Raw genomic sequence first — 56673 nt, 5'->3', positions numbered from 1 at the left:
GGTACCGATCGCGGTCGGCGTCGCGCTCTTCACGACGTACTACGCGCCGAAGCGGCTGGCCGCGCCGGTCGCGCACGCGATCGACCTGCTCGCCGCGGTGCCGTCGATCATCTACGGCCTGTGGGGCATCCTGTTCTTCGCGCCGATCCTGCGCCCGGTGATCGACGGCCTGTCCGGCGCGCTGGGCTGGCTCCCGGTGTTCGAGAAGCCGCCGGGCGACAACGTGGGCGTGGTGTTCACCGCGTCGGTGGTACTGGCGATCATGATCCTGCCGGTGGTCACCGCGATCAGCCGCGAGATCTTCGCGCAGACCCCGATCGCCCACCGCGAGGGCGCGCTCGCGCTCGGCGCGACCAAGTGGGAGATGATCCGGATGTCCGTGCTGCCGTACGGGCGGTCCGGTGTGGTGAGTGCCTCGATGCTCGGCCTGGGCCGGGCGCTCGGTGAGACCGTCGCGGTGCTGATCATCCTGTCCGTGCCGAACGGCAACGACCCGTGGAACTCGTCGATCTTCGCCGGTGGCGAGACGTTCGCCTCGAAGATCGCCAACAACGCCGCCGAGTTCGACTCGCCGGAGAAGACCGGTGCCTACATCGCCGCCGGTCTGGTCCTGTTCGTGGTGACGTTCCTGGTCAACTCCGCGGCCCGGATCATCGTCGCCCGCAGCGGCCCGGGAGGTAGGCGCTCCCGCCGCAACCGCAGCGCCGGCGCAGCTGCCGCGAAAGAAGGAGCCGTGGCGTGAGCGAGCGTAGCGAGCGAACCAGAAAGCGCAGCCGACTTGGTGCCTCATCGGCGCCCGGAGCGAAGCGAGGACGTCGATGAGTGTGATTGCCGCGAACAAACCGGCGTACGACGGTCAGGCGCTGGACCTGACCGGGAAGTCGGGCGCCCGGGCCTTCCGGAACACCCTCGCCACGGTGCTGATCACGCTGGCCTTCGTCCTCGCCCTGATCCCGCTGCTGTGGATCCTCTGGACCGTGATCAGCAAGGGCTACAGCCTGCTGTTCGACGCCGGCTGGTGGGGCGAGTCGCAGCGCGGTGTCACCGTCCGGCGCGAGGGCGGCGGCGCCTACCACGCGATCATGGGCACCCTGATCATGGGCCTGATCACGGCCGTCATCGCGGTCCCGATCGCCATCCTCGGCGCGATCTACCTGGTCGAGTACGGCAAGGGCACCAAGATGGCCCGTGCCGTCAGCTTCATGATCGACATCCTCACCGGTGTGCCGTCGATCGTCGCCGCGCTGTTCATCTACGCGGTCTGGATCACGGTCTTCGGCTTCAACCGGGTCGGTTTCGCCGTATCCCTGTCGCTGGTGCTGCTGATGCTTCCCGTCGTACTGCGCTCCACCGAGGAGATGCTCAAGCTGGTACCGGACGAGTTGCGCGAAGCGTCGTACGCGCTCGGGGTGCCGAAGTGGAAGACGATCCTGAAGGTGGTCGTGCCGACCGCGTTCGGCGGCATCGTCACCGGCGTGATGCTCGGCCTCGCCCGCGTGATGGGCGAGACCGCACCGCTGCTGATCCTGGTCGGCTACTCCAAGAACATCAACCTGAACCCGTTCGACGGGTTCATGGGCGCGCTGCCGACGATGATCAACCAGGACCGGACCGAGCTGGCGCTGCAGCCGGCCGCGGACCGGGTCTGGGCGGCGGCGCTCACGCTGATCCTCCTGGTTCTGGCACTCAATCTGCTGGCCCGGCTCGTTGCCCGGTTCAGCACCATCAAGTCGAAATAGTCACGAGAGGTTCTGAGTCGATATGGCGAAGCGCATCGAGGTCAGCGGCCTCAACGTCTACTACGGCGATTTCAAGGCCGTCGAGGACGTGTCGATGACGATCGAGCCCCGCTCGGTCACAGCGTTCATCGGTCCGTCCGGCTGCGGCAAGTCCACCTACCTGCGCACCCTGAACCGGATGCACGAGGTGATCCCCGGCGCCCGGGTCGAGGGCAAGGTGATGCTGGACCAGCAAGACCTGTACGCGACCGGGGTCGACCCGGTGGCGGTCCGCCGGGTGGTCGGCATGGTGTTCCAGCGGCCGAACCCGTTCCCGACCATGTCGATCTTCGACAACGTCGCGTCCGGGCTGAAGCTGAACGGGGTCAAGGACCGCAAGAAGCTCACCGAGGTGGTCGAGCGGTCGCTCAAGGGCGCCAACCTCTGGACCGAGGTGAAGGACCGGCTGGACAAGCCCGGCGCGGGCCTGTCCGGTGGTCAGCAGCAGCGGCTGTGCATCGCCCGGGCGATCGCGGTCGAGCCCGAGGTGATCCTGATGGACGAGCCCTGTTCGGCTCTCGACCCGATCTCCACGCTGGCGATCGAGGACCTGATCGAGAAGCTGAAGGACAAGTTCACCGTGGTGATCGTCACGCACAACATGCAGCAGGCGGCCCGGGTGTCGGACCAGACCGCGTTCTTCAACCTGGCCGCGACCGGCAAGCCCGGCCGGCTGATCGAGATGGGCCCGACCAAGCAGATCTTCTCGAACCCGAACGAGAAGGCGACCGAGGACTACATCACCGGTCGCTTCGGCTGATCCGCGGACCGGACACGTCGGCCGCCGCGAGCTCAGGCTCGCGGCGGCCACTCTGCGTTGGGCCGGAGCCGCTCAGACACAGAGGGTGCGGGCAAAGTTGACCCGGGCAAGGGTGTCGGCCACCTCACGCGGTGAACTCACGCCGACGTGGGTGTTGTGGGTGCGGTTGCCGTTCTGCACCGTGACCTGGACGAAGCCGGTGGTCTTGCGCTCCTTGCAGAGCAGGAACAGCAGGCCGAGCAGACAGGCGAGCGCGAACACGATGGCCAGGATGATCGCCCAGGCGGGGATCTTCTCCTCGGTCCGGGACATGTCCATCGCCGACCAGTTCGTCCCCTGGGTCGGCAGCACACCGGCCGGGGTGACGATCCGGAACTGCTCGACCGAGATGTCGCCGACGGTGACCAGCACCGGCGAGGTCGGCAACGCCTGCATCGGCAGCGATTGCGCGGGCTGGTGCGGCCCGCCGACCGGCGGCTGGTACGGACCCGGGGGCTGCCCGTACGGGCCGGGCTGCGGGGCGGGCGCCGCCTCGAAGGTCGGCGTCGGCGGCTCGTACTGAGCCGGGAGGTGGCGCGTCTCCGGCGACGGATCGCCCGGCCGGCGATCGGACGGCGGGGGCTGAGGGGGTTGAGTCACCCGGCCAACTTTAAGTGTTGGAAGGATCCGGTGTGGGCACGTGACCGGCAAGCTGTGGAAAAGATAGCCTGCGAGGATTCCTCGACGTTCTCAGAAGGGACCGCGGTGAGCACTCCGACGCCTCCCGGCGACGACTCCAATGACCTGAACAGGCCGCAGGACACCCCTGGCGAGACCCCGGGAGAACAGCCAGGCGGGTACGGCGACCAGCCGAGCCAGTACGGTCAGCAGCAGCCTGGTCAGCCCAGCTACGGGCAGCATCCCGATCCGTACGGGCAGCCGGGCCAATACGGCCAGCAGCCTGGCTATGGGCAGCAGCAGCCGGGTTATGGCCAGCAGCCCGGGCAATACGGCCAGTCCCAGCCGGGCGCGTACCCAGGCCAGCCCGGTCAGTACGGGCAGCAGCAGCCGGGATACGGTCAGCAGCAGCCGGGCCAGTATCCGGGGTCATACGGCCAGCAGCCAGGTGCCTACGGCCAGCCCGGCTACGGCTACGGCGGCGGCGCCCCGCAGGACAACTCCGCACAGACGCTGGCCATCATCGGCATCGTCTGCCTGGTGATCTGCGTGCCGGCCTCGATCGTTCTGGGCTTGATTGCCCAGAGCAAGTTCCGTGCGCAGGGCCGGCCGGACACGCTGGCCAAGGTGGCCTGGATCGGTGGCGTGGTGCTGCTCGGCCTGGGACTCCTGATCTCGATCCTCAGCGCGGTCTCCAGCTGAACCGGCGACGACTCAGTTCAGGTTGCGGGCGACGCCGTACACCAGGAGCAGGGCGATCAGGCCTTTGACCGCCCAGTCGACCGTGCGCGGACTCATCGTCAGCCGGGGCAGCCGGATCAGCCGCAGAGATTCGAGCGTCCAGGCAAGCAACTGGTAGCCGACGGCAACACCGATGAGCGGGCCGAGCACGAACACGACCGAATTGAAGTGCCAGGCGGCGGTCAGATCTCCCCGGAGCATGGCCGCCGCCATCCTGGTCGAGCCGCACAGCGGGCAGTTCAGGCCGGTGGTTGCGTGCAGGAGGCAAGGAATTCCGATCCGCCCGCCGGACAACTGGTAGACGGCCGCGAGACCGAACCCGCCGACGCCCGCGGCGGCCAGCCCCAGGACCCGTCTGTCCACAGGCTGGACCGGACCGGTCGGCCGCAGTACGACGCTCAGCGAAAGGCTCACCGGACAACGGTAACTCTCATTTCGTGGGATCCGTAGCCGGAACTGAGCCGTCGGACCACTAGCCTGCTAGTCACTCCTCAACCAGCAACAGTAGAAGGGATCGTCGTGAGCTCTCCGACGCCACCGCCGGGTTACGGCCCGCAGGACCCGCAGCAGGGTCAGTACGGGCAGCAGCCTGGTCAGTACGGACAGCCCGGGCAGCAGCCGGACCAGTACGGGCAGCAGCCCGGCTACGGCGCTCCGCAGCAGCCGGGCTACGGGCAGCCGCAGCAGCCCGGTTATCCGCAGCAGCCCGGTCAGTATGGGCAGCAGCCTGGGTATGGGCAGCAGCCGGGCCAGTACGGCCAGCCGGGCTACCCGCAGCAGTACGGACAGCTCGCAGTCGGTGGCGAACTGGCAGCCTGGCCGAACCGGGTCGGCGGTGCGCTGATCGACGGTCTGATCGTCGGTGTGCCGTACGGCATCGGCGCCGCGTTCGCCCAGAGCAGCGACCTGGCCATCATCGGGATCATCTTCTACCTGATCGGCATCGGCCTGGGCATCTGGAACGTCGTGATCCGCCAGGGCAGCACCGGCCAGACCATCGGCAAGCAGGTCCTCGGCCTGAAGCTCGTGGGTGCGGACACCGGGCAGCCGGTCGGCGCCGGCAAGGCGTTCCTGCGCCAGCTGACCCACATCCTGGACAGCGCCGCCTGCTACATCGGCTACCTGTGGCCGCTGTGGGACGAGAAGAAGCAGACGTTCGCGGACAAGATCAACAACACCTACGTCATCAAGCTCTGACGTAGTACCGCACTGCACCGGACGCCGTGGCCTTTCGAGGCCGCGGCGTTCGGCGTTGCGTCCAGAAAGGACCCACAGGTGACCACCCCTCCGTACGGCGAGCCGCCTCAGTACCCACCGGGACAGCCGGGCGGTCAGTACCACCAGCAGGGCTACAACCCCTACGGACAAGGCGGTTACGGCCCGGGCTACGGCTACGGCTACGCACCGCCCGGGCAGCTGGCCGGCTGGCCGATCCGGGTGGGTGCCTCGTTGCTCGACGCCCTGATCGCGGCCATTCCGGCGATCATCGGCGGTGTCGCCGCCCTGGTGATCGACGGCGACCAGGAGCAGCTCGGTGCCGGCGGCGGGATCGCCTTCGCGCTCGGGTACCTCGCCAGCTTCGTCATCGCGTTCTGGAACCGGGTGATCCAGCAGGGCCGAACAGGTCAATCGTTCGGCAAGAAGGTGACCGGCCTGAAGGTCCTGCACGCGGAGACCGGGCAGCTGATCGGTATCGGCTCGACCTTCGGCCGCGAGTTCTGCGCTGTACTGTTCAACAACATCTGTACTCTCAACGTCCTCTGGCCCCTGTGGGACGAGAAGCAGCAGACCTGGCACGACAAGGTCGTCAACGACGTAGTCATCCGCCTCTGACGAAGCACCAATAGATGGAATCGAAGTGAGTACACCGAACCCGCCGTACGGACAGGAACCTCCCTACGGCCAGCAGCCCCAGTACGGCCAGGGACACCCGCAGCAGGGCTACGGCCAGCCGCAGTACGGGCAGCCCCAGTACGGTCAGCCGCAGTACGGCCAGCAGCCCTACGGCCAGGCGCCGTACGGCGGCCAAGGCTACGGCTACGGGACTCCTGCCCCTCCGCTCGCCGACTGGGCACCGCGCGCCGGCGCCTACCTCCTCGACGGCCTGATCAGTGGGGTGCCGATCATCATCGGGTACGGCGTCTTCCTCGCGGACATCGCCTCCCGCGCCGACGATCTGAGCTCCTCCAACGACGCACCGGGCGGCTTCGCGATCGTGATCTTCGTGCTCGGCCTCGTTGCCAGCATCGGCCTGGGCCTGTGGAACCGGGTCTTCCGGCAGGGCAAGACCGGCCAGAGCGTCGGCAAGAGCGCCCTGCACCTGAAGCTGGTCGACACCACCTACTTCCAGCCGGTCGGGGCGGGTAAGGCGTTCCTCCGCGAGTTCCTGAGCGGGCTGTTCAACAACGCCTGCTTCCTGAACCTGCTGTGGCCGCTGTGGGACGACCAGAAGCAGACCTGGCACGACAAGGTCATGTCGACGTACGTGATCAAGTCCGACTAGGACTAGCGCGACAGCAGGAAGCCTGCGCAGGTGACGGACCAGAGCACGCTGGTGAAGGTGCCGATGATGAAGCGTTCGGCGACTGCCTGCGGGGTGACGGAGGCCGGCTGATCGGGGCTGCGCAGCTCGGGATAGCGAGCCAGTCCCTTGATGGCCAGCACGATCGCCAGGCCCTCCGGCCAGCCCGCCACCAGGGCGGCGTAGATGGCGCCACGCTCGAGTGAACCGATCAGCGCGCCTCCACGCAGTACCTCACCGGCTTTCTGTGTCGACTGGGCTCTGGTGTTCCCCCGGTCGACCAAGGCCAGCACAGACGTCGTCAGCGGCCCGCCACCGGTGACAGCGAGACCTCCGGCCAGCAGGAGCAGCACGTTCCACCACCGCTCGAGCCAGCCATCCACACCGTCACCTGCCAGCAGCAGGAGGCCGACCGCCACCAGACAGGCGAGCATGACCCCGCTCACCACGATCTGCACGATGGAGCCGGCCTCCGGTATCCAGGCCAGTACGGCGAGGACCAGGGCGGCTGCGGTCAACGACAGGATGAGTGCCGTCACGCAGCGGCCCCAGCGGCCAGCAGCTCGGCTGCCAGCACTCGTCCACGTTGTTCCTCGGCGAAGCCGGCCGCCTGGGCCCGTTGCGTCACCGCAGATTGGCTGATCCCCAGCTTCACGCCGATCTCCCGCCTGGTGAGTCCTTCGGCCAACAGGTCGGCCACTGCCCAGCCACGCTCGCTCCGGCGCCGCAGTACCGACGCCATCAGCCAGAGCACCGTCTCCACCTGCTCGGCGACCCGGGTATCGGTGCCGACCACGTTAACGTGGTGCGGACTCGACTTGGCCCGGTTCACCGCCTCCCGCGCGTTCACGAACGCGTCGCCGCTGCCTGCCCTCGTACTGCGTGGCAAGGGCTGGGCGACGTCACCGATGCCGAGCCCGACGTACCACGTGTCCGAGCGCAGCAGCTCGACGATCACGTCGATGGTGGCGCGAGCCTCCGAGAGCACCCCCTGCACCTCGTCGCCGGCCGTCCGCTCGAACTTCCGGAGCAATCCGGTCCGCCGCGGACGTCGGTTCAGGGTGTTCAGCAGCTCGGGTACGAGATCGGTCATGCTTCGGCTGCCCCGCTGATCTACCGTGAGAACGAAGACCACCGCCCTGCACCTCCTTCCCAACGCATTAAGGCTACAGTCTTATTCACGTAGAGTGAAGGAAAAAACCTGAATCGGTTCACCCGATCACTCCCAGTGACCGCCCCGCAGGCCCGCCGATCTTCCAATTCTCCGCTGGATTCGGCCCCCTCGGCATCTCGACTCGCCCCACGACTTCACTCCGCGTCAACGCACAGCGGACCGCCAGGCCACCACAATCGCCCGCCCAGGGAGTGCCCAGGCGGACGTCGACCGGATTCCGTCGAATGTGATGGCCTGGCGGTCCGCGGCTCACTCGGCGAGCGGCAGGTACAGCTTCTTGTCGTGTGCCTTGAAGGTGTCGGACATCTCGGCGAAGCCGGCCTCGATCGCCCCGGTCGAGGTCAGGCCCTTCTCCTCGGCGTAGGCGCGGATGTCGGCGGTGATCCGCATCGAGCAGAACTTCGGACCGCACATCGAGCAGAAGTGGGCCGTCTTGGCCGGTTCGGCGGGCAGCGTCTGGTCATGGAACGACCGCGCGGTGTCGGGATCCAGCGACAGGTTGAACTGGTCCTCCCAGCGGAACTCGAACCTTGCCCTGGACAACGTGTCGTCCCAGTCCTGCGCACCCAGGTGCCCCTTGGCCAGATCGGCCGCGTGGGCAGCGATCTTGTATGTGATCACGCCGGTCTTCACATCGTCGCGGTCCGGCAGGCCGAGGTGTTCCTTCGGCGTGACGTAGCAGAGCATCGCCGTACCCAGCCAGCCGATCTGGGCCGCGCCGATCGCACTGGTGATGTGGTCGTAGGCCGGCGCCACATCAGTTGCCAACGGCCCCAATGTGTAGAACGGTGCCTCGCCGCACAGCTCCTCCTCGAGCCGCACGTTCTCGGCGATCTTGTGCATCGGAACGTGTCCCGGCCCCTCGATCATCACCTGGACATCGTGTTCCCAGGCCACGCGAGTCAGCTCACCAAGGGTCCGCAGTTCGGCGAACTGGGCCGCGTCGTTGGCATCCGCGATACACCCCGGCCGGAGCCCGTCGCCGAGCGAGAACGTCACGTCGTACTCGCGCAGGATCTCGCAGAGCTCGGCGAAATGCGTGTAGAGGAAGGACTCCTGGTGATGTGCCAGGCACCACGCGGCCATGATCGAGCCGCCGCGCGACACGATCCCGGTGATGCGCTGGGCGGTCAGCGGGACGTACCGCAGCAGGACGCCGGCGTGCACCGTCATGTAGTCCACGCCCTGCTCGCACTGCTCGATCACCGTGTCGCGGTACACCTCCCACGTCAGCGCGGCCGGATCGCCGTTCACCTTCTCCAGCGCCTGATACAGCGGGACCGTCCCGATCGGCACCGGCGAGTTCCGCAGGATCCACTCCCGCGTCTCGTGGATGTTCTTGCCGGTGGACAGGTCCATCACCGTGTCCGCGCCCCACCGGGTCGCCCAGACCAGCTTCTCGACCTCTTCCTCGATCGAGCTGGTGACGGCCGAGTTGCCGATGTTCGCGTTCACCTTCACCAGGAACTTCTTCCCGATGATCATCGGCTCGGACTCCGGATGCCGCCGGTTCGCCGGGATCACCGCCCGGCCGCGGGCCACCTCGGCCCGGACGAACTCCGGATCGACGCCCTCGCGGACGGCGACGTACCTCATCTCCTCGGTGATGGTCCCGGCCCGCGCGTGGGCGAGCTGGGTCAACGGCTCCCGGCCGGCGATCCAGTCCCGCCGCAGCGCCGGCAGACCGGCCTGTACGTCGATGGTCGCGGACGAGTCGGTGTACGGGCCGGAGGTGTCGTACAGGTCGAAGTGCTCGCCGTTGGTGAGGTGGACTCGGCGGGCCGGGACGCCCAGCTCGCTGCGGTAGATCTTCTCCGAGCCCGAGATCGGGCCGGTGGTGACAGTCGGTCGGACAGAGTTTCCGATGGTTGTCACGATGCTGCTCCCTACGCCGGAATTACCCGGACAGGTTCGGCGGTCGGCGGCGCCGGTTCGCCCAGCCTGGCCCGGTGGTCCGGTGGTCCGGTGCCAGGGGTGCGCAGTCCAGCCGCCCTCTCAGCCCGCTACGGTGCGAGCTCCCGCGATCTCCAGTTGTCCCGGCCACCCTAACGAAGATCTGCATACCGGATTCCGTGGGGCGCGTCACGTCCGCCGTTTGCCTGCAACCGGTAGCGTTCGGGAATGCGAGACCTCGTGTATCCGCCGGTTGTCGGCTTTGCCAGGACGGCGTTCAAGGTGCTGGACCTGAAGTTCCAGTTGACCGGCACGGAGAACGTGCCGCGGACCGGTGGCGCGGTGATCGCGATGAACCACATCTCCTACGTCGACTTCGTCCTCGGCGGGTTCGGCGCGCTGCCGAGCAAGCGGCTGGTCCGTTTCATGGCCAAGGAGGTGCTGTTCCGCAACCGGTACTCCGGCCCGCTGATGCGCGGGATGCACCACATCCCGGTGGATCGCGCGGCCGGTACGGCGTCGTACCGCCAGGCGCTGCAGTACCTGAACGCGGGCGAGGTCGTCGGCGTCTTCCCGGAGGCGACGATCAGCCGGTCGTTCGAGCTGAAGGACTTCAAGTCCGGCGCGGTCCGGATGGCCGCCGCGACCGGCGTACCGGTGATCCCGCTGATCCTGTGGGGGACGCAGCGGATGCTGACCAAGGACCACCCGCGCGACTTCTCCCGGCACCGCACGATCGCGATCACGGTCGGCGAGCCGATCACCGTCACCCGCGAGGACGATGCGGTCGAGGCGACCGCGCAGCTGCGCTCGACCATGGCCGGCATGCTCGACCGCACCATCCGCGCGTACCCCGAGCAGCCCGCCGGCGCCTGGTGGCTGCCTGCCTCGTACGGCGGCGGCGCGCCCACCCCCGAGGAGGCCGAACGCCTCGACCAGGAGGAGTTGGCCCGCCGGGCTCAGCGCAAGAAGTAGGTAGTCGCCTTTCGGACAACACCTTGACCCCGGATCGGAGCAAGGGTACGAAGAGCATCTGTTGACAAGCAGGAACCTGGGGGGTCCCTGTGGTGTCGGTCGCGCGGTGGCGTGCGCGGCCGTCGTACTCAGGTGGGCGGGGGAAGTTGTGTTGGATACACCCGAAGAGCTGCATCTCTTCGAGCCGGGGACGCTGACCGTGGCACCGCACGTCGCGGAGGAGATCCCCGACGTCGGCCTGTACTTCCTCGACTGGGCGGTCCGCGGGCTGAACGCGGCCCAGGCCCGTGAGGTCGAGTCGGCGATCAATGGCCGGCGCTGCCAGAACGGCTGGTTCCCGCTCGAGAGCCTGGACAACATCGGCAGCCGCGGATTCTGGCGCGGGCCGTTGACGTACCTGGCCCGCATGACCGCCGACGACGGCGCGATCATGCAGGACTGGGCGGCCAGCCGGCTGGAGGGCGAGAAGCGCCACCGGATCGAGGCCACCGCGAACCACCTGCTCTTCCAGCAGGGCCACGCGGCCGCGGCCACCTGGGTGGTGGCCGTCCGGCCGCAGGCCTACCTGGACCTGGCCGAGCTCGGTGAGCGCCTGGCCGCCACCTGGGAGCTCAACCTCGGCTCCGTCCGCCCCAAGGACGTAGCCAAGGCAGTACGCCGCTGGAACCGCTGAGCTCACTCCAGGATCAGGTGGGCCAGGCCGTAGCAGAGGGCGGCGACCAGGCCGGCTGCCGGGATGGTCAGGATCCAGGCCGTGATGATGCCCCTCGCGACACCCCAGCGGACCGCGGACAGCCGCTTGGTCGCGCCGGCGCCCATCACCGCCGAGGTGATCGTATGGGTGGTCGAGACCGGCGCGTGCAGGCCGATCGCCATCACGTAGAGGACGGTCGCGGCGACCGCCTCGGAGGCGAAGCCGCGGGCCGGGTCGAGGTGGATGATCCGGCGGCCCAGGGTGCGCATGATCCGCCAGCCGCCGGAGTAGGTGCCGAGCGAGATCGCGGTCGCGGCGGAGATCTTCACCCAGGTCGGGATGCCGTCCCCCGCCTGCACGTGACCCGTGGTGAGCAGGGCGAGGAAGATCACGCCCATGGTCTTCTGCGCGTCCTGCAGCCCGTGCCCGAGTGCCATCGCGGCGGCCGACACGACCTGAGCCAGCCGGAAGCCGCGGGTGACCTTGCCGGGGTTGCTGCGCCGGAACAGCCACAAGATCGCGGTCATCACCAGGAACGCACCGGCGAAGCCGACCGCGGGTGACAGCACCATCGGGATGACGACCTTGTCGACGATGCCGGACCACAGTACGACGCTCGACGAGGCGAGGCCGGCGCCGACCAGACCGCCGATCAGCGCGTGCGAGGAGGAACTGGGCAGGCCGAAGTACCAGGTGATCAGGTTCCACGTGATGGCACCGATCAGGGCGGCGAGTACGATCACCAACCCATGCTGGCCGGACGGCGCACTGATGATGCCTTTGCCAACGGTCTCGGCCACCTCGGTACCGAGGAACGCGCCGAGGAAGTTCATCACCGCCGCCATCACCAAGGCCACCCGGGGCGTCAGCGCCCGGGTGGAGACCGAGGTTGCGATCGCATTCGCCGCGTCGTGGAAGCCGTTGGTGTAGTCGAACGTCAACGCGATCACGATGACGGCGACGACGAGCGTGAACTCCACGCTCAGCTCTCCTTGACGGCGATCTGCTCGACCGTGTTCGCGACGTGCTCGAAGGCGTCGATCGCGGCCTCCAGCAGGTCGACCACGGTCTTCACCTTCATCACCGTGAGGGCGTCGAACTCGCCGCTGAACAGCTTGGCGATCAGCCGCCGGTGCACGGCGTCACCGGTGTTCTCCAGCCGGTTGATCTCGATCCAGTACTCGGCCAGATCCTTCATCGTGCGCAGCCGCGGCATCGTCTCCGCGGTCAGCTGGGCGGCTCGTTGGAGCACCTCGATCTGCTCGGCGATCTCCTCCGGCAACTTCTCCAGGGAGAACAGGTGGACCGAGTCGACGGCCTCCTCCATGTAATCCATCACGTCGTCCAGGTCGGAGGCCAGCCGGTAGATGTCCTCGCGGTCGAACGGGGTGACGAAGGTCGAGTTGACCCGGCGGATGATCGAGTGGGTGGTCTCGTCAGCCGCGTGCTCGGCATCCTTCATCTGGGTGGCGATCTGGTGGCTGGACGACAGCCCGGTTCCCGCCGTACTGCCGAGCAATTCGGCCAGGATCCGGGATCCGTCCACGAGGTGGTTGGCGGACTCGGTGAAAAGGTCGTAGAACGTCGGGTCGTTCGGACGCAGACGTAACGGCACTTCAAGCTCCGGATGAACGAGGGACAAACCGTGAACATGCTAGGGGCTACGGACCGCTGACTAGGCATCCGCCCGGTCAACGTACCGCGTGGCGATGAACTCCCCCGCCTGGACACGACCGGCGAGTAACTATTCGGTTTCAGCGGGTGAGTACGGCGTACAGGTCGAAGAGCCCCACGATCAGCACCAGACCGGCCGCTGCCCGGAGCAGCCGTTGGTGGCCGAGGGCATGAATCGGAGCACCCTTGGTACGGCGGTAGACGGCGCTGACCGCGGCCCAGCAGGCCAGTGACAGCACCAGTACGACGATGCCGAGGCCGGTGCGGACGTCCGACGTACCGTGGCCGGAGGCAAGCAGCAGGATGCTGTTGGCGATCAGGCCGAGCGCCGTACGACGCCAGGCGAGCAGCGTCCGTTCGGGCTGCAGCCCGGGATCGTTCAGCGCCATAGCGAGAACAGCAGACCGATCAGGCCGACCACGCCGATCGTTGCCGCCAGCATCAGGGGCAGCCGCGTCACCGGGAGGCTGCCGCCGGTGCGCATGGCGGTGAGGTTCGTTTGCCACCGGCGGAAAGCACCCGCCGTGGTGACGATCCCGGCAGTGACCAGAACCACACCGATGATCTTGGCCGGCAGGCGGTCCGGGCCGAGATCGAGGAACTGCACCGCGGACAGACCGCCCGCGTAGCAGGCCAGTGAGGTCCGTAGGTAGGCCAGGTAGGTCCGTTCGTTGGCCAGAGTGAAGCGGTAGTCGGGCTCCTGCTCGTCCGTCATCCGCAGCTCACCAGACCGTGGCTCTCCTTCAGTGTCAGCACACGCCTCACGCTACTCGTCAACTGCGCGGCGAACGCCTTGTCCTGCTCGGCCTTGGTGACCAGAGCGTTCACCATGGTGACGGTCAGCCCGGCCTTGGCGTTGATGACGATGTCCCCGCCGGCCGCGACGAACCGGGTCGCCCGCTGGCCCGCCGGTACCGAGGCCACCTCTGCGGCCGCGCCGACGTCGTCGGTGATCACCACTCCGTTCCACTGCAGATCGCCGCGGACCATGCCCTGGATGACGGTCGGCGAGAACACCGCGCGGTTCTTCGGGTCGATCTTGGTGTAGGTGGCGGTCGAGATCATCACCATGTCGGCGCCGGCCTTGATCCCGTCGGCGAACGGCTGCAGGTCCGCGTCACCGCGCGCAGTGACGCTGTCGACCACACCGGACGAGAAGTCGGTGTTGCCGCGCACTCTGCCGAGTCCCGGAAAGTGCTTGACCGAGGTCATCATTCCAGCTTTTTGCATGCCCGTGACGAACGCCTGGACGGGTGGCCCGACCTCCCCGGGCGCGTTGCCGTACTCACGGTCCAGACTGCCGATCGGCTCGTTCCGCTGCTTGAGTGAGCTGGGTACGACGTCCGCCACCGGCGCGAGGTCGACGTTGACCCCGGCCTCCTTGAGCTGGTCACCCCACCCCTCCGCTTCGGCGGTGAGCTTGGAGCTGGACCAGGTGCCCTGCACGGTCGCTGCCGGGATGCGGTCGAAGCCGGAGCCCTTCAGGCGCTGGATCTGACCGCCCTCCTGGTCTGCCGCGATCAGGGGACGGATGCCTTTGACCGTGGCCGCGGTGGTCGACGCGGCCATCGCCGTACGCGTGTGGGAGAGGCTGCCGCCGCTGCCGAGCAGAAGGATGCCGCCGGGCTTCTGCTTCTGCACGATGGGGCGCTGGGACGACGTCATGCCGTTCGCGCTGATACCGGTCATGATCAACTGGGCCGCTTGCTCTCGCAGGGTGAGGGCCTGCAGTTTCTGGTCGACGCAGCTGATCTGTGTCGGGGTGGCCGTGGGAGTTGGCGTCGGTGTCGGTGTCGTTGTTGGCGTCGGCGCTTCGGTGGTGGGCAGTGGGATCGACGAGGACGGCACCGTGCTGGGGCCGGCGGTGGGTGAGTCGGTGTCACTGCACCCGGCCAGCAGGAGTGCTGTCAGCACGACCAGTGCTGCTTGGCGCCTCATGTCAGCGGCGCTCCCAGGCGGCCCGGTCGACGGTGTCCCCGGAGTGCCGAGCCAGTGTGGCGCAGATGTCGTGGAGTTGCTCTACCTGTTCCTCGCTGAGCGCGTCGAAGATCGACTGACGGACTTCCTCCACGTGGCCGGGCGCGGTCTCGACCAGCTTCTGCCGCCCCAGGTCGGTCATGATCGCGACCTGACCACGACGGTCCGACTCGATGCCTTCCCGTCGTACCCAGCCTGCCTGCTCCAGGCGGTTCACCGCGTGTGAGAGGCGGCTGCGTGAGCCCTGCGTGGCGACCGCGAGCTCACTCATCCGCAGTCGGCCGTCAGGTGCCTCGGACAACCGGACGAGGATCTCGTAGTACGTGTGCGGTATCCCTGCGTCGCGTTGCAACTGCTGCTCGATCCGAGTGTTCACTACGCGCTGGGCTGCGATGAACGCGCGCCACGCCTGTTGCTCCTGCTCGTTCAGCCACCGGGGTTCCGCCATCCCCGCAGCGTAGCCAGAACCGGTTCCGCACGCTCGTCCAATCTGATCAGGAGTACGGCGACCGCACAGATCAGCATGCCGATCACGGCGAGTGCTCCGATGGTCTCGTGGAACAGGAGGAAGGCGAACACCATCGTGGTCGGCGGCACGAGGTAGAGCAGACTGCTGATGCGGGTGGCGCCGGAGACCTTCAGATTGACCAGATACAGGCCCCAACCACCACCTGTTGCCAGCAGCACCAGCCAGAAGACAGCTCCGTAGAAGCCCGGCTCGGTCGGCACAGTCAGTTGGTCAGTGGACGCGGCCAGTGCGACGAAGAACACAGCCGACACGAGGCTCTGCACGCAGAGGGCGTCGAGTGAGTTGGTGCTGGGCTTGCGACGGCGTTCCAGGCAGGTGCCGATGACGAGACCGAGCAGACCGCCGAACGGGAGCAGGAACAGCAGTGGGGAGCCGTGGAGGTCGTCTGCCACGACCAGACCGACTCCGGCGACACCGACGACCAGTCCGAACCACTGACGTTGGCTGACGCGTTCCCCGAGCAGTGGGCCGGCGACTGTGGCGATCAGGATCGGCTGGAGCGATCCGATGAGGGCAGTGACACCGGCTGAGATGCCGTGGTCGATGCCGGTGAAGATGAGTCCGAGGTAGACGCACTGGGTGAGGACGGCCATCCAGACCTGGGTCACGAGGTCCCTGCGGGTGATCGTGGGCCGCCGTACCAGCAGGACGAGGGCCGCCAGTGCCCCGGCGACCAGGAAGCGCCACGCAAGCAGGTCGAAGGCAGTCGTGTACTCCGTCCCCCACCGCGCCCCGATGAACCCACAACTCCAGAACACGACGAACCCCACCCCCGCGACGAGTGGGAGCAGGTTCGTTCGCCGGACCTGGACCGTCGTGGTTGTCATGTCGAGCAGAGTAACCACACCGGTCGGTATACTGTCAGTATGCTCGACCAGCAGATGAGATTGCTAGTGGACCGCCGACTACCCGAGGCGGCCACGCTGACGCCTGCCGGCGAGCGGATCCTGACCGCAGCCTCCACGCTGTTCTACGAGCAGGGCATCCGCGCGGTCGGGGTGGACACGATCGCCGAAGCCGCCGACGTCACGAAGAAGACGCTGTACGACCGGTTCGGCTCGAAGGACCGGCTGATCGCGGCGTATCTGGAGCGGCGGAACCGGGTCTGGCACGAGTTCCTCGACGAGCAACTGACGGCACGTGAGCCGTCGACGCCGGAGGAGGTGATCCTGGCGCTGTTCGCCGCGCTGACCGACTGGGTCGCGAGTTCGCGGTACGGGTGCGGATTCATCAACGCGAGCGTGGAGCTGGCCGCGCCCGACCACCCGGCGTTGCCGGTGATCGTCGGCCAGAAGCAGTGGATGCGCGCGGAGTTCGAGGCACAGGCGACGCTGGCCGGCCTCACTGATCCCGGCGAGCTGGCTGATCGGCTGCTACTGCTGCACGAGGGTGCTCTAGTGAGCTTCCGGGTTGCAGCGATGGAGCACGCGCCCGAGGTGGCTTACCGGGCTGCCGCTGACATGCTGGCGGGCTGGCCGCGCGTCTAGGTGCTGCTGCGCCTGGTGATCGTCAGTCCGACCAGGCGAGACACGACCATGGCGACGTACCCGAGACCTGCCAGCTGCTCGAGCATCACAACCGACCTGCCCCATGACGTAATGGGGACGACGTCGCTCAGTCCTGTGCTGGACAGCGTGGTGAAGCTCAGGAACAGCAGTTCCATCCAGGTGCGGTCGTTGGTGGGGTTGACGGCCGCTGTGAAGCTGCCGGGCACCAGCACCTGGACGAACACGTACAGGTAGGCGAAACCCCAAGCCACCAAGGTGAACGTCGCACCGGTCGCGTAGAGCTCGTCCGTGCTGACCTCGTGGTCGGCCAGCATGTACCGCAGCAGGCTGTAAGCGGCATAGAAGTAGAAGGTCGCGTGCAGTACAGCGGAGATGGCCACGACCGGCTGTGTCGGGTTGAACACGTCGACCAGCGAGAGAACGACGGCTGGGATGCCGAGTCCGATGCTGACCCAGGTCAGGCCCGGGGTGGAGCGGACGGAGAAGACGGCCAGGACGAGTACGAAGATGCCGAGGATCTCGAACGCGACGCGACCGCCGCGGGAGCCTTCCATCGCCGGGTAGACGAGCACACCCAGCAGTTGCACCACCAGCAACACCGCCGAGGGATGCCGCCGCGCATGGGCAAACCAGCTCACCGCACACCGTCCGCGTCTGCCGCAAGCGTGTCTTCCTGGCGGGACGCGATGATGGCCGCGCGGCGGGCGAGGCGGTGGCTGCGCCGGATCTCGGCCTCGCGCAGCCGGCGGCGGTCCTCGTCGGTCTCCGGGACGACCTGCGGCACCGCCCGCGGCTGCCCGTCGGAGTCCACCGCGACGAACACCAGGTACGCCGACGCCACATGGACCTCCGGCCCGACGGAATCCCACCGATCGGCCGTGATCCGTACGCCGATCTCCATCGAACTGCGTCCGGTCCAGTTCACCTGACCGCTGAAATGCACCACGTCGCCGACCCGCACCGGCACCAGGAAGGTCATCTCGTCCATCGACGCGGTGACCGCGGGACCGCCCGAATGCCGGGCCGCCACCACCCCCGCGACCGAGTCGACCAACGTCATGATCACGCCACCGTGCACGGTCCCCAGCAGGTTGGTCTCGTTCTGCGCGGTGATGTGCGACAGCGACAACCGGGTCTCCGAGGTGGGTCGCGACGACGGTGTGCTGGACATCCTGTTCCACTCCTCCTGCGTGCCTGACGTGTTGCCGCAGACTATCCCGGGCGGTTGTCCACAGGTTCGAAACGTCCGGCCGGATCGGGGGCCATTCCTCGTACTTTCTCTGGCGAGGAGGTGGCCATGATGACCATCGACAGCTCCACCGAACGTGCCCAGGGCAACCACTCCGACCGGCCCGACCCGGTCCTGATCCCGCTGACCCGACGCCAATCCGCACATCTCGTCCGCCTCGGCCTCACCGCCGCGGCCCGCCTCGGCCTGGACGTGACCTACGAGGGCGGCGCGGCCCTCGTCCCGGCCGATCCAGCCGCGGACAGCCCGATCCTCGGCCTGAGCAATCTGGCCCGTGCCGTCTCCAGGTACGAGGAACACCGCTGGCCGGCCGTGGTCGAGGAGCACTTCGCCCAACTCCTGCAGCGCCTGAGCCTAGGCCCTCCGTTACCGCCCACGGATCCCGAGCGAGAGCTGATCCAGCGCCTCGTCCCGCGCGACGCGCTCCCCGCCGACTGGACGGCGGACCGCGCCGATTTCCTTCCCGGCCTGCTGTCCGTCCCAGCCACGGCCGTGGACGGCGTCGTCACGATGTACCTCGACCCGACCGACTTCGGCCTGACCTGGTCCGATGCCGAGCGCTTCGGCCTGGCCAACCTCCGGCGCCTGACCGATCACGTCGAGTACGTCGACCACGACGACATCCGGATCGCCCTGGTCACCGGCACCATCTTCGCCGCGTCCCGTGCCCTCGTCCTGGACACCGTCCTGCGCGAATCCCTCCACCTCGAGACCCCGCCGTACGGCGTGCTCGCCGCCCTCCCCGCCCGCGACCTCCTCCTCATCCACGTCATCCGAGACCTCTCGGTCATCCCCGCCCTGGGCCTGATGCTCAACCTCGCGTCCCGCTCCCACACCCACGACCCCGGCCCCCTGACCCCCGACGTCCACCTGGTCACCCCCACCCTCGAATGGCACCCCGCCACCACTCTGTCCCCCGACACCACCCCACTCCGCTTGTCCCCACAACTCGACGCCCTGACCAGGACCCTTGCCCTGATGGAGCCACCATCCGCTGACCAACGCCCGGGCCGATCGGTTGGGTGAGAGATGAAGAGCTCAACTCTGCGGTGGTTTGTAGTGCCCCGGCCAGTCTTTGTGGCGGATTCGGGTGATCGTGCGGACCTCGCCGAGGGTCGACCACTCGTCTTTCCCCAGGCGGGCCAGTGGCCGGAGCAGCCGGATCTCCGGGTGTCCGTCGACCATCATCGCTTCGTCGACGGCAAGGTGGCGGACCCGGCCGATCACGACGGTCGAGTCGCCGAGTTCGAGCGTGGTGTGGAGGGTGCACTCGATCGCCACCGGCGATTCCGCGACGCGCGGTACGGCGACAGTGCGGGAGGGTTCGGTGGTCAGCCCGACGGCTTCGAACTCGGAGATCTCCGCCGGGAAGTTCGTCGCGGTCGCGTTGATCTGCTCGAACAGTGCCTCGGCGGCGAAGTTCACCACGAACTCGCCGGTTGCCTCGACGTTGTTCAGGCTGTCCTTCCGCCCGACCGAGGTGAACTGCACCATCGGCGGCTGCACACAGGCCACGGTGAAGAACGAATGCGGAGCAAGGTTGAGCACACCGTCGGCGGACCTGCTCGACACCCACGCGATCGGGCGCGGGACCACCACGGAGTTCAGCGCCGCGTAGAACTCACGCCGCCCGAGCGCTTCCGGATCCAGATCGACTCGCACGCCCGCAGTACATCAAATCGGGTGGACGGCACCGTGCCCTGGCACAAGGATCGTGGGACACATCACGCGACGAGGGAGGTGCGAGTGGGCGACCACGAGGAGTTCCTGGACCGCGTCACCGCGATCGGCCGGCGGCACGGTGTTCCGCCGGAGCAGGTGACCGAGGTCGCGGGCGGCGTCGCGAACCGTGGGTTCGTACTGGGAGACGCGTTGTTCCTGCGCGTCGCGCGACCAGGATTCGAGGATGACCTGCGGAAGGAGGCCGGCGTCGTACCCGTCGCGTTGTCGGCCGGCGTGCTGACTCCCGCGATCGTCGAGTACGACGACAGCCGTGAACTGATCGATGCGCCGTACGTCGTGATGGAACTCGTGCACGGGATCGAGCCGACCGAGGTGCCATCAGGCCTCGCGGAGCAACTGGCCCGGGTGCACGGGGTCGAGCCGACCGACCTACCCGGCGTACCGCAGGACGACCGTGACGACCCGTGGCGAACGGTCGACAGCCTGGCCGAGCGCGGCTACCTGGACTCCGGTACGGCGAAGTGGTTGAGCGGCTGGTTCACCCGGCTGGCCGACCGGTTCGACCGAAACGAACCGAAGGTACTGATCCACGGAGACGTTGCCGCACACAACCTTCTCGCCGGACCCGACGGTGAACTCCGCGCCCTCATCGACTGGGGCGACGCCGCCTGGGCACCGCGCGGCATGGACTTCGCCAAACTCCCCCTAGAGCACGTAGCCGCCATCCTCCCCGACTACATCCGCCAGACCCGCACCTCCAACACCGGACGAGCCCCACAGGAGGACGAGGTAGCCGCAGCAGCCCTCTGGTTCCACCTCGATTGGGGTCTAGGCAAACTCACCGCCGCCCCCTGGCCAAACCAACGCCACTGGACCGCACCCCCAGCCACCCGAATCCTCGCCCTCCTAAAATTCTTCACCACCACCACCCCGCCCACCCCCTGGTCCACCCTGACCTGACTCCCACCCACCCACCACAACCGCTAAACCACCAGCCGAACACAATCCGGCGCAACGCCACCTCCGCACCTCAGTGCACTCGGCGGCACACACCCGCCGCTGCCCAGCCCGCCGGATCGCCTCTCCCCCACCTACTCCTCTCAGCACCAGGCGCACTTCGATTACGAGCGCTCACCCAACCCGGCACCTCCTTCAGCTCAGCCCGGTGGGTAGCGGGCTGCCGGGGCGCAACCGCCGCGGGCACGCAGGGTAGATATCAAGAAGGTGGGGTTCTGGGTGTTAGTTGTCGGGTTTCTGCTGTAAAACAAGGGGGTTTGCACTTGTTACGACATGAGGCAGACTGAGGTCTCGTGACTGACTACGTAGCCGCTCAGGACCGGTACGACGACCAGATGGCCTACCGGCGGACGGGGCGCAGCGGGTTGCAGCTGCCCGCGATCTCGCTGGGGCTGTGGCACAACTTCGGCGACGACAAGCCGTTCGCCACGCAGCGCGACATCCTGCGCCGAGCGTTCGACCTCGGCGTCACGCACTTCGACCTGGCGAACAACTACGGTCCGCCGTACGGTTCGGCCGAGACGAACTTCGGGACGCACTTCGCCCGCGACTTCGCGACGTACCGCGACGAGCTGATCCTGTCGACCAAGGCCGGGTACGACATGTGGCCGGGTCCGTACGGTCAGGGCGGCGGCTCGCGGAAGTACCTGCTCGCCTCGCTGGACCAGTCGCTGAGCCGGATGGGCCTGGACTACGTCGACATCTTCTACTCGCACCGGTTCGACCCGGACACGCCGCTCGAGGAGACGATGGGCGCGCTCGACGCCGCGGTGCGTTCGGGTAAGGCGCTGTACGCCGGTATCTCGTCGTACTCGGCGGACCGGACCCGGGAGGCGGCCCGGATCCTGCAGGAGCTGGGCACGCCGCTGCTGATCCACCAGCCGTCGTACTCGATGCTGAACCGCTGGATCGAGGAGGACCTGCTGGACGCCGTCGGTGAGCTCGGTGTCGGCGTGATCGCGTTCTCGCCGCTGGCGCAGGGTGTGCTGACCGATCGCTACCTGGACGGCGTGCCGGCCGACTCCCGCGCGGCGCAGGGCAAGTCGCTCAACCCGGAGTCCCTGACCGAGGACACGCTGAAGCACGTCCGCGCACTGAACGAGATCGCCAAGCAGCGCGGCCAGACCGTCGCGCAGCTCGCGCTCGCCTGGACCCTGCGCGACGACCGCGTCACCAGCGCCCTGATCGGAGCCTCCAGCGTCGCCCAACTGGAGAACAACCTCGCCGCGGTGAACAACCTGAAGTTCACCCCCGAGGAGCTCGAGGCCATCGACGCCGACGCCGTCGAAGCCGGCATCAACCTCTGGAAGAAGAGCTCCGACGCCTGAACCGGCGAAGGAGCAGTAGTCCGGGTACGACGACCAACGCGGCCACCGCGGCCAGACCGGCAGAACGCCAGTACGACGAACTGCCGGTCGTCGCCTCAGTGGCCGCTGGCGTGTTGGCGCCTGCGGGCTGGTTCGGGGCGACGTCGGGTGCGTCGGCCTGGACCGGCTTGAGAGTGACGTCGTTGCCGGTGCCGCCCTTGTAGGTGATGGTGTACCGGGCGCCGGCCACGGTGAGCTTGGCGCCCTCCGGGAGCCCGTTGAAGGTGCCGATGACATCCGACGCACCGGCGTTGTTGATGAGGATGAGTTCCGAGCGAGAAGCCGCACCGGGCTGAGAGGCCACACCGGTGGGTTGAGTGGTGCCGGGCTTGGCGGTCGCGGCGGTGGGTTGAGTGGTGCCGGGCTTGGTTGGGGATCCGAGTTGGAGGGTGCCGGCGAGGTTTACCGTGCCGGTGATTTGTGGGGGTTTGGTGGTGAGGGGGGTGATCAGGCGGCCGGTGCGGGTCTGGGTGAAGTTGCCTGCGGCTGTGAACGGGCCGGTGAGGGTGCCGGTGTTGACCAGGGTGCCGCCTGAGAAGGTGCCGGCGAGAACAGACCTACCGCTCAGGCTCACCGAAGCGCGGCGGTTCGAGGTGAGCGTCGTACCTGCGGCCATCGTGAGGTTCCGCAAGCCTTGGTTGCCGGCGTCGGTCAGATCCAGGCGGGCGCCGGCGCGAGTGAGAGCGACAGCGCTGCTCGTCCGCAGGCTCCCCGCGACCACCGCGAGAGTCCCCCGGGAGATCGTCGTCCGGCCCGTGTAGGTGAGGTCACCGGTGAGGCGAGTGGTAGCCGGGCCCGCCTGCACCAAAGACCCGGTGCCGCTGAGCTTCGACAGGGAGACGGTGCTCCGCGAGTTCTGCACGACGAGTGAGCCGTCGTTGACCACCTTGAACAGCGAAGCCTTCGTCAGCAGACTGCCGTCGCCGCCCGGCCGTCCGCTGCCGAGCCGCAGCACCGCGCCACGCTCGATCGTCGTCGAACCGTCGTAGTACTGGTGCGCCGCAAACGTCACGTCGTTACCGCGCACCCCCTTGATCACGATGTCCCCGGCGCCCGGTGACTTGAGCGTGTCGTGGAAGACCCCGCCACCGATCGGCGCACCGAGGGTCACCGGTCCGTTGTAGGCGAAGGTGAGCTTGGACCGGGATCGTGCCGCCAGCAGGTTGATGTAGACCGTGTCCGCAGTGCCCGGCATGAAGATGTCGTCCGTGGTGCCGTCACCCCACTGGACGTCGGCGCCCTTGATGTTGGTCCCGCGCTTGTTGCGATCGTGCGGGATCCTTCGCCAGTTCAGACCCGGATCGCTGAGCGACGGGTCGGTGTCGCCGCCCCGATCGGAGTAGCTGTACTGCCCGGTGAGCACAACCCGTCCACCCGGACGCGACTGCACGTTGATGTCGCTGCCGTACTCACGCTGATAGAAGTTCTGCCGCAGTACGACGGTCTGGTCGAGCGGAGTGTCGATCGTCCACGTCCCCTGGTTGAGGATCGCGCGCGCGTTGGGCAGTGCGACCGCGGCCTCGGGCTTGCCGGCCGCCGTACCGGTGCCGTTGTCGATCACGCCGGAGAAGGGTTGCGAACCGGCCAGGTCAAGCGTCCCCCAGAGGAACCGCGGCTGGGTGACCAGACCGGAGCCGCTGATCGTGCCGAGGTTGATGGCCCGGGTCAGTGACAGCCGCAGGGTGCCGTTGACCTCGATGTTGTCCTGATTGAGCTGGAAGCCGGGCGTGTTGTAGGGGAATCGCCCGATCAGGCCGGTGCCGCCGCCGTTCCCGTACTGCAGGGTGGCACCGCGGTCCACGATCACCGCGGGCGGATCGGGGGTGCCGACCACGACGTACGGGTGGTTGCCGCCGAGGATCCGGACCCGCTGCCGCTGCTGGTCCCGTGGCAGGGTGAAGTCGCTGTCGCGGGTCAGGATCAGGGTGCCGCGTCCGCGGATCCGCAGCGTGCCTTCGCCGCTGATCACGCCGTCGTACGTCGTCGTACCCGCGGGCACCGTGACCGAGGCCGGCCCGGTGAGCGTGACGTTGCGCCCGGCGAGGATGTCGGCGGTGATGTCGCCCGACGCCGACAGGGGATGCAGGAACGTGGCCAGCAGGAGCGAGGTGGCGAGCACCGCGCCACCTTAGGCGACGGACCCCACCGCGCCCGAGCGATTCCGCACAATCTTCACGCAGACCAGAAAGAGGCGGTTGGGTCACGGAGCGCGGCGGGGCGGTTGCACCTGCACGGGGATGGGCACACGCTGGAGTGAAGACCCCCATGGAGGTGGTTGTCATGACCGCTTCGACGCTCGAACTGGCCCTGACCTACGAACACGCCCGGATCCGCGAGCTGGCCGAGCCGGCTCAGCATCCGGCCGCCATGCACCCGGAGCGCCGGCACCAGACCGACTGGTTCTACGCCATCGCCGCGCAGCACCTCGCCGCCGCCGAGGACGTCCTCCTCCCGCACGTACGCCGGCTGCCCGACGGCGACGACCTGGTCACCAGGTACGTCGGCAACGCGAAGGAACTGGAGCGGTCGCTGCGGTTCCTGAAGGGACGCCAGTACGGCGACAGTCGCATGCAGGACCTCACGTCGCACGAAGTGTGGGAATCGATCGACCGGCTGCTCACCGAGCACGAGCAGATGGAGACCGACTACAGCCAGCGCATCAGTGAGCAGCTGGACGACTCGGACGTCAACACGCTGACCGAGGAGCTGCTGGAGGCGGAGGAGGTGGCTCCCACCCGAGCACACCCGTACTCACCGCACACCGGGATGGCAGGGCGGCTCACACACCGCATGTGGCGAGTAGCCGACACCGCGTGGGACAGCGCGGAGGGCCGCGTCGTACCCACGAAGTACCACGTCCATCCGAAGCGTGACTCGGCGCTGTCGCACTACCTGTACGGCACTCCGCTGCCGGAGACCGAGGAAGACACCACAGACAGCAAGTGACCGGGCCCGGTATCCCCCAGATGCCTCCGGAGGGCCGGGCCCGGTCTGCCTGCTCTCACTGCGCCTGGTTGTGAGAGCCGGCGTGGCCCCGCCTCCGCTGCGCCTGGTGTGCGGAGGTGGGACCTTGCGTCCTCCCCCGCTGCGCCTGGTGTGCGGGGGAGGACGGTCTGGTTATCTCAGTGCGTCGATCGCCTTCTTCGCGCCCGGATGCACCGACACCGGATCGGTCTTGTCGGCGTTCGCCAGGTCGATGCCCTTGGCGGCCGCGTTCACCGCGACCAGGGCGTCCTTGTTCTCGTAGATGACCTTGGTCAGCTGCTCGGCCAGGTCGTCCTTCATGTTCTTCCGGACCAGCAGCACGTTCGGTACGACGATGGTCGCCACATCGGCCGGCTGCTTGTAGGTCGCCGCCGGGATCGGGGCCTGTGAGTAGACCGGGCCGTACTTCTCCTGCATCTTCGGCAGCAGGTCCACGATCGGGATGAGCTTCACGTTCTTGCCCATGCTCGTGGTCAGGTCGGTGATACCGCCGGTCGGCAGACCGCCGGACCAGACCAGTGCGTCGATGGACCCCGACTTCATCGCGTCCACCGACTCCGGCAGGCCGAGCCGCTGCGCGGTGACGTCCTTGGCCGGGTCGAGACCGGCGGCCTCGAGCAGCCGCCGGGCGATCACCTCGGTGCCCGAGTTCGGCGAACCGGTCGAGACCCGCTTGCCCTTCAGGTCGGCGATCGAGTTGATGCCGGCGGAGGTCCGGACGGCGACCTGCGTGTAGTTGTTGTAGAGCTTGGTCAGCGCGACGACGTCCTGCGGCTGGTTGAAGCTGTTCACGCCCTTCACTGCATCGGCGGCGGTGTCACCGAGCGAGAACGCGATGTCGTAGTTCCCCGCCACCAGGCCCTGCACGTTCTGCACCGAGGCGCCGGTCTCGCTCGCCGTCGCCCGGTAGCCGGAGACCTTCTGCGAGATCAGTGATGCCAGCGCACCGCCGAGCTGGTAGTAGACGCCGGTGGTGTTGCCGGTGGCAATGGTCAGCCGGCCGCCGTCGGCCGAACCGGACCCGGTCGGTTCATCCCGCTGGCCGCCGCAGGCGACCAGGGAGACGACGGCGGCGAGCGCCACCACAGCGGCGGGGAGGCGACGGGTTCTCATCAAGTGACGGGTCCTTCCTTCGGGCCGGCCTCTGACCGGGGCGGCGGGGTGGGGTCAGCATTCGTACTGCGTTGCCGCCGGACCAGATTGATGACGACGGCAACAAGTAGCAAACAGATTCCGGCCGTGATGGTTACGGGCGCGAGATAGAGCAACAGCACCGCGGCCGGCACACACACCAGCCGTTCGAGCCAGCCGGTGGCCGTGACGATCCAGCCACCGGTCACCACCGCGAGCGCGGCGACGGCCAGCATCGAGACGCCGAGCGTCCAGACCATACCGATGAACGATCCCTGACCGAGCAGCCGCGCACCGTTGTCGGTGAGCACGAACGCGAACGGCACCAGGAACGCCGGCAGCGTGTACTTCCACGCCTGCCACATCGTCGGCATCACCTTGCCGCCGGTGATCGCGGCTGTCGCCACCGCGGCCAGTGCGGTCGGCGGCGACACCTCCGACAGTACGGCGTAGTAGAAGATGAACATGTACGCCTCGGGCTGCGTCACCCCGAGCTGTACCAGGGCCGGCGCGATGATCACGGCGGCGATGATGAACGACGCGGTCACCGGCACGGCCAGTCCGAGGATCAGTACGGCGAACCCCGACAGGATCACGGTGAAGATCAGGACCGCGGTGTGGTTCTCGGTCAGCCCCCGGGCCGCGCTGACGATGATCTCGGCCAGGTTGAGGCCGAGCCCGGTCTGCGTGGTGACCGCGACGATGATGCCGGCCGTCGCACAGGTGGCCGCCACCGGCAGCACCGAACGGGTGCCCTGGGCAAGCGCTTTGAGCAGCGGCCCCACGGTCAACCGGTGCTCGCGGTCCAGGAACGACAGCCCGAACTGGACGATCACCGCGTAGACCACAGCCTTGAACGGCGGCACGTCGACCGCCATGAAGCCGATGATCACGAACAACGACAGGAAGTGGTACCCGAACCGCAACAGCAACCGTAACGCCGAGTCTGTCGATGTCTCCGCCGACGTCGTCCCGTGCCGGCGGGCGTCGATCTCGATCGCGAGCAGGATGCCCAGGTAATACAGGATCGTCGGGATGACGGCGTACCCGAGGACGGTCAGGTACGACACCTGCAGGAACTCGGCGATGATGAACGCGGCCGCACCCAGGGTCGGTGGCGACAGGATCGCACCGATACCGGAGGCGGCCAGCATTCCGCCTGCCGGTTCGGGCGGATAACCCGCGCGCCGCAGGATCGGCCACGACACCGTGCCGAGTGACACCGCGGTCGCCGTACCCGAGCCGGACACGCTGCCCAGCAGGAAGCCGGCCAAGGTGACTGTGCGACCAGGCGCCGTACGGCTGCGCTTGAAGGCCGCGAAGGACAAGTCGATGAAGAACTTCCCGGCACCGGAGTAGTCCAGTACGGCGCCGTAGATCGTGAACAGCACGATGTAGCTGGCCGCGACGTTCAGCGGTGTCCCGTAGAACCCGGCGGTTCCGTTGGTGAACTGCGCGATGATCGCGTCGAAGTTGAAGCCCTTGTGCGCCAACGACCAGGTCTGGGGCAGAAAGCCGCCGTAGTACGCGTAGGCGATGAACAACAGGCTGAAGATGGGCAGCACCCATCCCGTCGTACGACGGCATGCCTCGAGCAACAGCACAAGCAACAGAGCGCCGGCCACCACATCGAGAGACGTCGGCGCCTGGCGTCGTTCCAGGAAGCCGTCGAAGTCCAGGAGCGGGTAGACGCAGACCGCCAATGCGACGACGGCCAGGAGCCAGTCGGTGATCCCGGGATCGTCGGTGACGGGCTCCCGCTTGAACGGATTGAGGAACGGAGGGACCTTCCAACCCCTGTAACACAGCAAGGTGATCGGCAGAACGGCTGCGAGAAAGATCACCAAGTAAAACTGCGTGCCTTGTGGTAGAGGGAAGAACACCTGCAACAGGACGCCGATGCTGACGATTGCGCACCAGACCGCAATCACCCGGTCCAGGACAGGCCGAAGCCGCCGAGCGGGCCTCTCCTGCTCATACTCGGCGAGTTCTTCGTCGGAGGGCGCGGCCAAGCCGCCCCCCGTACCGATACCGACAGTCATCTACCGGTTCCCTCCTGTGTCCGGAAGGCTAATGTTGCCGAACACTGCGTGGAGTCGCGTGATTACGTCTTTACCAAGATCTGACACATATGAGCGTCTCCTGGCCTACGATCACCGCATGAGTGGCGCGGTCAGGATCCTGTTGGTCGAAGACGATCTCGATATCGCGAATGCCCTGATACCTGCGCTGCGGCGTTACGGCTTGATGGTCACGCATGTCCGGACCGCTGCGGACGCCCTGGCGGCGGACCCCGGCGACCTGGTCCTGCTGGACCTCGGGCTGCCTGACGGGGACGGTATCAACGTCTGCCGGCAGATCCGTACGGTGTCGGACGTTCCGGTGATCGCGGTGACCGCGCGGGGCGAGGCGGCCGACCGGGTCCGGGGGTTGCGCAGCGGTGCGGACGACTATGTGGTCAAACCGTTCGCGATATCCGAGCTGCTGGCCCGGATCGATGCTGTACTTCGTCGTACCGGCCTCTTGCAGCCCCGCCCCCGGGTGACCGTCGGCGACCTGACCGTGGACATCGAGGCCCGGACCGTCCAGGTCGCGGACAAGCCCATCAGCCTGACCCGCAAGGAGTTCGACGTGCTAGCTGTGCTGGCCGCTCACCACGGCCGGGTGGTCCCGCGCGAACAGGTCGCCCTGTACGCCTGGCAGTCGGTCTTCGAGGCCTCGTCGCGGACGATGGACGTGCACGTGGCCAGCCTGCGGGCCAAGCTCGGCCGGCCCGAGCTGGTGCAGACCATTCGCGGTGTCGGCTACCGCCTGGGTTCGGACTGACCGTTGCGCCGTCGTCTGCTGCAGTCACTCGTACCGATGGTCGTCATCCTGGCCATCGTCGCCGCCGTCCCGCTGGCGAACTACATCGCCACGAGTGCGTCGCGGACGCTGTTCCTGTCCCGCAGCAACGACGCGGACTGGTTCGCCACCATGGCGGAGTCGCCGCTGCAGTCCGGTGACATCGCCAACCTGCGTGAGCTGGCGGTTCGGTACCACGAGCTCTACAACACCCCGGTGTTCGTCGTCGACGTCGACCGCAAAGTGGTGGCCACCTCACGGTCCGGTGTCGACGTGGACGAGCCGGACCTCAAGTCCGCCCTCGACAGCACCCTGGCCGGCCGTCTGCCGTCCGAGCCGCCCGCCCTGTTCCCCTGGCGCACCGGCGAGATGGTGGTGGCCCGTCCGGTCGTCAACAACGGTCGCGTGCTCGGTGCCGCCGTACTGCGGGTGCCGACCGAGAAGGCCCGCGACCAGGTGCAGCGCGGTCTGCTGCTGCTCCTCGGCGGTCTGCTGATCAGCATCGGCGCGATTGTCATCGGTATCGTCCGGCCGATCACCCGCTGGGTGCTGCGGCCGCTGAACGACCTCGACAACGCGACCCACCAGATCACCCGCGGCGCCCTCGACACCCGGGTGTCGACCGACGGACGCGCACCAGAGCTGCGAAGACTCGGCGACAGCTTCAACTCGATGGCACTCAGCCTGCACCAGGCCCGTCAGCGCGAGCGCGAGTTCGTTGCCGACGCATCCCATCAGCTCCGGACGCCGCTGACCTCGGCGCGGATCCACATCGAGGGCCTGTCCCGGCTGTCGCCGACGGCCCGGTTCGCGCTCAGCGACATCGACCGGCTCGGCCGGATCGTCCAGCGGCTGTCCCGGCTGGCCGGTTCGGACCGCCCCGGAGCCGATGCCGAGAGCAACGAAGAGCCGCTGGACCTGGCCCAGGCGGTGAAGGAGCGGCTGGTCGGCTGGAAGGCCGTGTACGCCGCCGACGACATGGAACTCATCATCGGCGAGATGGTGCCGGGCGGTGTCGCCCCGGAGCTCGAGGTGGACGACATCCTCGACGTCCTGCTCGACAACGCCTCCAAGTACGGCGCTCCGCCGGTGGAGGTGTCGGTGACACGCGACGGCACCGAGGTGGTCATGTCGGTCCGCGACCACGGCCTCGGGCTGGGATCGCGCGATCTGAAGAAGGTCGGCGAGCGGTTCTGGCGCAGCGCGCACCACCGGGAGATGCCGGGCACCGGTCTGGGGCTGGCGATCGTCCGGTCCGAGGCGGCCCGGGTCGGCGGCCGCGTCGTGGCCCGCCCGCCGATCGGCGGCGGCCTGGTGATCGAGGTCCGCGTCCCCCTGATCGACGACTACGAGGTCTGACCGAGCCGGTACGTCGTACCCGCTGGATCAGATGTGGTTGGCGCGGTACCAGCGTTCGGCGGCCGGGTGCAGCGGGATCGGCATGGTGGCGATCGCCGAGCGCGGGTCCAGTGAGCCGGCCTCCTGGTGGGCCGCCATCAGGTCGTTCTGCCGGCGGAACATCGTGTTGACCGTCCACCAGGCCCACGAGTCGGACAGGTTCGGCCGGGCGATCAGGTAGTTCGGGACCGCCAGCGTCGGCACCGAGCTGGCCAGGCCGTACACCGACGGCGGGATCGAGGACACGACGTAGCCGCCGAACCGCTTGAGCGAGATCTCCTCCGCGACCGTGCCGATGTCGACCAGCCGGAAGCCGACCGACGCCTGCAGTTCGGCGATCGGCTTGGTCGGCAGGCCGCCGCTCCAGATCAGCGCGTCGATGCCCGGACCCTTGCCCTGGTTGTCGGCCCTGACCTTCAGTTGCTTGACGGCTTCCTCGAGCGTGTAGTTCGTCGTCCTGACACCGCTGAGCTTGGAGGTGTTCAGGATGAGGTCCGCCACCACCTTGGTCCCGGAGTTCATCGGACCGACGTTCACGGTCTTGCCGGCCAGGTGCTTGAGCAGTACGACGTCCGACGCGGTCGGCACCACGACGTGGACGTAGTTGTCGTACGTCCGGGCGAGAGCGGTGAACTTGAGCGCGCCGGAGCTGAACAGGCCGGTTCCCTCGTAGGCGTTGAGCGCGGTGTCGGAGGTGGTGAACCCCAGGTCGTTCTTCATCCCGGCCACCCGGTACAGGTTGTCCACCGAACCGCCGGAGGGCACCGTCTGAAGCTCCATGCCGGTGACCTCGCTGACCAGCTTCGCGAGACCGCCGCCGAACTCGTCGTACACACCGCCCTTGTTACCGGTCGCGAGCGTCGCCGGTCCGGCCGGTGCGGGCTCGTCCGAGCGGCCGCGGGAGCACCCGGGCACCGCCAGCGCGGCGACGGCGGCGGCGCCGAGGCCGAGCATGCTGCGCCGGCTCATTCCGGCTGACTGGATGAGGCCGTTCCCGGCAGGGGTCAGGAGGCGGGGTCGATCCATGCAGGACAACCTAGACGGCAACAGGTCCCTCCCGGTAGCCACGCTCCCGTACTGCGACCTGACCGCTACCGGGAGTGCAACGATGAACTGCGTCTGGACGGGCCCCCGGTGCGTGTGACAGCGTTGTCATCGCAGCGGCCGCTTGGGGTCGCGAGACAACCCGCGGAGGATGATTTCGTGCACGACGACCGTCAACTCATCGAGGAGCGGCTCAGGCGCGCCCTGCGGGAGCGGATCCGCCCCGCGATCTACGGCGCGGCGGTCCCACTGGACATTGAGGTGTGGCACGCCCCTGGTGAGCCGGTGTCCCCGGGCGAGGCGCTCGCCCAGACCTACGAGCCGGCCGCGATCGGCCTGCCGTGGGGTCCCGCCTGGGGTACCGCGTGGTTCAAGTTCAGCGGCCAGGTCCCGACCGAGTGGGCCGGCTGCGAGATCGAGGCGGTCATCGACCTCGGCTTCAGCGGCGGCCCCGGGTTCTCCGCGGAAGGGCTGATCCACACGACGTCCGGCGTACCGCTGAAGGGCCTGCACCCGCGGCAGACGTACGCCCCGCTGTCGATCCTCGGCCCCGACGGTACGGCGGCCTCGCCCGGCGACCGGATCGAGTTCTACGTCGAGGGCGCGGCCAACCCGGAGATCCCGCTCGACAACGCCTACGCCAAGGTCGACATCGGCGCCAAGCGCGGCGAGACGCCGATCTACCAGCTCGCCCGCGCCGACCTGGCCGTGTTCAACGCCGAGGTGTGGGACCTGATCCTCGACCTCGAGGCGCTGGACGGCCTGCAGCACGAACTCTCCCCGCAGGAGCCGCGGCGCCGCGAGATCCTGCGGGCGCTCAGCCGCGCGCTGGACGCCCTGGACTACGAGAACGTCGCCGGTACGGCGGCCGACGCGCGCGCCCAGTTGACCGACGTACTGAGCCGCCCGGCGCACGCCAGCGCCCATCAGCTGTCCGCGGTCGGCCACGCGCACATCGACTCGGCCTGGCTCTGGCCGCTGCGTGAGACCCGCCGCAAAGTGGCCCGGACCGTCTCCAACGTCGCCACGCTGGCCCAGGAGTACCCGGAGCTCGTCTTCGCGTTCTCGCAGGCCCAGCAGCACGCCTGGGTGAAGGACAACTACCCGGAGGTGTGGGAGCGGCTGAAGAAGGCAGTTGCCGACGGCACCATCGTTCCGGTCGGCGGCATGTGGGTCGAGTCCGACACCAACCTGCCCGGCGGCGAGGCGCTGGCCCGGCAGTTCGTGCACGGCAAGAAGTTCTTCCTGGACGAGTACGGGATCGACACCCAGGAGGTCTGGCTGCCGGACTCGTTCGGCTACACCGCGGCCCTGCCGCAGCTGGTGAAGCTGTCCGGGTCGAAGTGGTTCCTGACCCAGAAGATCTCCTGGAACAAGGAGAACAAGTTCCCGCACCACACGTTCTGGTGGGAGGGCCTCGACGGCACCCGGGTGTTCACCCACTTCCCGCCGATCGACACCTACAACTCCGACCTGTCCGGTCGCGAGCTCGCACACGCCCAGCGCAACTTCGCCGAGAACGGTGCCGCGACCCACTCGCTGGTCCCGTTCGGGTACGGCGACGGCGGTGGCGGCCCCACTCGCGAGTTCGTCGCGACGGCGCGCCGGGTGGCGAACCTGGAGTCCTCGCCGCGGGTCACGATCGAGTCCCCGACCGAGTTCTTCACCGCCGCCGAGGAGGAGTACCACGACCACGCGCCGGTCTGGTCGGGTGAGCTCTACCTGGAGATCCACCGGGCCACGTACACCTCGCAGGCCAAGACCAAGCAGGGCAACCGGCGCAGCGAGCACCTGCTCCGCGAGGCCGAGCTGTGGTCCGCCGCAGCCGTGGTCGCGGGCAAGCTGGACGCGTACCCGTACGAGGACCTGGACCGGATCTGGAAGGCCGTGCTGCTGAACCAGTTCCACGACATCCTGCCGGGCAGCTCGATCTCCTGGGTGCACCGCGAGGCCGAGGCGACGTACGCCCGGTTGGCTTCGGAGCTGGAGGCGATCATCGCGAAGGCCCAGCAGGCGCTGGCCGGCGAGGGTTCCGCGCAGATCGTCTTCAACGCCGCACCGCACAGCCGCAACGGCGTGGCCGGCCTGGGGGCCGGTGTCACGGCCGGCGAAGGCCAGTCCGTCACGGTCGAGAACGGCGTACTGGACAACGGGCTGATCCGGGTCACCATCGACGAGCGTGGCCTGATCACCTCCCTGTACGACGTGGCCGCCGGTCGCGAGGTGATCGCGCCAGGTGCCGCGGGCAACCTTCTGCAGCTGCACGTGGACACCCCGAACCACTGGGACGCGTGGGACGTCGACTCGTTCTACAAGAACAACGTCCGCGACGTGACCGAGGTGGACAGTGTCGACTTCAGCACCGTCGAGGGTGTCGCGACCGTGGTGGTGAAGCGGTCCTTCAACCGGTCCAGCGTCACCCAGACGCTGCGGCTGCGGCCGGGCGCCAAGCGGGTCGACATCGAGACCACGATCGACTGGCACGAGGCGGAGAAGTTCCTCAAGGCGGCGTACCCGGTCGACGTGCACGCCGACCGGTCGGCGTCGGAGACCCAGTTCGGCCACATCTTCCGGCCGACCCACCAGAACACCTCGTGGGATGCGGCGAAGTTCGAGATCGCGGCGCACCGATGGGTGCACGTCGGCGAGCCCGGGTACGGCGTCGCCGTCGTGAACGACTCGACCTACGGACACGACATCAACCGGACCGCCCGCGAGGACGGCGGCACGACCACCACGATCCGTACGTCGCTGATTCGCGCACCGCGGTTCCCCGACCCGAAGACCGACCAGGGCGTGCACACCGTGAACCACGCGCTGGTGGTCGGCGCCGGGATCCCGGAAGCGGTCGAGGAGGGCTACCGGATCAACCTGCCGGAGCGGATCGTCACCGGCGCCGACGGGGTCGAGCCGCTCGTTGCCGTCGACAACGGCAACGTCATCGTCGAGGCACTGAAGCTGGCCGACGACCAGTCCGGCGACGTCGTCGTCCGCCTCTACGAGTCCACCGGCGGCCGCTCCCGCGCCACCGTCATCCCGTCCTTCGGGGTGGCAACGGTGACCGAGGTCGACCTCCTCGAACGCCACCTCGCGGACCGTGAGCTGACGGACGGCGGAGTCTCCCTCGAACTCCGCCCCTTCCAGATCCTCACCCTGAGGTTCAAGCGCTCCTGACGTCCCCGAACGGGCCGCCCCCACCCGCGGGCGGCCCGTTCCCCTCTGGTGGGCTCGCCCAGCAGAGGGTGGGTTGGCGCACCGGATTCCGGGGTGCGAACCCACACGCTGGTGGGTCAGCCAACCAAAGGGGGGTAGTCGGCGAGGGGGTTTGGCCGCTGCCCCGGCTGGTGGCGGCGCTTGTCGCATTCGATGCCCGGAGTTCACCGGGCTGACGTAGCGTTGAAGGCCCCGCCAGACGCCAGGAGGTGGCATGGCCTCGACACCCTTGCTCGGTGCCCGGACGCTCGACCGGCAGACGGCTCGCACGTTGCCGCCAGGGCCTCGGTTGCCGACGCTGGCTCAGACCGTGCTGTTCGCGAGCCACCGCAAGACGTTCTTCCCGCGGATGCGCGAACGGTACGGCGACGTGTTCACGATCCGCCTCGTCCCGTCCAGCCGGGTGGTCGTCGTACTGAGCAGACCGGACCACATCCGGGAGGTGTTCGGCAGCCCGCCGACGGTGATGCACGCGGGTGAGGGCAACACCGTGTTGGAACCGATCATGGGCTCGCACTCGTTGCTGCTGCTGGACGACGAGGATCACGTCCGGATGCGCCGTCAACTGATGCCGGCCTTCTCCGGTCAGGCCTTGCGCGGGTACGCCGACATGGTGCACGAACTCGCCCGCGCGGACGTGGCGACGTGGCCGATCGGCAAGCCGTTCAAGCTGCACCAGCGGATGCGGGACCTGACGCTGGAAGTGATCCTGCAGGTCGTCTTCGGGGTGACGGACCGCGACCGGCTGAACCAGCTCCGCCCACTGCTGGACAAGATCGTCTCGGTCTCACCGGTGATCATGCTCGGCGGGTTCTACCCAGGCCTGCTCCGGGTTCCGCCGTGGCGGACGTACCTGACCGTCCAGCGCCAGGTCGACGAGATCCTGTACGACGAGATCGCAAAGCGCCGCGGGAATCTCGCCGGGCGCACCGACGTACTCTCCCGACTGCTTGCCGCGGGCAACTGGACGGACGTGGAGCTGCGGGACCAGCTGGTCACACTGCTGCTGGCCGGCCACGAGACGACCGCGACGGCCATGGGCTGGGCGTTCCATGAGCTGGCCCGGCGGCCGGACGATCTGGTCTTCGGCCAGCGGGCCGCGGACGCGGGTGCGGACGACGAGCTCGAGGCGATCGTCAAGGAGGCGATGCGGCTGCATCCGGTCGTCTACCAGGTCGGGCGCCGACTCACCGAGACCGCCGACGTGGCGGGCTACCGGCTCCCCCGCGGTACGACGATCATGGCCGCGATCGGGCTGGTCCACCGCGACGCCGAGCACTTCCCGGTACCTGAGGAATTCCGGCCGCAGCGGTTCCTGTCGGACGACCCGCCGGCCCCGGGCACCTGGATCCCGTTCGGCGGCGGGGCGCGGCGGTGCATCGGCGCCGGCTTCTCGCTGATGGAAGGCACCGAGATCCTCCGCGCCGCCCTCACCAGCTACGACTTCCAGGCGCCCAACCCGGCCCCGGAACCTGCCAAACCCAAGAACGTGACCCTGGTCCCCGCCCGAGGTGCCGAGGTCCAGGTCACCCCGCGCTGACCTCTCAGTCCTCCAGGTCGGTGACGTCGCCCAGGTCGACGTCGCGGTAGGTGGGGAGGTCTTCTTCGTCGTCGTCCTCGAGTTCGAAGTTGTTCTCGTCGTCGACCACGTGGACGGCGGCCTCTTCGGCGGAGGCGGCGGCGCCGGCGAAGCCGACGTCGGCGGCGACCAGCTCGTCCTCGTCGTCACTGTGCGCGCCCTCGTCCGGCGCGACCAGCCGGCCGGAGCGAACGACGCCGACCTCGGGACCGCCGACGTCCTCGCCGTCCTCGGCGTACGGGTCGGTGTCCGGCTCCTCCTGCGCGATCCGCTGGTCCAGCGACTCACCCTGCAGCGCCTCGTCGGCCGTCGTACCGAATCCCTCGCCCGCGGACCACTTCTCCGGCGGCGAGTAGCCCTCGTCGAGCAGATCGTCGACACCCCGGTCGTTCAGGGTGTCCTCCGCCTGCAGCTGGTCCTCGTCGTCGACGCTGTAGCTGCCGTAGTCCTCGCGGTTGTTCTCCGTCATGCCCCAACACTGTCCGTCCCGCGCGGGTGAATCAAGCTGGGGCGCGGTGGACCATGATGGACACCGTGGATCCGGTCAGGCTGACGTTGGACCAGTTGCGGGAGCTGCGCGACGACATCGCGCCGCAGGCCGCCCGCCGTTCGCGGGCATCGGTCCGCCGCCGGGTGGACCGCTGGCGGGACCGGCTCTTCTTCATCACCCAGTGCGCGCTCGCCGCCGGGGTGGCCTGGGCGCTGGCCCGGTATGTCGCCGGCCACCCGCAACCGTTCTTCGCACCGGTCGCGGCGATGGTGGCTCTCGGCTTCAGCTTCGGCCAGCGGCTGCGCCGGGTCGCCGAGGTGATGGTCGGCGTGGCGGTCGGGGTCGGGGTCGGCGACCTGTTCGTCCAGTTCTTCGGCACCGGCGTTGCTCAGATCATCTTTGTGGTGGCGCTGGCCATGAGCGTCGCCGTACTCCTCGGCGCCGGGACCCTGATGACCACCCAGGCCGGCGTCCAGGCAGCGATCGTCACCACCCTGGTGGCGAGTCCAGGCGCCGGGTTCAGCCGCTGGCTCGATGCCGTAATCGGCGGTCTGGTCGCGCTGGCCGCCGCCACGGTCGCGCCGGCCGCGGCGATCAGGCGCCCCAGGCAACAAGCCTCCGAAGTGCTGAACGAGCTGGCCGAGATCCTGAGCGAGACCGCCGACGGTCTCCGGAACACCGACGAGAAGGCGGTCACCGACGCACTCCGCCGGGCCCGGGCCAGCGAGTCGATGCTGGACGACCTGCGCAGTGCGGCCGACGAGGGTGTCGCGGTGGTCCGGATGTCACCGTTCCGCCGCCGGCACCGCGGCCGGGTCCAGCAGATCGCGGACCTCGTCGTCCCGGCGGACCGCGCGATCCGCAACATCAGAGTCCTGGTACGGCGCTGTGCGGTGTCCGTCTGGCGGGACGAGCAGATGCCGGAGGAGTACCCGATGCTGCTCGACCGTCTCGCCGACGGCACCCGGCTGATCGCCGAGTCGCTGTTCGAACCGGCCGCGGACGTGACCGCGCACCGCGTGCTGGGCGAGCTCGGCCGCCGTACGGCGGAGCTGCCGTTGCCGGCCGGATTGTCGGCGGTCGTCGTACTCGGGCAGATCCGGTCCACCGTGGTCGACCTGCTCGAATTGACCGGCACGTCGTACGACGACGCGCGGAAACTGGTCCCGCTCCGCCTCGACGGACTGGATGAGAAGTAGGTCACACAAAAAGTCGGGGTGAATCCCCGTCATACCTGGGGACCGGGTGCGTCTCACTGGCATGACGATCCACCGACTGATGACCTCGATGGCCACCGAGCAGGTTCGCGAGCTCGAGGACCTGCTGGCCGTCGACATGACCTCCCCGACCACAGACGACCGGAGCGACGCCGCCGCCGAGCAGTAACTGGCGCGAACCGGACGAACGGATCCAGGCAGCGCACCCGGACGGTCTTGCCCACCGAGCCAGACCGCACGGATGTCGCACACACAACGCAGAGGCGCCCAGTGCGAGGCGCCGCCGGATCCGTCAGGTGCACCGCCACAGAGGTGCACCGAAAACCACCCGCCGGCTGTCCTGACGCCGCTTGCGCGAGGCTCAGGCCAGACCGGCGGGTGGTTTTTTTTCCTTGCTAAAAGCCACTAAGTGGTTGCTCTAGGCCACCGTCACCTCGGTGGTGACCGAGTTGGCGATGAAGCACTCCACGTGGGCCCGGTGGTGCATCCGCTCGATCGCCTCCGCGTCCGGCTCCGCGCCGGCCCAGACGATCTTCGGGTGCAGGATCACCTGGGTGATCGCCAGCCGGCCCGCCTCGTTCTTCGCCATCACGCCGACCGCGTGGTCGTCGTACGCATCGACGACGAGGCGCTTGCGGGCCGCGATCGCCAGGAACGTGAGCATATGGCAGGACGACAGCGCCGCCACGAACGCCTCCTCCGGGTCGACCGGGCCATGGTTGCCCAGGTACGTCGGATTGGCCGACGCCGGGACCGTGATGCCGCCGTCGAAGCGCCACTCGTGGTCGCGGTTGTAGGTGTCGTAGGTGAACTCGTGCTCACCGCGACTCCAGCTGACATCGACCACGTGCTCCGACATGCTCAGCTCACCTTTCCGAGACGTTCCCCCGGCACCACGTCGGCGCCGACACAGGATTGCATCGTACGGCGGTGTCCCCGGGCAGCTTCGCCACGAAGTCGCTGTCGTACCGGGCCGCCATCCCGGGCACCGGGAAGTCGGTGGTCACCACCTGCGCACCGCTGGCCAGGGCGATGCCGACCCGGCTGAAGTCCTTGTCGCGGATCGTCGCCATCGGCTCGTCCGAACGGGTCCGGATCAGGTAGCCCTTCGACACCAGCCGCTGGATCTCGGCCTGGTTGGCGCCCCTCGGGTCGTTCACCTGCGTGATCGCGGCGTCCGGCTCACCCTCCGGACCGCGAGTGAAGACCGCCCGGCCCTCAAGGTTCGGCTTGCCGGCCCGGTACAGGTCACGGATCGTGCCGGCACCACCGTTGTCGAAGTAGAACAGCACCTGGCCGCGGACCGAGTCGACCTTCGGCCAGCCCTTGGTCAGCACCGACTGCTCCAGCGTCAGCCCGGGCTTGCGGACGTCGTCAGGGCTGAGGAGTTCGTTCTCGGGGAACACCGAGCGGATCTCCCGGTCGATGCTCTCCAGGTTCGCCGCGTCCCACGGCGGCGACTGCACCCCGCCGGCCGCGACCACCTTCGGGTCGGACTGCTTGAGCTCGAGGCTGATCGTGATCGGCACGTGGTCCGGGTTCTGGTCGGACCACGTCTTCACCTGCTGCAGGCAGAGCACGAGCGTCTTGCAGGTGCCGTTGTAGTCGAAGTCCGGGATGTGCATGACCTTGATGCCGGGCTGGGCCATCGCCGGGTCGGTGAGCGGTCCCTGCCCGGTCAGCTTGCGGATCAGCGGGTAGGTGTAGAGCCCGCCGTTCGGGTCCGGGAGCAGGTCGAGCTCGAGGGTCCGGATGTTCTGGTCCTCCAGCTGCTGCGGGATCGAGGCGTGCGAGTACCAGAGATCCACCGAACCTGGGTTCTGCGCCTGCTGGACCTTCTGCTCGGCCGGGCTGAGCTCGCGGTGGTACGAGTTGTGCGAGCCCATCATCTGGAGCTGGTTCAGCCGCAGTCCGTTGTCGTGGTCCTGCGCCGACGGGCTGGTCTTCGAGGTGAGCGCCGTACCGGCGAGTCCGGACGCGGCGATCGCGGCGGAGGCCAGGCCGGCGACGACCGTTCTGCTGATGCGCATGACGGGAATTTCCCCTCCTGTGGACGGACAAGAGATTGCTCCTCGGCGAGGTGACGCCGATCTGACGGCAATCTGTCACAGGAAGGTGGCAACGTTGTCCCCCCAGAAGATGGACAATGAGCGACATGGTGACATCGGGGGCGTATCCGCTGCGCCGGACGCCGACACAGGACCGGGCCAACCGGCAGGTCGAGCGGATCCTGGACGCGGCCTGCGCCGAGGTGGTCGAACGCGGGTACGACGCCGCGTCGACGAGCGGGATCGCGAAACGGGCGGAGATCGCGGTCGGCAGCGTGTACCGGTACTTCCCGGACAAGCGGAGCCTGATCCAGGCGATCGAGCGCCGGAACCAGGCCCGCTACACCGACGCGGTCCGGGACCGGCTGGCGTCGGTGTCGAGCTGGCGGCAGGCGGTGGACGTCACCCTGGACACGTTCCGGGAGATGCACCGGACCGACCCGGGGTTCAAGGCCGTGGTGCTGAGCGGACTCGGCGATCCGGACCTGGAGACGAAGCCGGGCGAGTTCGACGACCAGCACGCGGGTGAGTTCGCCGAGTTGCTGACGGCGCGGTTCGGGGCCCGGGACACCCACGAGTTCCGGCTCGCGGTCACGCTGAGCATCACCATGGGCGAGGCGCTGGCCCACCTGGCCGACCGGCTGAGTCCGGCGGAGGCGGAGTACGTGCTGAGCCAAGGCCGCCCGACCCTGCACAGGCTGCTCGAACCGCACCTGCCGTCCTGAAACGACAAAAAGCCGCCCGCGGCGGCTCACCTGCTTGAGCCGGGGGTGGCTCAAGCAGGCGTGAACTGGAGGGCCCTCACTCGCGGCGAAGGCTGGACCACCGTGGTGGTCGAACTGGTCAGGGCTGTGGAACAGGGTCCGAGCTGCGCGGGCCGAGCTGGGGCCAGTGGCTGACCCGGCCGGCGATGCGGGCCCTGCGGGGCGTCCGGACGTCGTAGCTCACGATCACCCGGTCGTCCTTGGCGTAAGCAATCCTGCTGCCCACCGGAATCCGGCGGGAGACCTCGTACGGTCCCTCACCCCGGCGGGTGTAGTACTCGACGGTGACCTCGGTGTATTCGGCCGGGGCTCCGTTTTCCAGCTGACCACGGACCGGGCCACGTACCCGGATCACTCGCCCCGCGGTCTTCTCTTCGGTGGTCGTGGGCTTTTCGCTCCGCCGGATCCCGGCGATGACATCAGCCACGATGCATGCCGTGACCAGCAGCACCAGGCCGAACCCACCGAGCACAACGATCGTCAACATGGCACTCACCCCCGACGCGCCGCCCGCGCGGCGCGGTCGTCGTAGTCGAAACTGCCTTGCGCGGCCCTTGCCGCACATCATTGAGACGCTGCCTGGATCTACTTGGTTCCAAGTAAGTACAAAACAATTCTGACACAGCAGTAGAGTCCTGTGTAGTCCAACTAGAGAACGGTGTTGTTACGGTAGATGCGGGAGAGCGGTTGTCAGTGACCGCCCATGCCGAACTGGTACTGCGGGGGCACCGGGCGGTTCGTGCCGAGGGCCGCTTCGGTCTCGACCCAGAGGTCGGCGAGTGGGTTGGCGCCCTCACGGACGGTGGGGAGTTGGATGCCGTCGGTCAGCAGATCGCCGGCAGTCTGTGGGTCGCCGCTCAGTAGTGCGTGGCGGATCCTGAGCAGCCGGATGCGGGGATCGTCGGCGACGTTGTCGAGGAGTCGACCGGCGCGGTTCACGTCGACGGCCAGAGCAACACCGACGGCCTCGACCCGCAACTCCACCAACTCGGGCAACTGTCCGACCGCCCGCTCGTAGTACGACAGCTCACCGGTGACGAAGCCGAGATTCCGCAACGCCCACGGGTTGTCGCCGGCGTGGAGCCAAGCGTCGATCGCGCCGTCGATGTCACCGGCGTAGTGCCGCGCGACACCCCGGTGGTACCAGACGAGCCAGTTGTCCTCGGCCTTCTCCAACTGCTCCTTCCAGCTCACCAACGTTCCATCCGGTACGGCGTCCGTCGCCGGCAACCGGCCGTCGAGCAACGGCAACCAGGCGCGTTCCCGCGACGTCATGTCATCCTCGGCGAACGGCGTACCGGCCGAGACTGTCCAGCCTGTCCGGGCCAACTCGAGCGCACCCCAGCCTGAGCCGACCGCGAGCCGCTCGACCGGGGCCGCATCCGCGACGGTCAGCCATTCACGCTCGCGATCCCCCAGCTGGTCGAGCAGAGGACGCAGTACGTCGGTAGTGCCGGTGCGAGCCGATTCCCAGTCGGAGTGGGCGACACCTGGATCCACTGAGAGGCGGCCGTAGGCTTCCAGCCAGTGCCAGCTTGTTGCTGCAGGCAACTTCAGGTGCTCCATCTGGGTCCGCGCGAGACCAGCCTGGATCTCGGCGTACCCATGGCCCTGCAGACCCGGCGACAACCACTCCTGCCATCGCTGCCCGCCGGCGCCCTCGCCCCAGACGAACAGCTTCCGGCCCTGCAGCCGCTCGGTCGACGCCTGGACCAGGCCGTTGCCATCGGCATCGACCGACGCGATCCACGGCCGTTCGCCGGCGAGCGGTTCGAAGAAGAAGTCCACCGCCCGGCCGTGCCGCATCGGATACGTCAGGTCGGTGCCCTCATAGAGAGGTACGTCGATCAGGTCGAGCCGCTTGCCGTACCCGAAGCGCCACGCCTGGTCGGCCGGCACCAGCACACGGGTCGACGGGGACTGCTCGACCGCGATGTTCGACCACCAGTACGCCGGGACCTCCGTAGCGGACGGGTTCTGCAGCCGGATCCCGACGTACAGGAACTCGGAGTCGGCCGGGAGCCAGAAGTCGAGTTGGGTGATCAGGTTCCTGGTTCGTTCCAGCTCCCAGAGGCGCAGTACCGGCGTACCGTCCGGGCCCTCGACGCGGGCCGCGTGCAGCGGTTCGCAGGTACCGGTCCAGTGGCCGGTGCTGCCGACGTTCCACTCGACGCCGCCGGCCCACCACGCGTTGCGCAGGGCAAGGTTCGCGGGCTGGAAGACGGGGTTGCGGTAGAGCAACTCCTGACCGGTCGCCTTGTGGATGAGCGAGTAGAGACGACCGCCGACCCCGGGCAGCACCGTGGCGCGGAGGTGGTCGTTCTCCAGCACCAGCGCGGGAAAGGCGCGGTCGGCCAGCGAGCGGTCGTACCCGTCCTGGTTCAAACACGGCAGTGGGCTGTGCAGGCGGCCGTACTGGATGTTCTCGCGGAGGTCGGCCGGGAGCTCGTGGAGGTTCTGAACCTGGTGGAGCTCTTGCTGGCTGCGCAACGGCGCGAGCGGATTCTCCGGTCCGAGGGAGGCTGCGGGCAGAACCAGGTCTTGCGCGGAAAGGATCGTCACGACGTCTATCCTCACAACTGTGCGCAGGTGCGTCCATCGCTACCGGTTGTCCGCTATATATGGACCACCTGATCAGCTGAGGGGACACCATGGACGCGGATGTGATCGTCGTCGGGGCGGGACTGGCCGGGCTGGCCGCGACCGCCGAGCTGGCCGACGCGGGCCGGAAAGTACTGCTGCTGGACCAGGAGCCGGAGGCCTCGCTCGGCGGGCAGGCGTTCTGGTCGTTCGGCGGGCTGATGTTCGTCGACTCCCCCGAGCAACGCCGGATGGGGATCAAGGACTCGCGCGATCTCGCGCTGCAGGACTGGCTCGGCTCGGCCGGGTTCGACCGGCTGGACGACGAGGACAAGTGGGCCCGGCAGTGGGCCGAGGCGTACGTCGACTTCGCGGCCGGTGAGAAGCGGCCCTGGCTGCACGCCCAGGGAGTGCGGTTCTTCCCGGTGGTCGGGTGGGCCGAGCGCGGCGGCTACCTCGCCGACGGGCACGGGAACTCGGTGCCGCGGTTCCACATCACCTGGGGCACCGGGCCCGGGCTGGTCGCGCCGTTCGAGCGCCGGGTCCGGGAAGCGGTCGCGAAAGGGCTGGTGGAGTTCCGGTTCCGGCACCGGGTGGACGAGCTGACCGTGACCGGCGGGGTCGTCGACGGCGTTGCGGGCAAGGTGCTGGAGCAGAGTGGTGTCGAGCGCGGCGTGGCCAGTTCGCGGACCGAGGTCGGCGACTTCAGCCTCACCGCGCAGGCGGTGATCGTGACGTCCGGCGGGATCGGCGGCAACCACGACCTGGTCCGGGCGCAGTGGCCGAAGCGGATGGGCGAGCCGCCGCGGCGGATGATCTCCGGTGTCCCCGCGCACGTGGACGGCCGGATGCTGGCGATCACCGAGAAGGCCGGCGGCCGGTACGTGAACCGGGACCGGATGTGGCACTACACCGAGGGCATCCAGAACTGGGACCCGATCTGGCCGATGCACGGGATCCGGATCCTGCCCGGCCCGTCATCCCTGTGGTTCGATGCCACCGGCAAGCGACTGCCGGTGCCGCTGTTCCCCGGGTTCGACACCCTCGGCACGCTCGAGCACATCATGACGACCGGGTACGACTACACCTGGTTCGTGCTCACCCAGAAGATCATCGAGAAGGAGTTCGCTCTCTCCGGCCAGGAGCAGAACCCGGACCTGACCGGCAAGGACATCAAGGGCGTCCTCGGCCGGGCGCGCGGCGGTGCGACCGCCCCGGTCCGGGCCTTCATGGAGAAAGGCGCGGACTTCGTCGTCCGCGGCAATCTGCCCGACCTGGTCCGCGGCATGAACGACCTGACCGGTGACAACCTGATCGACCTGGACGACCTCGAACGCCAGATCGTCGCGCGCGACCGCGAGCTCGCCAACACGTTCACCAAGGACCTCCAGATCACCGCGTTGCGCGGCGCCCGGAACTACCGCGGCGACAAGCTCATCCGGGTCGCGTCACCCCACCGGATCCTCGACCCCAAGGCCGGCCCGCTGATCGCCGTACGGCTGAACATCCTCACCCGCAAGTCGCTCGGCGGCCTGCAGACGGATCTGGAGTCGCGGGTGCTGCGGGCCGACGGTTCGCCGTTGCCCGGTGTCTACGCGGCGGGCGAGGTGGCCGGCTTCGGTGGCGGTGGCGTCCACGGCTACCGCTCCCTGGAGGGCACGTTCGTCGGCGGCTGTCTGTTCACGGGCCGTACGGCGGGACGCGCGGCAGCCAAGGCAGTGTCGTAAGGGAACACTGACGCGGCGGCGCATGTGTGCCGTGATCCTCTGTCTGGGAGCCGGACCGGCTCCTAGCGTGACGTCATGCGCCGCCTCGCTTTGTTCTCAGCCGTCCTGCTGCTGACCGGTGTGACTGTACCGGCCGACGCCCATCGACAGGTCCGGGTACCGGGTGCCGAGTTCCAGCAACTCGCGCACCTCGACGACCTGACCACCGCCGGGACCGTGGCCTCCGGTCACACCAATCCGGCCGACTACGCCGGTCTCACGCATTCCGGATTGCCGCAACAGTCCGGGGTGCCCGGGGTCCAGATCGACGGGTACTTCCCCGACACCTCGCACACGAACACCAACCACGGCTGGAACCACGACTCGCAGTTCGTCATCCGGCTGCCGAAGAAGTGGAACGGCGGGCTGGTCGTGTCCGGATCGCCTGGAGTGCGAGCGCAGTACGCGAACGACAGAGCGATCTCGGACTACGTGCTCTCGCTGGGCTACGCCTATGCCGCGACCGACAAGGGGAACACCGGCGCGGCCTTCTACACCGACGGCGTGCGGCCTGGTGACGCGATCGTCGAGTGGAACCTGCGGACGACCCAACTGGCACGGGCTGCCCGGGCAACAGTCACGCAGTACTACGGCCGACCGGCTCGCGAGGTGGTCGCGGCAGGGATCTCCAACGGTGGCTACCTGGTCCGCTGGCAACTCGAGAACCACCCCGAGCTCTTCACCCGGGGCGTCGATCTCGAGGGCACCCTCTGGACGGACAGCAAGAACCTCTTCACGTTCCTGCCGCCGGCAATCAGGGGCTATGAGCAACAATCGCCCGCGGAGATCGTCGCGGCCGGCTTCGATCCGCGGTCGGACTTCCTCTGGGACTTCCACTACAGGGTCTACTGGAAGCTGACCCAGCGCATCTACGCCGCCGAACTCGACCCGACGTACACGGGCACCGAGGCCGACTACAACTACGCCGAACGGCCGCAAGCACACCAGGCCGTGCAACGCATCGCGCTCACCGGCAAGATCCGCCGGCCGCTCGTCACGATCCACGGGACGTACGACAGCTTGCTGCCGATCACGCAGGACTCGGACGTCTATGCCGCGATGGCCCGCCGCACCGGCCTGCACACGTACCAGCGGGTCGAGGCGGGCAACCACGTCGACGGACTCGTCGACGCCCACCCCGACCGGCTGGTCCCCCTGGTTCCTTTGCTGCAGCAGGCGATCAGAACACCATCGTGAGCAGGTCGGCGAACAGCTCGTGTTCGTCGATCTCGAGCCCGCGGTTGGTGAACCAGGCCGCCATGTTGTGACAGTCCCGGAGCAGGAAGTCCATCCCCTTCGGGTTGCCGACGATGTCGACCACCTGCGGGAGATCGATCATCACGATCCGGTCCCCTTGCGCCAGGACGTTGTACGGCGACAGGTCACCATGGGCCAACCCCGCCCTGGCCAACTCACGCATCCCGTCGCGCAACTGCTCGAAATACTGGCCGAGCAGCTCCTTCGACGGCCGGACCTGGGCGAGCCGTGGCGCGGCTCCGCCCTCACCGTCGTCGATGAACTCCATCAACAGCTCGGTGCCGTCCACCTGGACTGGGTACGGCACCGGGACGCCGGCCTTCCACAGCCGGCACAACGCGTCCCACTCGGCATACGCCCACTGCCCCGCGGCGACGCTGCGACCGTGTGCGGTCTTCTTCGCCATCGCGCGGCTGTCCCGGCTGTTCCGGGTACGGCGCCCTTCGACGTACGACGTACTGCGGTGGAACGACCGGTGTTCCTCGCTGCGGTACCGCTTGGCGGCGAGCAGCGAGGACCGGGCCGGGTTGTCGCCGATGGCTTCGACGGCCCGCTCGACCAGGAAGACGTCGGCTTCCTTACCGGTTTTGAGGACGCCGAGCTCGGTGTCGATCGCGGCCTGTTCCGTCACCACCCAGTCCGGGCGGGGATCAGGTCCGCGAGAACCGCGCTCGACGTCCAGCCAGGTGGACCACCGCTGATCCGGCCCGAGGTGTTCGTCCACTTCCTGGAAGCGGAAGACGAACGCATCGGCTGGATCTGGTTGGGACTCGTCGCCGGTGAGTTCAGCCCAGCGGGAGTCGAGGTCGGAGAAGTTTTCAGAAAGGTCGTGCTCGGTACGAAAGACGTCGGAAGACATCCGGAGTGCTCCTGAACCTTGAGGTGAGACTGACGCGGGCATGCCGCAGCACAGTGATGGCCATCCGTCAGCCCTCCTTAGGTCAGGCAGCGTCTCGCGCCGCACAAGTTCAGCCAGGATGCACGGCCGATTCCGGCCGCGCAACCTATTTAAACTGCGATCGCGCGGTCGGCCGCAATCGCAGCTCCTGGGCCGGCTTCACCGAGCGGCAGACGAGCTCCGGGAGCACCTTCTGCTGCCACACCGGCGACGCCGCGAGCCGCCGGCGATGATCGTCGTACGCCGCCTCGTCGTCGAACCGGGCGAACCAGGCGAGCACGACCTCGTCCCGCAGCGGCAGGCCCGGAAAGTTGTTCTCGGCAACCAAGGTCTCGAACACCGCCACCGGCTCGGCACCGCTCGCGGTCAGCGCCGGTACGACGTGATCGGTGAAGAACTCGACGAACCCGTCGTCCGGCGCACCGCGGTGATAGACCGCTCCCGCGATCATCGAGTCGGGAACGTCCGTCGTACCGATCGGGGCGCGAGGTGAGTCCAGCCTCGGGTAGCCGTCGCGGAGCTCGATCGGCTTGAGCAGCAAGGCGTTGTCGGAGTCGATCATCGTCTGGTTCGCGGTGGCGGAGTGCGCCCGCCAGACCGGGCCGCCGTAGAACGCGGCCAAGGCGTCGGCGCGTGACGGCAGGTCGGCGAAGCCGCGGATCCAGACGAACCGGTCCGGGTCGTCGAGGTCGCGGAACTGGCCGACGATGTGCATGCCGGTCGCTTCCTGACCCTCGACGAAGTACTCGTCGAACACGTCGATCAGGGTGTCGCGCCCGCCTGGGTGCAGCGTGTACTGACGCAGGTCCACCACGGCGCAGCACTCGTCCATCGGTTTCCTCCTCGAGTTCGTCCACGCTCAGTCAACCATCGAAACCTGACAGCGGATGTCAGTGAATCATTGTTTGTGGGATGGGCACCGGAGGTTCAGCACGGGGAGTTCAGCCGCCGGGCACCCGCCCGGCCCTTAGAGATTGGAAGGACCATGGGTCTCATCCTGTGGATCATCGCGGCGATCCTCGTCATTGCCGGGATCGTCTCTCTCGTCCGCGGTCAGCTGCTGTGGGGCGCTGCCCTGATCGTGATCGGCCTGCTGGTCGGTCCTGGCGGCGTCAGCATCTTCACCTGATCTGCCGCAGTACCTGGTCGAGTCGCTCGACACCACGCACGATCTCGTCGAGCGACTCGGCCGCCACGTAACTGAGCCGAAGATGCCTCTTCGGCCCGCCCGGTAGGTAGAACGCGCTACCGGGGCTCACGGAAACCGCGTGGCGCAAGGCCTCGGCGGCAACCTCGTCATCTCGTACGCCGTCCGGCAGCGAGGTCCAGACGTGGTAGCCGCCGGGCCGAGCCGCGCGGACTGTCAGGTGTGGGCATCGCTCCGCCAGACTCCGGATCATCGTCTCGCGTCGATCCCGCAGCGCGGCGGCCAGCCGGCGCAGATGCGTCGCGTACGAAGGCGAAGTCATCAACTCGAGCGCGGTCTCCTGCATCGGCCTGGGCACGAAGAAGCTGTTGATGACGTGGGTGTCGCGAAGCCGCTCGAAGGCGGCGCCTCGCGCGGTCAGCGCCGAGATCCTGAGACTCGGCGACGTCGGCTTCGTCAGCGACCGGATGTGTACGACGTGACCGTCCGGATCGTCGGCCGCCAACGGCTGCGGCAGATCGGGCGCGTCGTCGTGCACCAGCCGACGAGTGAAGTCGTCCTCGATCACGAAGGCCCCGGCAGCTCGTACGGCGTCCATCAACTGCGCACGTCGTACCGGCGCGAGGACCGCCCCGGTCGGGTTGTGGAACAGCGGCTGACACACCAGCACGCGCGCACCAGAACTCGCGAACGCCTCCGCGAGCAACTCCACCCGTACGCCGTCCGCGTCGACCGGCACGGGAACACACCGCAACCCGGCAGCGCCCGCGGCGGCAAGCGTTCCCGGGTACGTCGGTGATTCGACGAGCACCGCTTGACCGGGGGCAGTCAGCGCCCTGAGCGCCGTGACGAGGGCCGTCTGCCCGCCCGAAGTGACCAGCACGTCATTCGCGCCGATCGGCCCTTCACGACCGCCGATATCGGCGGCGAACCAGGCCCGGAGTTCGGGGATGCCCTCGGCCGGAGCACGTGTCCAGGTCCCGGGCCGCCGTCCAGCCCGACCCATCGCGTCGGCCAACGCTTTGCTCGGCTGCAGCGACTCGTGCAGGTAGCCGGTCGACAGGTCGACGACGTCGTCCACCGGCGTCGCGAGCATCCGCATCATCCCGGCGGTCCTCGGCCGCTCACCGACCAGAGCCTGCTCTTGCCAAGAAAAGTCGGCCGCGGCGGGAAGCCGGCGCGGCGCTCGATCGCTGGCGAACACACCGGCTCCCGGCCGCGAGACGACGGCGCCCTCGGCCATCAGCACGGTCACCGCACGCGACAGGGTGACCGGACTGATCCCCCACCGCTTCACCAGCAGGCGACTCGCGGGCAGCCGGCCACCGGGGCCGCAGGCGGTGGCTTCAGCACGCAGCCGACCGACGACCACAGCCAAACTGCTATCGTCATTCATGACAGGACAGAATAGCGCTATCGTTCCTGCCCGAGAAGCGATACCGGGTGCACGCCGATCGGCGAGCACTCGCGCGGGGACGATCTCGGCGCTGCTGGGGGTGGCGTCCTTCTCCCTGAGCACCCCGGCCACCGTCTGGGCCACCCAAGGCATGGGGCCGTGGACAGCGACCGGAGCCCGCGGACTGCTGGCCGGTCTGCTCGCCATCGCGCTACTGGCGGGACTGAAGGTCCCCCTGCCGCGCCGCGCGGATCTCCCCGGCCTGCTGGTCGTCGCCGGTGGCTGCGTGATCGGCTTCCCGCTGCTGACCGCCTTGGCCCTGCAAACCGCGACGACAGCGCACTCGGCGATCGTCATCGGACTCTTGCCGATAGCAACGGCCTCCGCGTCCGCGCTGCTGACCAGGCGCACGCTGTCCTACCGGTTCTGGTGCGCGGCCACAGCCGGCGCGGCAGCCGTCGTCGCCTTCACGCTCACCCAGCACCACGGCGCCATCACGATCGCCGACCTGTATCTGCTCGCGGCTCTGATCGTCTGCGCTCTCGGGTACGCCGAGGGTGGCCGGCTCGCGGGACATCTCCCCGGCTGGCACGTCATCGCTTGGGCGGTGGTCCTCGCCCTGCCGATCAGCCTCGCGATCACGCTGATCGCCGTACCTCATGAGCCGGTGGATCTGACCCCGCTCAGTCTGCTGGGACTCGCCTACATCGCAGGGATCTCGCAACTCGGTGGCTTCGTCGTCTGGTACCGCGGGATGGGGATCATCGGGGTGGCCAGGGCCAGTCAGCTCCAACTGGCCCAGCCGTCGCTCAACCTGGTCTGGTCGGCGCTTCTGATGGGCGAACACCTGGCGCTGGCCGCGCCGATCACCGCGGTCGTCGTCCTGCTGTGCATCGTGGTGACGCAACGAGCGCGGTAGTTTCGGTTCATGGCAGCGACCGGCGAGGCGATCTCGATCGAAACGGCACGCCGGATCGCGCTCACCGCACAGGGGTTCGCCGACCCGCGGCCGTCGGGACGTGTCGACGCCCGGCATCTCCGGAAGGTTCTCGACCGGATCGGCGTACTGCAGGTCGACTCGGTGAATGTGCTGTGCCGTTCGCACTACCTGCCCCTGTTCGCCCGGCTCGGGCCGTACCCGCGTACGACGCTGGACCGGATGTGCTGGGGTGCGGACCGGGAGCTGTTCGAGTTCTTCTGGGGACACAAGGCGAGCCTGATCCCACTGAGCAGCTATCCCTTGTTCCGCTGGCGAATGCGCGCGGCCGAACTGCAGGACTGGACCGCCGCCGACCTGAACCCGGACCTCACCGCGCCGTGGTCGGTCGTTACCGGAATGCGCCGGCTGACCACCGAACGGCCCGGGTACGTCGACGACGTCCTCACCCTGGTCAGCGAACGCGGGCCTGTGACGGCAGGCGAGGCGAGTCCGGACGGAGTACGGCGGAAACAGACCGATCCGGACCCGGATCCGACCACCGGCGCGATGTGGAACTGGCAGGACGCCAAGATCGCGATCGAGTACCTGTTCTGCGCGGGCCGGGTGACGATCGCGGGCCGGCGGAACTTCGAGCGCCTGTACGACCTCACCGAACGGGTGCTCCCGACTCAGCCCGAGGTCAGCGCGGCCGACGCCCGGCGGGAGCTGGTCAGGATCTCGGCCCGCGCGCTCGGGGTCGCGACCGCGCGGGAGCTGTGCGGGCCCAGCGGTGGTACCGGCTACTTTCCGTTGCCAACGGCAACCGCGAAACAGGTCATCGGTGAGCTGGTGGATTCGGGCGAACTGGTTCCCGTCCGCGTGGACGGCGTACCGCAGCAGAGCTACTTGTGGTCGGGAGCCGAGGATCGGCCGGTCCAGGCTCGGGCGTTGCTGTCGCCGTTCGACACGGTGATCTGGAACCGCGACCGGACCCATCGCCTGTTCGACTTCTTCTACCGGATCAGCATCTACACGCCGGCAGCCCAGCGCGTCCACGGCTACTACGTGTTGCCGTTCCTGCTGGGCGACCGGATCGTCGCCCGGGTCGATCTGAAGGCCGACCGGCGGAACTCCGCGCTCGTCGTCCCCACGGTCAGCGCCGAACCCGCCGTACCCGACACCGACATCGTCGAACCGCTGGCGGCCGAGCTCCGGCTGATGGCCCGTTGGCTGGACCTGGACCGCGTCCAGGTGACCGCCGACAGCAAGCTCGGCAAAGCACTGGCCGGTGCATAGGGCTGCGGCTGTGGGGCACCGGACCGGCACAGCAATCGATGTGACCGGGAGACGACGTGAAGATCGGATACTTCCTCTCCAGTGAGGAATACACACCGGCCCAGCTGATCGAGCAAGCCCGGCTGGCCGAGGAGGCAGGGTTCGACGGTCTCTGGATCAGCGACCATTTCCACCCCTGGAACGACGAACAGGGCGAGAGCGCGTTCGTCTGGTCCACCATCGGCGCGGTCTCCCAGGTCTGCGAGTTGCCGATCACGACCGCGGTGACCTGCCCGACCGTGCGGATCCATCCGGCCATCATCGCCCAGGCGGCCGCGACCAGCGCGGTCCTGCTGAACGGGCGGTTCACGCTCGGGATCGGCACCGGTGAGGCGCTCAACGAGCACATCCTCGGCACCGTCTGGCCGACGGTCGACGTACGGCTGGAAATGCTCGAGGAAGCGGTCGAGATCATGCGCCGGCTGTGGACCGAGGACGGGTTCGTCACGCACCACGGCAAGCACTACACGGTCGACACCGCCCGGATCTACACCCGGCCGGACACCGCGCTGCCGATCTACATGTCCGGATTCGGGCCGGAGGCAACGGATGTCGCGGCGCGGATCGCGGACGGCTACATCACCACGTCGCCGGATGCCGAGCTGTTGCAGCGGTTCCGGGACAACGGTGGCGGCGACAAGCCGGCGCAGGCCGGGTTCAAGGTCAGCTACGCGCCGACCGAGGAAGAGGGAATCGAGCAGGCGCACCGGATCTGGCGCAACTCGGGTCTGCCGGGTGAGCTGGCGCAGGTACTGCCGTCGCCGCGGCATTTCGAGCAGGCCAGTGAACTGGTGACCAAGGAGTCGACCGCGCAGTCGGTTGCCGCTGGATCGAAGGCCGACGTACACGTGGATGCGTTCAAGCCGTACATCGACGCCGGCTTCGACGAGATCTACGTCGCGAACATGGGTCCGCACTCGGTCGACATGATGAGCCTCTACCGCACCGAGGTGCTGCCGGAACTGCACCGGATCGCGCGTTAGGACATCAGTGCGACGGCCGCACGCAGGTCGTCGACGAACAAGCCGAAGTCGCGGCGGTACTCCCGGGACCGGACCACGGACGAGGGATGGACCGTCGCGATCGCGGGCCTGCCGTTCGGAAGTTCCTGCGGCAGACCACGTTGTTCTGTGACCTTGAACCCGGTTCCGAACACCGCCCGAGCGGCGACAGCGCCGAGAACCACCACCAGGGCAGGCTTCACAATCTCCAGTTCGCGATCCAGCCACGGGTGACAGGCACCGATGTGACCGGCCGCAGGTGTCTTGTGGATCCGGCGCTTTCCCTGTCGTTCGAACCGGAAGTGTTTGACCGCGTTGGTGAGGAACACCTCCGAGCGATCGATCCCCGCCTCCGCCAACGCCTTGTCCAGCAGGCGTCCGGCCGGCCCGACGAAGACATGTCCTTCCTTGTCCTCCACATCCCCTGGTTGTTCACCGATCATCATCATCCGCGCCCGCGCCGGACCTTCCCCCGGTACGACGCGTTCGGCGTACTCATAGAGGTCGCAACCGCGACACTCGGGCAGCGCGGCAGTGAGCTTCTTCAGGCCGCCGTCGGACGGCACCCATTGGGACGCGCCGGTGAACTTGCTCACGGCCCGCCGGTGCCCAGTTCAAACAGCTGTAACACCCCGGGGGTTGAAAGCGTCGGCCGAGTTTGATGAGGTGGAGGTAAGTGGTTCAGCCTTGACGCCACGCCGCAGGACGACACACGACGAGGTTTCTCACCGTGACGATCGCACCTGTCAGTACTGCCGACCCGAAGCAACGCATCGCCGAAACCACTCACGAACTGCTACTGGAAGCCGACGGCACACCGGATCCGCGCCACCAGGAACTGCTCGACGAAGTGGTCATCCTGAACGCGCCGGTGGCCCGATCCATCGCCTCCCGCTATCGCAGCAAGGGAGTCGACGCCGACGACCTCGAGCAGGTCGCCTACCTCGGTCTGGTCAAGGCCGCCAACGGGTACCGCCTGGACGCCTCCACGGCCTTCCTGTCGTACGCCGTACCGACGATCAGAGGCGAGCTGAAGCGCTACTTCCGCGACTGCGCCTGGACCGTCCGGCCGCCGCGCCGGGTCCAGGAGATGCAGGGCTCGATCGCTGCCGCCGAGCCCGAACTCACTCAGCGCCTCGGGCACGCCCCCACCGACGAGGAGACGGCGAAGGCGCTCGGCACCGAGCCCGAGGAAGTGGTCGAGGCCGCGTCGGTCCGCGGCTGTTTCAGCACCCTGTCACTCGACGCGCCCGGCACGGTCGACGGCGCCGGCACCAGCCTGCTCGAGACCGTCGCCGACTCCGAGGACGGCTACGAGCTGGTCGAGAACGTCCACACCCTGACACCGGCCGTCGCCTCCCTGGGCGACCGGGACAAGCGCATCCTCGAGCTGCGCTTCCGCAACGGCCTCACCCAGGAGGAGATCGGCAACGAGCTCGGCGTCAGCCAGATGCAGGTCTCCCGCCTCCTCCGCAACATCCTCGACCGCCTCCGCACCCAACTCGCGGGGCAATCAACCCAGTAACGGCCTCGCCTGGCGCGCCATCGTGAGGTCTTCGCGCGCCCGTACGACGTGCGCGGCCACCGGTGAGTCGGGAGTGGTGATCACCGGTACGCCGCTCTCGTTCGCCTCTGGATCGAGTACGACGCCCAGCCACGCGAGCTGACGACACACGTCGGCCCGGAGCCGGGTCGAGTGTTCGCCGGCGCCTCCGGTGAATGCCAGCGCGTCGAGGCCATGCAAGACGGCGGCCATCCGGGCGATCTCACCGGTCAGGCGATGAAGGTAGACGGCGTACGCGAGCCGATTGGCTTCGCTGTCCCGATCGGCCAGGATCTCCTGCAGATCGCCGGTCTTGTCGGTCAGACCGAGCAGCCCAGAACGGTGTTCCAACGCGTCACTGAGCTCGTCCGCGGTCACCTCACCGGCCGTCTGCAACCACATCAGCAGCCCGGGATCGACCGAGCCCGAGCGGGTCGCCATCACCAGACCGTCCACCGGTGTGAACCCCATCGTGGTGTCCACGGACACGCCGTCGGCGATCGCACACAGTGATGCGCCCGCACCCAGCTGGCAACTCACGATCCGCCGGGCATCAACCGCCTGGGCGACGTACTCATGTGACAACCCGTGGAATCCGAACTTCCGCAGGCCGAATCGCTCTCGCCACTCCAGCGGAAGCGCGTACGTCGCGGCCGACGGCGGAATCGTCCGGTGGTACGACGTGTCGAAGCAGGCGACCACCGGAAGACCGGTCTGACGCGACTCCCGGATCAGTGCGAGCGCACGTGGTTGATGCAGTGGCGCCAACGGGACCAGTTCCTCGATCGCGGCCTCGACCTCGTCGTCCACCAGCGCAGCACCGTCGAAGCGGGGACCACCGTGGACCACGCGATGCACCACCGCGTCGGCGTTGAGCTCGGTCAACGCAGTGGGAGACCCATCCCAGTCGTCGATCGACCGCTCGTCCAGCACCTCGTCGTCCGGCGAGAGCACCCGCAGCTTGAGGCTGGACGACCCCGCGTTGACGATCAGGAGGTCCATCGCCACTCCCGGACCTCCGGCAGGTCCTCGCCGTACGTGGTGACATGGGCGCGATGCCGGACCCGCTGGTCGGCGAAGTACTGCCGTGCCGCCACTGCCCGTGTCCCGAGCGACGGCACGCGATCGATCACATCCATCGCCAGGTGGAAGCGATCCAGGTTGTTCAGCACCACCATGTCGAAGGGTGTGGTCGTCGTACCCTCCTCGACGTACCCGCGCACGTGCAGATTGTCGTGGCCGTGCCGGCGGTAGGTCAATCGGTGGATCAGCCACGGATAGCCGTGGTACGCGAAGATGATCGGCTTGTCGGTGGTGAACAACGCGTCGAACTCCGCATCCGGCAGGCCGTGCGGATGCTCGGCCGAATCCTGCAGTCGCATCAGATCGACCACGTTGATCACCCGGATCTTCAACCCGGGCAGGTGCTGGCGAAGCAGATCGACCGCGGCCAACGTTTCGAGCGTCGGTACGTCGCCGGCACACGCCAGCACTACATCCGGATCGCCGTCGTCGTTGCTGGCGAAATCCCAGACACCGATCCCGCGGGCGCAGTGCAACGCGGCCGATTCCCAGTCCAGCCAGCTCGGCTGCGATTGCTTGCCCGCGACAACGACATTGATGTAGTTCCGGCTCCGCAGGCAGTGGTCCATCGTCGACAGCAAGGTGTTCGCGTCCGGCGGCAGGTAGACCCGGACCACCTCGGCCTTCTTGTTCACCACGTGGTCGATGAACCCGGGATCCTGATGCGAGAACCCGTTGTGGTCCTGTCGCCAGACATGCGAGGTGAGCAGGTAGTTCAGCGACGGGATCGGCCGTCGCCACTCCAACCGGTTGATCGTCTTCAGCCACTTGGCATGCTGGTTCACCATCGAGTCGACGATGTGCACGAAGGCCTCGTACGACGAGAACAGTCCGTGCC

The 56673-nt window shown here is 68.0% G+C and carries 58 protein-coding genes (2 of these 58 only partly in view); 28 read left to right on the top strand and 30 right to left on the bottom strand.

Annotation, left to right across the window (positions count from 1 at the left end; genetic code table 11):
• The 3 genes from pstC to pstB form a co-directional block, all read left to right on the top strand.
• A protein-coding gene (pstC, locus tag V9K99_RS22315; RefSeq protein WP_337010453.1) for a phosphate ABC transporter permease subunit PstC crosses the window boundary here: on the top strand, positions 1-742 show its 3' portion. 221 nt of this gene lie to the left of the window's left edge; only the last 742 of its 963 coding nucleotides appear in the window; its start codon lies off the left edge, out of view; the stop codon is at positions 740-742.
• A gap of 76 nt (positions 743-818) precedes the next feature.
• On the top strand, positions 819-1739 hold the full coding sequence (gene pstA / locus V9K99_RS22310; protein ID WP_337010207.1) for a phosphate ABC transporter permease PstA: 921 nt from the start codon (positions 819-821) through the stop codon (positions 1737-1739).
• Between the two features lie 22 nt (positions 1740-1761).
• Positions 1762-2538, top strand: coding sequence for a phosphate ABC transporter ATP-binding protein PstB (pstB, locus tag V9K99_RS22305; RefSeq protein WP_337010209.1), 777 nt, complete (start codon positions 1762-1764; stop codon positions 2536-2538).
• 72 nt (positions 2539-2610) lie between these two features.
• Here the strand turns inward: pstB and V9K99_RS22300 are convergent, their stop codons facing one another.
• Complete coding sequence (locus V9K99_RS22300) at positions 2611-3177, bottom strand: hypothetical protein (RefSeq protein ID WP_337010210.1); 567 nt, start codon at positions 3175-3177, stop codon at positions 2611-2613.
• A 105-nt stretch (positions 3178-3282) separates the two neighbouring features.
• Between V9K99_RS22300 and V9K99_RS22295 the strand changes: the two genes are divergently transcribed.
• Positions 3283-3897 (top strand): hypothetical protein, encoded by a 615-nt coding sequence (locus tag V9K99_RS22295; RefSeq protein WP_337010212.1) that lies wholly within the window; start codon positions 3283-3285, stop codon positions 3895-3897.
• Positions 3898-3909: 12 nt separating this feature from the next.
• On the opposite strand, the gene V9K99_RS22290 is transcribed toward V9K99_RS22295, so the two are convergent.
• Positions 3910-4350, bottom strand: coding sequence for a DUF2752 domain-containing protein (locus V9K99_RS22290; RefSeq protein ID WP_337010214.1), 441 nt, complete (start codon positions 4348-4350; stop codon positions 3910-3912).
• A 105-nt stretch (positions 4351-4455) separates the two neighbouring features.
• Between V9K99_RS22290 and V9K99_RS22285 the strand changes: the two genes are divergently transcribed.
• From V9K99_RS22285 to V9K99_RS22275, 3 genes are all read left to right on the top strand, one after another.
• Complete coding sequence (locus V9K99_RS22285) at positions 4456-5133, top strand: RDD family protein (RefSeq protein WP_337010216.1); 678 nt, start codon at positions 4456-4458, stop codon at positions 5131-5133.
• Between the two features lie 78 nt (positions 5134-5211).
• The gene (locus V9K99_RS22280) at positions 5212-5769 is read left to right on the top strand and encodes an RDD family protein (protein WP_337010218.1); all 558 of its coding nucleotides are present in this window, start codon (positions 5212-5214) and stop codon (positions 5767-5769) included.
• 25 nt (positions 5770-5794) lie between these two features.
• On the top strand, positions 5795-6439 hold the full coding sequence (locus tag V9K99_RS22275) for an RDD family protein (RefSeq protein ID WP_337010220.1): 645 nt from the start codon (positions 5795-5797) through the stop codon (positions 6437-6439).
• Positions 6440-6441: 2 nt separating this feature from the next.
• On the opposite strand, the gene V9K99_RS22270 is transcribed toward V9K99_RS22275, so the two are convergent.
• The 3 genes from V9K99_RS22270 to thiC form a co-directional block, all read right to left on the bottom strand.
• Positions 6442-6996 carry a hypothetical protein gene (locus tag V9K99_RS22270; RefSeq protein ID WP_337010222.1) on the bottom strand — a complete coding sequence of 185 codons (555 nt, stop codon included), beginning with the start codon at positions 6994-6996 and terminating at the stop codon, positions 6442-6444.
• Positions 6993-7550: a transposase gene (locus V9K99_RS22265; protein ID WP_337010223.1), complete on the bottom strand. Its 558-nt coding sequence runs from the start codon at positions 7548-7550 to the stop codon at positions 6993-6995. Before V9K99_RS22265 ends, V9K99_RS22270 begins: the two co-directional genes overlap by 4 nt.
• Positions 7551-7880: 330 nt before the next feature.
• A complete protein-coding gene (gene thiC / locus V9K99_RS22260; protein ID WP_337010225.1) occupies positions 7881-9506 on the bottom strand; it encodes a phosphomethylpyrimidine synthase ThiC in 1626 nt (541 codons plus the stop codon).
• Positions 9507-9752: 246 nt separating this feature from the next.
• Here thiC and V9K99_RS22255 point away from each other — a divergent pair, with 246 nt between their 5' ends.
• On the top strand, positions 9753-10499 hold the full coding sequence (locus tag V9K99_RS22255) for a lysophospholipid acyltransferase family protein (RefSeq protein ID WP_337010227.1): 747 nt from the start codon (positions 9753-9755) through the stop codon (positions 10497-10499).
• Positions 10500-10647: 148 nt separating this feature from the next.
• Positions 10648-11172, top strand: coding sequence for a hypothetical protein (locus tag V9K99_RS22250; RefSeq protein ID WP_337010229.1), 525 nt, complete (start codon positions 10648-10650; stop codon positions 11170-11172).
• Between the two features lie 2 nt (positions 11173-11174).
• Here V9K99_RS22250 and V9K99_RS22245 read toward each other — a convergent pair whose 3' ends face one another.
• The 7 genes from V9K99_RS22245 to V9K99_RS22215 all read right to left on the bottom strand — a co-directional run bounded on the left by V9K99_RS22245 (position 11175) and on the right by V9K99_RS22215 (position 16200).
• Positions 11175-12173 carry an inorganic phosphate transporter gene (locus V9K99_RS22245; RefSeq protein ID WP_337010231.1) on the bottom strand — a complete coding sequence of 333 codons (999 nt, stop codon included), beginning with the start codon at positions 12171-12173 and terminating at the stop codon, positions 11175-11177.
• Between the two features lie 2 nt (positions 12174-12175).
• The gene (locus tag V9K99_RS22240) at positions 12176-12808 is read right to left on the bottom strand and encodes a DUF47 domain-containing protein (RefSeq protein WP_337010233.1); all 633 of its coding nucleotides are present in this window, start codon (positions 12806-12808) and stop codon (positions 12176-12178) included.
• A gap of 139 nt (positions 12809-12947) precedes the next feature.
• Positions 12948-13256 (bottom strand): DUF202 domain-containing protein, encoded by a 309-nt coding sequence (locus tag V9K99_RS22235; protein ID WP_337010235.1) that lies wholly within the window; start codon positions 13254-13256, stop codon positions 12948-12950.
• The gene (locus V9K99_RS22230) at positions 13247-13582 is read right to left on the bottom strand and encodes a YidH family protein (protein WP_337010237.1); all 336 of its coding nucleotides are present in this window, start codon (positions 13580-13582) and stop codon (positions 13247-13249) included. Before V9K99_RS22230 ends, V9K99_RS22235 begins: the two co-directional genes overlap by 10 nt.
• Positions 13579-14805, bottom strand: coding sequence for a glycoside hydrolase family 3 N-terminal domain-containing protein (locus V9K99_RS22225; protein ID WP_337010239.1), 1227 nt, complete (start codon positions 14803-14805; stop codon positions 13579-13581). The genes V9K99_RS22230 and V9K99_RS22225 overlap by 4 nt, the downstream gene beginning before the upstream one ends.
• Position 14806: 1 nt before the next feature.
• Entirely contained in the window at positions 14807-15292 is a 486-nt protein-coding gene (locus V9K99_RS22220) for a MarR family winged helix-turn-helix transcriptional regulator (RefSeq protein WP_337010241.1), read from the bottom strand.
• Positions 15271-16200 (bottom strand): DMT family transporter, encoded by a 930-nt coding sequence (locus V9K99_RS22215; protein WP_337010243.1) that lies wholly within the window; start codon positions 16198-16200, stop codon positions 15271-15273. The genes V9K99_RS22220 and V9K99_RS22215 overlap by 22 nt, the downstream gene beginning before the upstream one ends.
• Before the next feature lie 54 nt (positions 16201-16254).
• Between V9K99_RS22215 and V9K99_RS22210 the strand changes: the two genes are divergently transcribed.
• Entirely contained in the window at positions 16255-16860 is a 606-nt protein-coding gene (locus V9K99_RS22210; protein WP_337010245.1) for a TetR/AcrR family transcriptional regulator, read from the top strand.
• Here V9K99_RS22210 and V9K99_RS22205 read toward each other — a convergent pair.
• Together V9K99_RS22205 and V9K99_RS22200 are read right to left on the bottom strand one after the other, a co-directional pair.
• Entirely contained in the window at positions 16857-17519 is a 663-nt protein-coding gene (locus V9K99_RS22205) for a potassium channel family protein (protein WP_337010246.1), read from the bottom strand. The two genes, V9K99_RS22210 and V9K99_RS22205, sit on opposite strands and share 4 nt — an antisense overlap.
• A complete protein-coding gene (locus tag V9K99_RS22200; RefSeq protein ID WP_337010248.1) occupies positions 17516-18052 on the bottom strand; it encodes an acyl-CoA thioesterase in 537 nt (178 codons plus the stop codon). Before V9K99_RS22200 ends, V9K99_RS22205 begins: the two co-directional genes overlap by 4 nt.
• Positions 18053-18178: 126 nt before the next feature.
• Between V9K99_RS22200 and V9K99_RS22195 the strand changes: the two genes are divergently transcribed.
• Positions 18179-19156, top strand: coding sequence for a hypothetical protein (locus V9K99_RS22195; protein WP_337010250.1), 978 nt, complete (start codon positions 18179-18181; stop codon positions 19154-19156).
• A 12-nt stretch (positions 19157-19168) separates the two neighbouring features.
• On the opposite strand, the gene V9K99_RS22190 is transcribed toward V9K99_RS22195, so the two are convergent.
• Positions 19169-19792: a flavin reductase family protein gene (locus tag V9K99_RS22190; protein ID WP_337010252.1), complete on the bottom strand. Its 624-nt coding sequence runs from the start codon at positions 19790-19792 to the stop codon at positions 19169-19171.
• Between the two features lie 84 nt (positions 19793-19876).
• Between V9K99_RS22190 and V9K99_RS22185 the strand changes: the two genes are divergently transcribed.
• Together V9K99_RS22185 and mgrA are read left to right on the top strand one after the other, a co-directional pair.
• Positions 19877-20773, top strand: a complete 897-nt coding sequence (locus V9K99_RS22185) for a phosphotransferase family protein (protein WP_337010254.1) — start codon at positions 19877-19879, stop codon at positions 20771-20773.
• 350 nt (positions 20774-21123) lie between these two features.
• The gene (gene mgrA / locus V9K99_RS22180) at positions 21124-22158 is read left to right on the top strand and encodes an L-glyceraldehyde 3-phosphate reductase (protein WP_337010256.1); all 1035 of its coding nucleotides are present in this window, start codon (positions 21124-21126) and stop codon (positions 22156-22158) included.
• Here the strand turns inward: mgrA and V9K99_RS22175 are convergent.
• Positions 22127-24316 (bottom strand): autotransporter-associated beta strand repeat-containing protein, encoded by a 2190-nt coding sequence (locus V9K99_RS22175; protein WP_337010258.1) that lies wholly within the window; start codon positions 24314-24316, stop codon positions 22127-22129. The genes mgrA and V9K99_RS22175 overlap by 32 nt on opposite strands.
• 161 nt (positions 24317-24477) lie before the next feature.
• On the opposite strand from V9K99_RS22175, the gene V9K99_RS22170 reads away from it, so the two are divergent.
• Positions 24478-25143, top strand: coding sequence for a hypothetical protein (locus tag V9K99_RS22170; RefSeq protein WP_337010260.1), 666 nt, complete (start codon positions 24478-24480; stop codon positions 25141-25143).
• A gap of 171 nt (positions 25144-25314) precedes the next feature.
• Here V9K99_RS22170 and V9K99_RS22165 read toward each other — a convergent pair whose 3' ends face one another.
• Positions 25315-26295: a TAXI family TRAP transporter solute-binding subunit gene (locus V9K99_RS22165; protein ID WP_337010262.1), complete on the bottom strand. Its 981-nt coding sequence runs from the start codon at positions 26293-26295 to the stop codon at positions 25315-25317.
• Positions 26295-28355: a TRAP transporter permease gene (locus V9K99_RS22160; RefSeq protein WP_337010264.1), complete on the bottom strand. Its 2061-nt coding sequence runs from the start codon at positions 28353-28355 to the stop codon at positions 26295-26297. The genes V9K99_RS22165 and V9K99_RS22160 overlap by 1 nt, the downstream gene beginning before the upstream one ends.
• 118 nt (positions 28356-28473) lie before the next feature.
• Between V9K99_RS22160 and V9K99_RS22155 the strand changes: the two genes are divergently transcribed.
• Positions 28474-29139: a response regulator transcription factor gene (locus tag V9K99_RS22155; protein WP_012918592.1), complete on the top strand. Its 666-nt coding sequence runs from the start codon at positions 28474-28476 to the stop codon at positions 29137-29139.
• Positions 29140-29142: 3 nt separating this feature from the next.
• Positions 29143-30516 carry a sensor histidine kinase gene (locus V9K99_RS22150; RefSeq protein ID WP_337323599.1) on the top strand — a complete coding sequence of 458 codons (1374 nt, stop codon included), beginning with the start codon at positions 29143-29145 and terminating at the stop codon, positions 30514-30516.
• 27 nt (positions 30517-30543) lie between these two features.
• Here V9K99_RS22150 and V9K99_RS22145 read toward each other — a convergent pair whose 3' ends face one another.
• Positions 30544-31581: a TAXI family TRAP transporter solute-binding subunit gene (locus V9K99_RS22145; protein WP_337010283.1), complete on the bottom strand. Its 1038-nt coding sequence runs from the start codon at positions 31579-31581 to the stop codon at positions 30544-30546.
• A gap of 177 nt (positions 31582-31758) precedes the next feature.
• Between V9K99_RS22145 and V9K99_RS22140 the strand changes: the two genes are divergently transcribed.
• Both V9K99_RS22140 and V9K99_RS22135 read left to right on the top strand, forming a co-directional pair.
• On the top strand, positions 31759-34773 hold the full coding sequence (locus tag V9K99_RS22140; protein ID WP_337010285.1) for an alpha-mannosidase: 3015 nt from the start codon (positions 31759-31761) through the stop codon (positions 34771-34773).
• A 253-nt stretch (positions 34774-35026) separates the two neighbouring features.
• Positions 35027-36352: a cytochrome P450 gene (locus V9K99_RS22135; protein ID WP_337010287.1), complete on the top strand. Its 1326-nt coding sequence runs from the start codon at positions 35027-35029 to the stop codon at positions 36350-36352.
• A gap of 4 nt (positions 36353-36356) precedes the next feature.
• Here the strand turns inward: V9K99_RS22135 and V9K99_RS22130 are convergent, their stop codons facing one another.
• The gene (locus V9K99_RS22130) at positions 36357-36860 is read right to left on the bottom strand and encodes a DUF5709 domain-containing protein (RefSeq protein WP_337010289.1); all 504 of its coding nucleotides are present in this window, start codon (positions 36858-36860) and stop codon (positions 36357-36359) included.
• A gap of 53 nt (positions 36861-36913) precedes the next feature.
• On the opposite strand from V9K99_RS22130, the gene V9K99_RS22125 reads away from it, so the two are divergent.
• On the top strand, positions 36914-38080 hold the full coding sequence (locus V9K99_RS22125) for an FUSC family protein (protein WP_337010291.1): 1167 nt from the start codon (positions 36914-36916) through the stop codon (positions 38078-38080).
• A gap of 61 nt (positions 38081-38141) precedes the next feature.
• Positions 38142-38267, top strand: a complete 126-nt coding sequence (locus tag V9K99_RS22120) for a hypothetical protein (RefSeq protein WP_337010292.1) — start codon at positions 38142-38144, stop codon at positions 38265-38267.
• A 249-nt stretch (positions 38268-38516) separates the two neighbouring features.
• Here the strand turns inward: V9K99_RS22120 and V9K99_RS22115 are convergent, their stop codons facing one another.
• The gene (locus V9K99_RS22115) at positions 38517-38957 is read right to left on the bottom strand and encodes an OsmC family protein (protein ID WP_337010294.1); all 441 of its coding nucleotides are present in this window, start codon (positions 38955-38957) and stop codon (positions 38517-38519) included.
• A 7-nt stretch (positions 38958-38964) separates the two neighbouring features.
• Complete coding sequence (locus V9K99_RS22110) at positions 38965-40128, bottom strand: phosphatidylinositol-specific phospholipase C1-like protein (protein ID WP_337010296.1); 1164 nt, start codon at positions 40126-40128, stop codon at positions 38965-38967.
• A gap of 125 nt (positions 40129-40253) precedes the next feature.
• Here V9K99_RS22110 and V9K99_RS22105 point away from each other — a divergent pair, with 125 nt between their 5' ends.
• Positions 40254-40871, top strand: coding sequence for a TetR/AcrR family transcriptional regulator (locus V9K99_RS22105; protein ID WP_337010299.1), 618 nt, complete (start codon positions 40254-40256; stop codon positions 40869-40871).
• A 118-nt stretch (positions 40872-40989) separates the two neighbouring features.
• On the opposite strand, the gene V9K99_RS22100 is transcribed toward V9K99_RS22105, so the two are convergent.
• Together V9K99_RS22100 and V9K99_RS22095 are read right to left on the bottom strand one after the other, a co-directional pair.
• Complete coding sequence (locus V9K99_RS22100; protein WP_337010301.1) at positions 40990-41397, bottom strand: DUF3592 domain-containing protein; 408 nt, start codon at positions 41395-41397, stop codon at positions 40990-40992.
• 203 nt (positions 41398-41600) lie between these two features.
• Positions 41601-43472, bottom strand: a complete 1872-nt coding sequence (locus V9K99_RS22095) for a DUF5107 domain-containing protein (protein ID WP_337010303.1) — start codon at positions 43470-43472, stop codon at positions 41601-41603.
• 89 nt (positions 43473-43561) lie between these two features.
• On the opposite strand from V9K99_RS22095, the gene V9K99_RS22090 reads away from it, so the two are divergent.
• Together V9K99_RS22090 and V9K99_RS22085 are read left to right on the top strand one after the other, a co-directional pair.
• Positions 43562-45217 carry an FAD-binding dehydrogenase gene (locus V9K99_RS22090; protein ID WP_337010305.1) on the top strand — a complete coding sequence of 552 codons (1656 nt, stop codon included), beginning with the start codon at positions 43562-43564 and terminating at the stop codon, positions 45215-45217.
• 75 nt (positions 45218-45292) lie between these two features.
• Complete coding sequence (locus V9K99_RS22085; RefSeq protein ID WP_337010307.1) at positions 45293-46453, top strand: alpha/beta hydrolase family protein; 1161 nt, start codon at positions 45293-45295, stop codon at positions 46451-46453.
• On the opposite strand, the gene V9K99_RS22080 is transcribed toward V9K99_RS22085, so the two are convergent.
• Positions 46437-47372: a serine protein kinase RIO gene (locus V9K99_RS22080; protein WP_337010310.1), complete on the bottom strand. Its 936-nt coding sequence runs from the start codon at positions 47370-47372 to the stop codon at positions 46437-46439. The genes V9K99_RS22085 and V9K99_RS22080 overlap by 17 nt on opposite strands.
• 145 nt (positions 47373-47517) lie before the next feature.
• Positions 47518-48243 (bottom strand): NIPSNAP family protein, encoded by a 726-nt coding sequence (locus V9K99_RS22075; RefSeq protein ID WP_337010312.1) that lies wholly within the window; start codon positions 48241-48243, stop codon positions 47518-47520.
• Between the two features lie 153 nt (positions 48244-48396).
• Between V9K99_RS22075 and V9K99_RS22070 the strand changes: the two genes are divergently transcribed.
• Positions 48397-48540 (top strand): GPGG-motif small membrane protein, encoded by a 144-nt coding sequence (locus V9K99_RS22070; protein WP_165949278.1) that lies wholly within the window; start codon positions 48397-48399, stop codon positions 48538-48540.
• Here the strand turns inward: V9K99_RS22070 and V9K99_RS22065 are convergent.
• Entirely contained in the window at positions 48533-49954 is a 1422-nt protein-coding gene (locus V9K99_RS22065) for an aminotransferase-like domain-containing protein (RefSeq protein ID WP_337010316.1), read from the bottom strand. The genes V9K99_RS22070 and V9K99_RS22065 overlap by 8 nt on opposite strands.
• On the opposite strand from V9K99_RS22065, the gene V9K99_RS22060 reads away from it, so the two are divergent.
• The 3 genes from V9K99_RS22060 to V9K99_RS22050 are packed head-to-tail and all read left to right on the top strand — an operon-like array spanning position 49953 to position 53191.
• The gene (locus V9K99_RS22060) at positions 49953-50873 is read left to right on the top strand and encodes a DMT family transporter (protein ID WP_337010318.1); all 921 of its coding nucleotides are present in this window, start codon (positions 49953-49955) and stop codon (positions 50871-50873) included. The genes V9K99_RS22065 and V9K99_RS22060 overlap by 2 nt on opposite strands.
• Positions 50874-50882: 9 nt before the next feature.
• Positions 50883-52169 carry a winged helix-turn-helix domain-containing protein gene (locus V9K99_RS22055; protein ID WP_337010320.1) on the top strand — a complete coding sequence of 429 codons (1287 nt, stop codon included), beginning with the start codon at positions 50883-50885 and terminating at the stop codon, positions 52167-52169.
• 56 nt (positions 52170-52225) lie between these two features.
• Entirely contained in the window at positions 52226-53191 is a 966-nt protein-coding gene (locus V9K99_RS22050) for a TIGR03557 family F420-dependent LLM class oxidoreductase (RefSeq protein WP_337010322.1), read from the top strand.
• Here the strand turns inward: V9K99_RS22050 and V9K99_RS22045 are convergent.
• Positions 53188-53805, bottom strand: coding sequence for a UdgX family uracil-DNA binding protein (locus V9K99_RS22045; RefSeq protein WP_337010324.1), 618 nt, complete (start codon positions 53803-53805; stop codon positions 53188-53190). The two genes, V9K99_RS22050 and V9K99_RS22045, sit on opposite strands and share 4 nt — an antisense overlap.
• A 134-nt stretch (positions 53806-53939) precedes the next feature.
• Between V9K99_RS22045 and V9K99_RS22040 the strand changes: the two genes are divergently transcribed.
• A complete protein-coding gene (locus V9K99_RS22040) occupies positions 53940-54734 on the top strand; it encodes a sigma-70 family RNA polymerase sigma factor (RefSeq protein ID WP_337010326.1) in 795 nt (264 codons plus the stop codon).
• Here V9K99_RS22040 and V9K99_RS22035 read toward each other — a convergent pair.
• Complete coding sequence (locus V9K99_RS22035) at positions 54723-55754, bottom strand: acetate/propionate family kinase (RefSeq protein ID WP_337010328.1); 1032 nt, start codon at positions 55752-55754, stop codon at positions 54723-54725. The genes V9K99_RS22040 and V9K99_RS22035 overlap by 12 nt on opposite strands.
• A protein-coding gene (locus V9K99_RS22030) for a phosphoketolase family protein (protein WP_337010330.1) crosses the window boundary here: on the bottom strand, positions 55742-56673 show its end. It continues 1435 nt past the right edge of the window; 932 of the gene's 2367 nt are visible here — the last part of the coding sequence; its start codon lies beyond the right edge, outside the window — the gene reads right to left on this strand; it ends in the stop codon at positions 55742-55744. The genes V9K99_RS22035 and V9K99_RS22030 overlap by 13 nt, the downstream gene beginning before the upstream one ends.

Source organism: Kribbella sp. CCNWLW201, from assembly GCF_037203805.1.
In the GTDB taxonomy this organism is placed as follows: Bacteria; Actinomycetota; Actinomycetes; order Propionibacteriales; family Kribbellaceae; genus Kribbella.
Note: the sequence above shows the minus strand (reverse complement) of the source record. Positions and strands in the feature narration are given on the sequence as shown.

Coding starts and splice junctions, on each gene's coding strand:
- pstA (WP_337010207.1), top strand. CDS start 819: ATGAGTGTGATTGCCGCGAACAAACCGGCGTACGACGGTCAGGCGCTG.
- pstB (WP_337010209.1), top strand. CDS start 1,762: ATGGCGAAGCGCATCGAGGTCAGCGGCCTCAACGTCTACTACGGCGAT.
- V9K99_RS22265 (WP_337010223.1), bottom strand. CDS start 7,550: ATGACCGATCTCGTACCCGAGCTGCTGAACACCCTGAACCGACGTCCG.
- V9K99_RS22255 (WP_337010227.1), top strand. CDS start 9,753: ATGCGAGACCTCGTGTATCCGCCGGTTGTCGGCTTTGCCAGGACGGCG.
- V9K99_RS22235 (WP_337010235.1), bottom strand. CDS start 13,256: ATGGCGCTGAACGATCCCGGGCTGCAGCCCGAACGGACGCTGCTCGCC.
- V9K99_RS22230 (WP_337010237.1), bottom strand. CDS start 13,582: ATGACGGACGAGCAGGAGCCCGACTACCGCTTCACTCTGGCCAACGAA.
- V9K99_RS22225 (WP_337010239.1), bottom strand. CDS start 14,805: ATGAGGCGCCAAGCAGCACTGGTCGTGCTGACAGCACTCCTGCTGGCC.
- V9K99_RS22220 (WP_337010241.1), bottom strand. CDS start 15,292: ATGGCGGAACCCCGGTGGCTGAACGAGCAGGAGCAACAGGCGTGGCGC.
- V9K99_RS22215 (WP_337010243.1), bottom strand. CDS start 16,200: ATGACAACCACGACGGTCCAGGTCCGGCGAACGAACCTGCTCCCACTC.
- V9K99_RS22210 (WP_337010245.1), top strand. CDS start 16,255: ATGAGATTGCTAGTGGACCGCCGACTACCCGAGGCGGCCACGCTGACG.
- V9K99_RS22200 (WP_337010248.1), bottom strand. CDS start 18,052: ATGTCCAGCACACCGTCGTCGCGACCCACCTCGGAGACCCGGTTGTCG.
- V9K99_RS22195 (WP_337010250.1), top strand. CDS start 18,179: ATGATGACCATCGACAGCTCCACCGAACGTGCCCAGGGCAACCACTCC.
- V9K99_RS22170 (WP_337010260.1), top strand. CDS start 24,478: ATGACCGCTTCGACGCTCGAACTGGCCCTGACCTACGAACACGCCCGG.
- V9K99_RS22165 (WP_337010262.1), bottom strand. CDS start 26,295: ATGAGAACCCGTCGCCTCCCCGCCGCTGTGGTGGCGCTCGCCGCCGTC.
- V9K99_RS22160 (WP_337010264.1), bottom strand. CDS start 28,355: ATGACTGTCGGTATCGGTACGGGGGGCGGCTTGGCCGCGCCCTCCGAC.
- V9K99_RS22155 (WP_012918592.1), top strand. CDS start 28,474: ATGAGTGGCGCGGTCAGGATCCTGTTGGTCGAAGACGATCTCGATATC.
- V9K99_RS22145 (WP_337010283.1), bottom strand. CDS start 31,581: ATGGATCGACCCCGCCTCCTGACCCCTGCCGGGAACGGCCTCATCCAG.
- V9K99_RS22135 (WP_337010287.1), top strand. CDS start 35,027: ATGGCCTCGACACCCTTGCTCGGTGCCCGGACGCTCGACCGGCAGACG.
- V9K99_RS22130 (WP_337010289.1), bottom strand. CDS start 36,860: ATGACGGAGAACAACCGCGAGGACTACGGCAGCTACAGCGTCGACGAC.
- V9K99_RS22125 (WP_337010291.1), top strand. CDS start 36,914: ATGATGGACACCGTGGATCCGGTCAGGCTGACGTTGGACCAGTTGCGG.
- V9K99_RS22120 (WP_337010292.1), top strand. CDS start 38,142: ATGACGATCCACCGACTGATGACCTCGATGGCCACCGAGCAGGTTCGC.
- V9K99_RS22115 (WP_337010294.1), bottom strand. CDS start 38,957: ATGTCGGAGCACGTGGTCGATGTCAGCTGGAGTCGCGGTGAGCACGAG.
- V9K99_RS22110 (WP_337010296.1), bottom strand. CDS start 40,128: ATGCGCATCAGCAGAACGGTCGTCGCCGGCCTGGCCTCCGCCGCGATC.
- V9K99_RS22105 (WP_337010299.1), top strand. CDS start 40,254: ATGGTGACATCGGGGGCGTATCCGCTGCGCCGGACGCCGACACAGGAC.
- V9K99_RS22100 (WP_337010301.1), bottom strand. CDS start 41,397: ATGTTGACGATCGTTGTGCTCGGTGGGTTCGGCCTGGTGCTGCTGGTC.
- V9K99_RS22090 (WP_337010305.1), top strand. CDS start 43,562: ATGGACGCGGATGTGATCGTCGTCGGGGCGGGACTGGCCGGGCTGGCC.
- V9K99_RS22085 (WP_337010307.1), top strand. CDS start 45,293: ATGCGCCGCCTCGCTTTGTTCTCAGCCGTCCTGCTGCTGACCGGTGTG.
- V9K99_RS22080 (WP_337010310.1), bottom strand. CDS start 47,372: ATGTCTTCCGACGTCTTTCGTACCGAGCACGACCTTTCTGAAAACTTC.
- V9K99_RS22075 (WP_337010312.1), bottom strand. CDS start 48,243: ATGGACGAGTGCTGCGCCGTGGTGGACCTGCGTCAGTACACGCTGCAC.
- V9K99_RS22070 (WP_165949278.1), top strand. CDS start 48,397: ATGGGTCTCATCCTGTGGATCATCGCGGCGATCCTCGTCATTGCCGGG.
- V9K99_RS22060 (WP_337010318.1), top strand. CDS start 49,953: ATGACAGGACAGAATAGCGCTATCGTTCCTGCCCGAGAAGCGATACCG.
- V9K99_RS22065 (WP_337010316.1), bottom strand. CDS start 49,954: ATGAATGACGATAGCAGTTTGGCTGTGGTCGTCGGTCGGCTGCGTGCT.
- V9K99_RS22055 (WP_337010320.1), top strand. CDS start 50,883: ATGGCAGCGACCGGCGAGGCGATCTCGATCGAAACGGCACGCCGGATC.
- V9K99_RS22035 (WP_337010328.1), bottom strand. CDS start 55,754: ATGGACCTCCTGATCGTCAACGCGGGGTCGTCCAGCCTCAAGCTGCGG.